This is a genomic window from Pseudomonas sp. LAP_36, assembly GCF_019456785.1.
GTDB classification, from domain to species: Bacteria; Pseudomonadota; Gammaproteobacteria; order Pseudomonadales; family Pseudomonadaceae; genus Aquipseudomonas; species Aquipseudomonas tritici.
This window is the reverse complement of the sequence record NZ_JAHZMS010000010.1, coordinates 1-57,671: the sequence shown is the minus strand read 5'-3', so window position 1 is coordinate 57,671 and position 57,671 is coordinate 1. Positions and strand designations below refer to the sequence as shown.

Genomic DNA, 57,671 nt, shown 5'->3' with positions numbered 1-57,671 from the left:
AGCACTAGACCTTGATCGCGCCGGGCCGCGTCGATTGCCAGCTCAGACTGGTCGAATTTGAGGCTGCTGGAGAAGCTATCGGGAGACATCCCGACCGATGATAGCCATTGAGACCAGTGGGCATGAGACGTCGTATAGAGCAAGGTTGCCCCCAGCAAACAATCAAGGCTATGCAACTGGAGCCGTTCGCGGTAAGCCGGGCTGCAATAAACCCTTACCTCGTCCGGCAACAGCAGTTCTGCGTTCACGTCACTGCCATATCCATCGAAATGCCGCACTGCCAGGTCGCAAGTAGCGTCATTGAAATCCACAGCATCGGTAGATGCGCTCAAGTGCAGTTGCACCTCTGGATGACGTTCCGTGAACAAAGGCATGCGCTTTGCGAACCAGGAGTTGGCGAACGCCGGCGGCAGGCTTAAACGTACCTGCTTGTCCCTACTCCCTCGGACGGCGAGATTGGCGGTCTCTAGCTGGCGAAGCGCCGGCTTGACTTGCTCCCAATAGCTCAGCGCTTCAGCCGTTGGTCGTAGCCTGCGAACGTTACGCACAAACAGCGGCGTTCCTAGCCAACCTTCCAGCTTGCGAATTTGTTGCCCTACTGCTCCCGGCGTCACAAACAACTGGCGTGCCGCAAGACTGACGCTTCCCGTTCGCATGACCGCGTCGAAACAAGCTATGGCCCGAAGGGGCGTATCAGCTCTCATAACGTAGTTTTTCTCTTCTATAGGCTGAAAACACGTGATTTGTAGCGGCTTGCTTACTTTCGCACAATCCACGTTCGCCGTAGGGCAACAACAGATCCTAACTTCCAAGGAAAGGCCAATGTCGATTGTTCGAGCAACCTGGTTTGACGATAAATCACCCGAGGTGAACAGCAGGTCGTCGCAGGCAAATAAAGGGTTGCCCCAATCAAAAGGTATCGATGAATGAGGAAGTCAGTAGACGGAGCCGCCACGGCGGTGATGGTTCTGCTATGCCTCATATGGGGTGCCCAGCAAGTGGCGATCAAAGCTGTTGCGGGCGACATAGCTCCTATCATGCAGGTCGCCGTTCGCTCCGGAGTCGCTGCACTCCTGGTCTGGCTAATAGGAAAATGGATCATGCGGGAGGTATGGTTACCAAACGTTTGGTGCCGCTCCGGGTTAGTCGTGGGCGTTTTATTTGCCGCTGAGTTTCTGCTTGTTGCGCAAGGACTACGCTGGACAAGTGCTTCGCATATGGCGGTTTTTCTTTATACAGCGCCGTTATTCGCCGCCATCGGCCTGCACCTGCGCCTGCCGGAGGAGCGTCTTGGTGCAATGCAATGGCTTGGCATGTCTTTAGCATTCGCCGGTATTGCCATCACCTTTCTCATGCCGCGTGATGGGGGCGCGACTCAGCCAGCCATCACGGACAGTCTGCTGGGCGATCTGCTGGGTTTAGGCGCAGGTGCTGCATGGGGGTTCACGACCGTAGCGGTGCGTACCAGTCGCCTCAGTGAGGCACCAGCAACCCAGACTCTGTTCTACCAACTCGCGGGCGCGTTTCTCCTCTTGTTGCCCTTAAGCCTGCTGCTAGGCCAGAACGCAGTGACCTTTTCAACCCAAGCTCTGGCCAGCTTGATTTTTCAAACAGTGATTGTGTCAGTAGCAAGTTACTTAATCTGGTTCTGGATGCTTCGTCGCTACCTCGCAGCTCGCCTTGGTGTGCTGGCTTTCATGAGTCCGCTCTTTGGCGTACTCATGGGGTACCTATGGCTTGGAGAACAGACAAGTTACGGATTTCTGCTGGGTGCAAGCCTCACTATTGTTGGCCTGCTGGTAGTGAATCTCAGCAAGTCGGGCGGACAGACTCAGGAGGAAAGCAGTTATCTGAGACCCAAAAATCGCAAGGAGAAAGTACCGTTATAAACCCGTGGCTGCTCTGGAGCGCCTTAGATATTTGTAGACGGTAGCCCGTGATAGAGATAACAGCTCGCAGATGTAGTTGGTTGCATTGCGCAACGCGAAGACTCCGCCTTTATCCATTTCACCAATCAGTGCCACCATTTCTTCTGAAGTAAGCGACGCCAATGTCACCCTGCGAGCCCTCAAAAATTCATCCATGATCGCGTGCGCTGACTCTTGGAAATCGGTGGCAAACAATGCCGGAGGCTTCTCAACTGTATTTTCAAAACCTAAAAATGATGCAGCGATTTCTGCCATCCCGCTCATGACAGTGATGTCAAAATTTACGCATAAGAGCCCGATCTGGATCCCTTCAGGATCTCGGAGCACCGCTGTAACCGACCTTAGCTGTCGGCGATCAAAATTCACCTTTCTATAAGGGCCCGCAACATCTCCCTCGAATGATGCCCCATCGTTGATATCCGTCAATGAACTGTCGCCGACCCGCCGCTGAGAGAACACATTGAAGATATGTGCAATCTTTCCGGAGGCCAGGTCATGAATAATGACCTCGGCGTGCGGATCCAGGAGCTTCGCAATCGCCTGGGCGCTGCTGATGTAATTATCCAGATGTTTATTCACGGTAAAAATATGCCTCGAAAAAATACAAAACGTCTTCAGGATACTAATTGTATTTTTGTGCTATGGTTATGCCCGCCTTTACTGAAGCGCCCGATTGTAGCGCCATATCCCGTCTAACGGCGGCGAGTAACCGCCAGTCAGCCGGGTAAGCACAACGCCCGTCTTTCAATAGCCGATGGAGCAATCGATGAATATCTACACCCAAGCGCAAATCATGAGTGCCTTGTGCCCGAGGGACGCTGCTGCGCTGATTGCAGAAGGATTCATTGCCCATGCTAACGGACGGGTGCAGCTACCTCAGGTTCAAAGCTTTCAGTTCCCGGCCAGCAACGGTGACTGCTGCGTGAAGTCGGCTTGGATGCTAGGAGACGAGGTGTTTTCAGTCAGGGTCTCGGCAGGTTTCTACGACAATCCTGCGAAGGGTTTTTCCAGTAACGGTGGGTTGACGCTGATTTTCTCGGCCTTGACGGGGCAACCCGTCGCTTTGCTTCGGGATGGCGGCTGGCTGACCTCAATGCGTACAGCGCTGGCGGGGCAAATCGTGGCGAGGGCCATGGCGCCCTCACAGGTGAGAGGCATCGGTGTGGTGGGTACCGGCGACCAGGCACGCATGCAACTGGAACACCTGATGCCCGTCACGGCATGTCGACGCTTGACGGTTTACGGGCGTAACCGGCAAGGCTTGGAACAATACTGTGAATTTGCCGACGCTTTAGGCTTTGATGTCGTTGCTACCCAAGATGCAAAGGACGTTGCGACCAACTCCAACCTGATCATCACGGCTACACCCTCTCGCGAAGCCATCATCGCGAATGAATGGGTCAACCCTGGGACACACATCACTGCTATTGGCGCAGACAGTTTTGGCAAGCAAGAGCTGGATGTGCGCCTGGTTGCACGTGCCGATGTGATTGTCGTGGACTCAATCGAGCAATGCTGCCAATTCGGTGAGATTTCAGGAGCCTTCAAATCCGGCCTGATCGACAAAGGCAGCCTTGTAGCACTCGGCAGCGTATTGAGCGGTCACGCCATCGGACGACAGGACGACACGCAGATTACCATTGCAGACCTTACAGGCTTAGGCGTGCAGGATGCTCAGATTGCGAAATGCGCCGTGGCATCATTAGCGCACTAATGGATAGCGACGCGATTAGACGGGGTTTAAATGATGAAGCTTGACCCATCAGGAGTCAGCAAGCCCCCGGTGATTCAATGGGAGGCCCATGCGTGCTTGCCATTGATTCCCGGACAGGATATGTCCCGCCTGAACAGGTATCGAGCAGCCGGCTTCCATCATGTGTCGATCAACGTTGGCATGGACATGACCCCGTTTGAAACGGTGATCCGAACAATTGCGGGGTTTAGAAGCTGGCTGGCTGATCACCCGGAAGACTTTGTCCTGGTGGCCACCGCCGACGATATCTACCAGGCGCACAAGTATAGAAAGCTCGCGGTCTCCTTTGACCTCGAAGGTTCAAACATGCTGCTACAGGATCCTGCGATGGTGGCACTGTTCGCAAGCTTAGGGGTTCGCCAAATGTTGCTTGCCTACAACCGCGACAACAGTTGCGCTGGCGGCTGCCATGGAGCAAGTACCGGATTGACCCCCCTGGGACGCAAGATCGTACAGGGTATTAATACAGCAGGAATTATCATTGACTGTTCGCACGCCAGCAAAAGCGCCAGTCTTGAAATTATGGAAATTTCACAGCTCCCTGCGATTTTTTCTCACACCAACGTTAAAGCGGTTTTTGATCACCCGCGAACAATCGACGACGAACAAATATTCGCGTGTGCGGCTCAAGGTGGGGTGATCGGACTTACAGGTTTAGGCATATTCTTGGGCGACCCATCCGCCTCTGTAGACGCTTACATTCGACAAATCGACTATCTGGCAGAGCGCATCGGGACACGCCATATTGGGATAGGCTTGGATACCGAGTTGTACCCTGAGCATAAAGATTTGCCGGAAGGTGAAAAAGAGGAAGACTGGTGGCCGATTGAGCACTATGGCCAGATGAACGGACATGTTCAATTGCAGCCAGAGACACTGGGTGAGGTTGCACAACAATTAACGCGCTTGGGTTACTCAGATGCGGATATCCAGGCGATCTACGGCAATAATTTCATGCGTATTGCACAGGCAACCTGGCCAAGACCGAAACCTGGGACTTGAATCGCACCCCGTTAATTGAACACGCGTCTGATCAATTGGATGAGCAATCAACGCGCTACAGAAGCGTGCAGCCGTTCCAGGCTGTCAATCGAGTGCTGGCGCAGGCGCACAGTAATCACTGCGGATTGACCGGCGTGTCAATTAGCGTGATGACACACCTTACTTCCTGAGAGCCTCGACGACTACGTCAGCGGTACCAATCCGGTGCGCGTAGTCGACGTCTTTGTCGACGAACTCGACTTGGTCAACTTGGGGTTTGATAACGCTATTCCTGCTGATACAGGCCGACCTGGTTATCACCCTGCGATCCTGCTGAAGATCTATATCTACGGCTATCTCACCGAATTCAGTCGAGCCGGCGCCTGGAGCAAGAAGCCTAGTGTAACGTCGAATTGATGTGGCTGACTGGGCGTTTGATGCCGGACTTCAAGACTATCGCCGACTTCCGAAAAGACGCCAGCAAGGCCATCCGAAGCGTCTGTCGCCAGTTCGTTGTGCTGTGTCAGCAGTTGGGATTGTTTGGAGAGAATCGGGTCGCCATCGATGGCAGTCAATTTATGATCACCTGGGAAATCCAAGGCAAAAAAAAGCCTGCATCTCTGCAGGCTTTCTCTATCTGGCTCCACGACCTGGACTCGAACCAGGGACTCAACGATTAACAGTGATCTGCTAGCTGTTAGGCACACTGGGGCCACGAAAACGTGGTGAAGCGATGCGATTGCTGCATAGCGTGAGTGCATGAATGCGACACGCCACGAAAAGATCCAGCTAAAACGGCTCTCTTTAGCTAATGGGTACCCTCGCCCGGCTCAACTCTGCCCCTCATTAGTTATCATAGGGATAGTTATATTTTTTTGGAAAACTGTAATCGTCAGAAATTTTCGGCCAGCTACCTGTTAGAAGGGTCTTTTCAGCATCCTCCACAATAGCATCGAAAAAGCTAGACAAACCCATCGCTCGGGACCTAATAAAAATTAACGCCGCCTGAATGGCCAATTCATCATCGGATTCATACGCTTGGGAAAGCAAGTTTTCGTCGCTCTCAAGCAACTAAATTCTTCTCGACAAGTCCATTTCCAGTATCCCTTTTTAATCTATGCACAAATCATCCGGATCGATGGGTAGGTTCAGTTTCTTGCCCAAAATCTCAAGAAAATTCTGCTTCATGTGATCAAGAAGTGTATAGCTTTTCATTTTGGCAAACTTCGGCCTTCACTAAGCGCCACTCTAGACTTTTCATTATTATACGACCCATCAAGATTCAAGACACTCTTAACTCCTCCCTCGCTATCAAAAACCTCAAGATGTTTTTTATGCAGCCCATCTAAATAATACTTATCACCTTTCGCAATATTATCTCAAAATCATCGGGATTCAGTATTATTTTCCACAATTTCATTTTAATCTTGCATGGGCAGCGTACGGGTCCTGCGCGACCGTACCAATTATATAATTAGAAAAACGCTCAATCATTTTATTCAATTCAACATCAAACTTTAATGGTAGCAAATCCAAGATATCGTCCAATTCACAACAGTCCATAATAATTCCACACAGCTCTGAAGAAATGCCTTTTTCACCCAGCACCCTTACAGTTCTAGGCGAAAACAATAAACGTTCAGCTTCGGCAAGTGTCATGACTTTATCACTAATCGACTTCAACAACCCGATAGATGTGGCAGCTAAAAATCGTGCAGCCTCCTCTGGCTCATATAGCTCTACGACTAAAACTGGATTTTCCATCAATAATTACTCCAATCTGGCTTAGTTTTCACATTAAAAACTTTCCCACTTTCACTTTGAAAGTAATGAATCGACACTTTATTTCCGACCGCATCATAACCGTCCTTGTAAATCTTAGTCCATTTTCCTGCTTCTACTTGCCTAAGATCGCTTAGCAGTTCGCTATTGTTTACCACATTTTTGGTTGTTGATCCCGCCCGCTCCCTAAACCCTGCGGGAAACTCAGGTGCTTTACGAATGGAATCGTATACGTTCTGAATACCTCGATTCTTCCCGACATCACCAATGATGCCCGTTTTGATCCCAGCTCCAGCAGCTCCAGTTTTACCCGCTGTTGAGGAAAAAAGATCCATCCCCGGGTTTAAAGCGTCCATAACAGAAGCAGCGGCATTTCCAGCAATATCACCACTCTTAGCCCGGATGCTTTCGGCAATATTTATATTGATAGCTTCCTGATTCCTGTCCATCGCTGTCAGGAGTGCTATGGCGCGCCCAGATACATTGTCTACACCAGACTTTCTCAGCTCCTCCACTAAAGCCCAGTTTGAGGGAGTTTCATTTTTAAGCCGCTCATAAACTTGCTCGCACATCGTCGGATTATCACGACATAAACTTGGAAAGCCTTTATTCCTAGTTGCATCCAAGTCGTTGTAATAATCGCGAACTTTTTGACAGGCATCTTCAGTCGCGCACGTATTAAGCTTCCGTTCTTTCTCAACAAGTTCCTCATGAAAAAGATAATTAAATGTAGTGGCCTTTTGAGCGATCACTGAGCCAGTGTTGAGGTCTCCCCCGACAGCAGCAGCTCCCACCAGACCAGTGAGCTGGGAAAAAACCAACTGCAGCTGTTCATTTTTACCAGCCGCACCGGCCATGACGTTAATCAAAGCCTCGTTCAATCCCGCAGCAGCTGCACCAGTTTTGAAGTCACTCCCCGTCAGCTCTGCCAATAGGCCACCCATGATGGCGTGGGCAGCAATTTTCTGGACACTTCCGTTTGGAAAGGTGATTTGGTCCCCAACCCAATTGAAGCCGGTGGCCATGGCCATGTTGCCGGCCTCGCCCAGCAGCGCTGCGTTGAAATTGCTACTGAAACTGCCACCACCAATCGCAGTGGATACACCACTGCTGATAAATGCTCGCGTTACTGTACGAGTCGCCGCATCAGTCGCATTGCTCCAACGGAAGATATCTTTGGAAGGGTTAGCTGCGCTTACAGCAGCACCATCTGTGGGTTGAATACCCTGTGTGGCGGACCCAGTACCATCGGCTGCCGTAAACCATTTATCGTCGGCGTAATCAAGAAACCCAGCAGTAAACCCTGCAATCGCAGCGTTCTTCAAACTACCCGCGCTGAACGTATCTTTGATCGCCAGACCAAGATTGCCCTTGTTATCAATGGTGCTGGTGACTGCAGTAGTGCTCAAGCTGGCCGCGACGGCCAAGTTAGTTCCACTCAACCCAAGACCCGCAGGGCCAAGTATGAAAGACATCAGAATTGCGATGGCAATCTTGGCGCCGGCTCCCAGCCCGGACGATTCATACTTGAAGCTGTCGTGAATTTCTTTTACTTGGCGCCAATCGATATCGCCCCGAGCTTCCGCCTGCTTCATCCAAGCAAGGTTCGGATCAGCTTGAACCATCGCGTCGATGGTTTGGCTAACGCTCTGTTGATCGACCTGTTTGATGTCAATACGAATGCCTTCGGCCGCTTTAATGACAAGCTTGCCTTGAGCGATCAGAGCGCTTTGCCGAAGGGTCTCATCCGTTTTCCCTTCGCCTTTCATCTTGTACCAAGCCAAGTCCCCCTTGCTCTTGGTATGGCTCTCATCGTGGAAGTCCTTCACGCCCTCAAACACGATGCGGCCGCCGCTATCGAGTGTCAGGTCCTTTCCGCTGTCCAGGGTTGCCACTTGATAGCGCTGATCGCCGCCACTCTTGAGCGTGAGATCGCCGCCCGTCTTGATTTCACTCCCGACGTTCGTGTGCTGTGTTACCTCATCCCGTTTAGCAGCGTTACTCCCCCAACTGCCTTTCTTGGTCATGTCATAAAGGGAGTAGTCGCGATTGAGCTCAGCCAGTAAATTCATCTGGTTACCGGCAACAAGATACGCTTCATTACCGGCGTTGATTTTGCTGGCGACCATCGTCACGTCGTTCAGCGCAGCGACGTTTACATCTCCACCGGCATCAATCGTCGTACCCTGCTGCCGAATATGGTCTTCCTCCTGATTGACCTTCTTGCCGCTGCGTTTATAGCGATACTCACTTGATTCTTCGTTGGCAGCCGCCAGGAGGTTCACATCCTTGCCAGACAGGTTGACGTCGCTCCCCGCCTTGACATGGCTGGCGACCATCGTCAGCTCATTCGTCGCCACAACATCGAGATCCCCACCGACCTTTATCTCACTGGCATGCTGCACCGTCTGACTTTGTTCCCAGAAATGCCGTTTGTCCTGACGCATCGACCCGGTTTCTTCGCGAGCTGCCGCAATCACCACATCATTACCCGCGCTTAACTCCGCGTCCTTGCCTGCCGTAATGGCCCCGCCCACATTCAGCAGATCCCGCGCGGCATGCATCGTCAGGTTGTTTCCGGCTTCAATGCTCGCAGCGCTATCCACAACAGCAGTCTTGGAGCTGAACCCTTTTCCACTGTTTTCAATCGTGGTGATAGTCCGGTCATTGCGGATATCGCCGGTCAACGTGCTCAGGTCAACATCCTTGCCTTTGAGGATGCCGCCTTGCATGTTCACCAAGTCCTTGCCCGCGACCAGCTTGAGCTTTTCACCAGCCTCGGCTAGCCGCGTGTTCACCAGATTGTTGCCTGCTGCTGCCGACAGGTTTTCACTGGCACGCAAGGTCCCGGCGTTCTTCAAGTCCGCCCCGGCAATCAGCGTCACATCCTTGCCTTGAATCAGCGCGCCATCCGCCGTCAGGCGGTTGTTCGCCTGGGCCATGTACAGCACGGGCACCAACACGTGCTCGCCGTTTATCACCTGGTCTTCCATCCAGACGATGTCATGGGTCAACGCTGCGACTTGTTGCGAAGTCAGGGTCACACCGACGGCGAGATTGAGTTGGTCCTTACTGGCGATGGCGTTGTTCATCAGGTACTTGAACATGCCTTCATCGCTGGTCTGGCCGTCGATGTAGCGCTGGCCCGTGCGCGCAGTGACCGCCTGCTGGATCAGGCGTTGTTCATAGAGGCCGTCGCCCAGACGCTTCCACGCGGTCTGCGGGTCGTAGCCGAGTTTGTCCAGCATGTAATCCGAACTCATGAATTGCTTGAGGTCGGTAAGCGCCGGATCGGTGACTACCAAATACTTGGGAGTGGTGATCGTGCGGCTGGCGTTGGAGCCCTGGATGTTCGCCTTGCTCAGGTCCTGGCTGCTTTGTGCAACGGCTGCGCTGTCGACCAAGTGAAACAAGCCGCTTTGGCCGGTTGGCAAAGTGAAGCCAGGCATCGTGGTTGGGTTGACTTGTTGTTGCGCCAGGTCCGGTGGCAATTGTGGGTTCAGCACGACGACGGCAGGCTGGGTCACGGTGGTGGCACCGCCTTTGTCCGCGACGGGCGTAGGCGGTGTGAACTGTACGATGCTGCTGTTTTCCAGCTGCTGGGTAGCCTGGATGTTGACACTGCCTGCCGCTTGAATCACGGCGGCAACCGGGGCGCCCGGTGTCACGGTGGTGGTATCACCCACCAGGTTGAAAGAGTTGAGCGCGCCGACGGGTAAGACCTTCGGGTTAGGCTGCGCGTTATAGGGGGCTATCCAGTTGCCACGGAAGCGCTCATCCGTACCATCACTGACGCGACCGGTGTTCCAGGTGCGTGTGCGGGTACTGGTACCGGTAGTGGCGCCGATGTTGGCAACGTTATCGGCAGTGATTAGCAAGTCTGCGCCAGAGGCCATGGTGCTGTATTTGTTGAGCACGCTGGAACCATCGATGGTCAGCTTGGAACCGCTCTGAATCGAGGCGCTGGCCGAATCCGTCGCCACCACGCTTTTGGAGACTTCGTTGGCAATGTAGTCGACGTTGTGGTGGTCACCGCTACAGTCGTAGCACTTCACACTGAGGCTACCGGACACCACTTGGTCGACAGTGCTGAATACATCCTTACGGTTGATAACGGTGTCGCTGCGCATCAACAGTTCATTCGCCGCTTCGATATGACTGGAGATGTTTTCCACGGATGCGCTACGGGCCACACCATCGCGGGCCATCATGCTCAGTCCGCCAAGGCTGTAGATGTCGGCATAGTAGTTGGTCAGGTTCTTGAAGCGCAGCGCCATGTCGGTGCCGCTGAAAATCAGACCATGATCGTTACGCACGGCATCAGCGTTCAGCTCAACTTTTCCTGCGCCACCGAGGGTGCCAGTGTTGGTGACGCTGGCGGCGGTCAGCGAGAAGGTCCCACCACTGGTGATGCGGCCAGCGTTGGTCCAACTGTCGCCCTTGCCGGTGAAGCTCTGGCTGGCGGCGAGCTTGCCGGTGGCGGCCTGGTTGAATTGGCCAACGGTCACATCCAGCACTGCGGCCTGGATGTCAGTGTTGTTGTCCCACTTGGACGCGTCGACGGTCAGGGTGCCGGCGGTGGCGATGCTTCCGCCGATATTGCTGAACTTCGCCAGATCGACCCCAAAAGTGCCGGTGCCGACATGGAGGATATTACCGTCGGTGTTCTTGAAACTGGACATGCGCAGGGACACGTCATGGTTGGCGGCTTCGATCATGCCGCTCTGGTTATCGAGCAACTGCGCGCTGGCCACGCTGGCGGTACCTTGCTGGCCAAGAGAACGCAGCTTGCCGTTCTGGTTGTTGATGGACGCGGCGTCGATCAGCAAACCGCTGCTGCCTTCGACCAGGCCAGATTGGTTGTTCAGCTCGCCGGTGAGGCCGAAATCGATGGCGTCGGCGGCCGCTCGGCCTTGGATGTTGTTGAGGTCGTGAGCACGAACCGTCAGCTTTTGCTTGGCCAGCAGGGCGCCGTCTTGGTTGTCGAGGGTGGCAGTGGTGATCAGTGCATCGCCACTCAAGGCGGACACTTGGCCGCCGTTATTGAGTACTGATTGTTGCGCACCCAAGTCGAGCGAGTCGGCCTGGATCAGCCCCGCGTCGCCCACGACAGTCAGCGACTTGCCGTTATCCAGCACCGTTGCCAGGGTGGTTTTAAGCTTGCCTGCAACGCTGGCTAAAACGCCGCCACGGTTATCGACACTCTTGGCATCGATATCGAGTTCGCCGGTCTGGGTGATGACACTGCCATCTTGGTTGTTCAGTCCCTCACTCAGAGTCGCGGTGATTCCGCTCTGACTGAGCAGGATGCCGGTGGCGTTCTCCACCGCACCGCCGTTGAGGGTCAGGCCCTGCTGGGTGCTGATGATGCCTTTGCCGGAGTTGATCAGTTGCTGGTGGGCCGTGAGGCCCATTGCATGGGCGGACGCGATGTAGCCGTCGAGGCTGTTGTCGATGATGTCGGCGGTCAGAGTGAGCTGGCCTTGGCTGATCAGTTTGCCGCCTTGCTGATTGAAGATTTTGGCGGTGGCGAGAATGTCGCCCTGGCTGGTGATCTGACCCTTAACGTTTTCGACGGTGGTGCCGTCCAGGGTCAGCGCACCTTTGGCGGTGATTTTGCCGCTGCTATTGTCGAGGCTGGCCACGTCCAGGCCCAGAGTGTCCTGGCTGCTGATGATGCCGCTGGTGTTCTTCACCGCTGTCGCTTTCAGCGTTTGCTCACCACCGCTGGCCAGGGTGCCGTTGTCGCGGTTATCGAGCGTACCTCCAAGGGTAGTTTTGGCCGTCCCCTGGCTGGTCAGGGTCCCGCCGCGATTGTCGATGTCCTTAGCATTGAGCGTCAGACCTGTGTTGGCCGAGAGTGTGCCGGCACGGTTATCGAGGGTTTCAGTGGCAGTGACCTTGAGGTCGCGGCTGGCGATGACGCTCTGGCCACGGTTGTCGATGTTCTTGGCGGTGAGGCTCACATCACCGGTCTGATTGCGGGTGTTCTCCGGGGTGACACCGGCCTCGACCATGCCGAGGTTGTCGAGCTGACCGTCGCTGGTCAGCTTGACGCTGTCCTGAGCAGCGATGGAACGGCGGTTGGTCAGTGTGCCTTGGGTGATTGCTTCGACTCGAGTACCGCCATAGATCGCACCTCGGGCATCGAGGCTCTGGGCGTTCATGACAACCGCTTCAGCCGCCGTGGCTTGCGCCAGGCTCAGGTGACCATTGGCATCCAGCTGCATATCGCCGCCACTGGCGAGCATCTTGCCGTCGAGTTTTACCCCGACACCGGCTTCGCTACTCACCAGCCTGATCGCTCCTGCATACATGCCACCCAGCGTCGAGGAGTCGATGGCCAGTTGAGGGGCGGTGGCTGGATCAGCGACACGCGCAGTGGTTTTTAGGGTCTTGGCATCAACGTCATTGGCACCGGCGATGATCGTCAGCTTCTTGGCCTGGATCTCGGCATTGATCTTGGCTGAGCGGGCGATGATTTCGAAGCTGTCGATGTTGTTGGCATTCAGGCCGGCGCCTTCGATGGACACGCTGCCTTGGTCGACTTGGTAGCGGCTGACCTGGCCGTTTTCGATCACTGCTTTACCCGTGGTCAACGTGGCTTGCGGAGTATTGATAAAACCGCAGCCGTTGCAGGTGATGCCATAGGGGTTGGCAACGATCACATGCGCCGACTGCCCCGCCACTTCGGTAAACCCGCGTAACTGGCTCGGACTACCACCGTTCACCTCGTTGAGGATCACATTTGCGGCATTGCCCTTGAGGTTGGAGTTGCCGAGGATGATCCCACCCAACTGCGTGGACTGGGTCCGGCTGGTGGCGTTGTTGAGGATCACGCCCTGCTGGCCGACGTTGTAATCCTTGAACTGGTTATGCGACAGCCCACTGCCATTGGGCGCAGCAATATTGACGATCGGCACGCCATTCGCCGCCTGCCCCAGGCTGGTTCCAGGTGCGCTGACTACAATTCCGTCCGCCTGGGCCAGCAACGGCTGCCAGAACATCGCGTTGGCCAACACCAACGCTAATCCACGTTTGGGCAACCCCAAGAAGTTGGAACGGCTTTTCAGGGCTGCAGAAGGTTGGCGCGCGAGGAAGGCGAACTGGCGAACGTCCATGTCATGTCTCAATGCCCGAGGGCGGTAAAAATTTAAAGGAAGAAATCCAGGCGGAAATAGATCGGCGCTTCACGTTCAGTGATCGGCCCCGGTCGTTCCAAAGAGTGTGCGAAGGTCACCGTGGCGGCGACGTTCTCGCCGCGTGCGAACAGCTCCACGGCGTTGCTGGTCATGCGTCCGTGTTGTTCGGCGTTGTAGCGGCCGTGGCTGATCACGCCTTGGTCGTAACCGAGGCTGGTGCCGTATTCGCTGAACACTGGCTGCATCCAGGCCCAGGTCACTGGGCGGCTCCAGCGCAGGTCGTTGCGCCAATAGCCGCCGCTGTCGCCGCTAAGGCTCTGGTCCTTGTAGCCGCGAATCGAAGACTGCCCGCCGAGGCTCATGCGCTGCGGGCTGAACAGCACGTCTTCACTGCGCTGGCCGGTCATCAGGCTGCTGAAACTGAACGACTCGCCCCACAGCTTGAACGGGTACAGGTAGCTCAGCGTGGCGGTGTATTTGCGGTAGCGCGCATCGGCCTGGCCGGGGCGTGGGTTGTGATTGGCCTGGGCGTCGAACGCACCGATACCGTCCTGCATGCCCAGGTCGATGTTGAGGAACGAACCGCCAATACGTCGGCCATGGTTGATGCCGAATTGCGCTTCGCTGAGGCGGTTGCTGCTCAGGGCGAGCTTGCTGTCTTCGACGAAGTTATTGGTGCGCAAGTACGCCACGCCGGTGCTGAGGGAGGTTTTGCTCAAGGCGTCGCGGTGGATCACCCGCTCCAGGCGCAACTGGTGGTTTTGGCTGTCGCCGGACTGTTTGAAGTTGAAGTCATTGGCCTGGGCCAGCGCGCGGTATTCGGTTTCGCTGTAACTGTAATTGAGGTTCCACCAGCCGAAGGGCAGGTTGTAATTGAGCATCGAGTTGCGGGAGGTTTTCTGGTGGTCACTGATCGCATCGTGGCCACCACGCAAGGAGAGTTGGTCGGCCAGGCCCAGCGGATTGTCCCAGTCCAGGCTGACGCCCCACTGCTGTTCACCGGTGCTGCGTTGGCCGCCGTTATGGCGTGAAAGGCCAACGCGCCACGGCTTTTGCGGGGTGTTTTTCACCAGCACATCACTGCCGCCGACAGCCTTGCCCGGCGCCAATTCCATCTGCGCCTGGTTCGATGGCAGGCGGTTCAACTGGTCGACCATCTGCTCGATTTCGCGCAGGTTGAGCAAGTCGCCGGTTTTGCCAGGGAAGCTCATGGCTAGTTGACGGTCGGTGATGCCGCTGCCCTCTTCACCCTTTAAACCTTCCAGGCGACCTTCGATCACTTGGACTTTCAGGTTGCCCCTGGAGAGATCCTGTTGCGGCAAGTAGGCGCGGCTGGTGACCAAACCTTTGGCGAGGTAATGATCGGTGATGACCTTGAGCAACTCATTGAGCTGCGGCACGCCGAGGCATTGGCCGATGTAGGGTTTGAGCAGACTGGCGCGCTCACCTTCGGACAGCGCGTCGGCACCGGTGAGCTCGATGGTTTTGATGGGAAAGCAGCGCGTGTCGGCGGGTGCTGCCGGCTTGGCAGGCGCTGCGGATTTGCCGGGCAAGTCCTTGAGTTCTTCAAGGCGACGCTGTTGCTCTTCGAGCAGGCGATCCTGGCGATCGCGGATCAGGTCGGTGACGCCGGGTGCATTTTGCAGGGGTGCGGCTTGCGCCACTCCGGCGATGCTCAGGCAAAAAAAAGCGGACAGCAGGCTGAGCCTGGTCCGATCTATCAGACGCCACATTTCTAGATCCCTCTACATGGCCTAGTGCCACTACTTGGCGGCGATATTAGGCTGGCAGATTGATGGCGTCAATTAAATGTACGTATTTGTTTAAATGCCGATGCTGGCCTCAGCAGGCAGACTCTACGGGGGCTGCAAAGCTCGAAATATAAGAACACTCCTAAAAAAAACAGAAATTTCCCACATCATTGCGCTGCTTGTGGGGGATAGCTGCTTCATGAAATCAGTGGTCCAGCACTCTCAGCTCGCCCTTCATCGAATTGTCAGGCCGCCGGTAAAGAAACGGAGAACCTCAAATCCAAGGCAAAAAAAAGCCTGCATCTCTGCAGGCTTTCTCTATCTGGCTCCACGACCTGGACTCGAACCAGGGACCCAATGATTAACAGTCATTTGCTCTACCAACTGAGCTATCGCGGAATGCGCCGTATGTTACTGATTGAAAAGGAGAAGTCAAGCTTTCTATGGCACTCGCTGCGATTAAACCGGATGGCCGGTTGAATCCGCGTGCTCGCTGGCCAACTCCAGCCAGGCCAGGGCGGCGGGTGGTAAGTGGGCGCTGGCGCGCCAGGCCAGGGCGATGTGCCAGTCGGTGTGAGGTTCGTCCAAGGGGATCAGGGCGATGCCGGCGTGTTGATGTTTGTGCGCCAGCATGCGCGGTAGGAAGGCCACGCCCAAACCGGCGGCGACAAGGTCGACGATGAAGTCGATCTGGCCGCTGCGTGCCGTCACCTTGGGGGTGACGCCTTTGCGTTCGCACGCAGTGAGAATCTTGGCGTTCAGGGCGAAGCCGGCTTCAAACAGGATGAAAGGTGAGTCCGCCAAGTCGGTGAAGTCGATGCGTTTGCGCCGAGCCAATGGGTGGCTGATGGGCAACACGGCGATCAGTGGTTCATTGCGTACGGGTTGGTAGTCGAAGCCTTCGTCCACCGGCAGCAGCAGCGCCGCCAAGTCGACCTCCCCCGCTTCCAGGCACTCGCGCAGTTTTTTGCTGCCGTACTCGGTGAGTTCGATGTCGATGTCCGGATAGCGACTGCGGTAGGTGGCAAACATCGTCGCGAACAGCACGCCGCAGCCCACAGGCGGCAAGCCGATTCGCAGCACGCCGCGCTTGAGGCCGCGCAGGTCGTTGATCTCGGCCACCAGGTCGTTGTGTTCGGCGAGCAGCACCAAGGCGCGGCGGTAGGCAATTTCGCCGGCGGCGGTGAGTTCGTTGCGGTGGCCGAGACGGTTGAGCAACGGCGTGCCCAGTTCGTCTTCGAGGGTCTTGACCGCCTTGCTCACGGTGGATTGGGTCAGGGACACCACCTCGGCAGCCTGGGAGAAGCCACCTTGGCGCACCACTTCGACAAAGGCACGCAGTGTTCTCAGGTTCATCGGTATTCCTTTGGCGACTGGCTACCAGTGATAAAAGTTGTTTTTATCATGCCAGATATTTGCCTATCCTGATCCGCCCTGGCTTGTGGAGACACCGTTCATGATCATCTCGTCCGCCTCCGACTACCGCGCCGCCGCCAAGCGCAAGCTGCCGCGCTTCCTGTTCGACTACATCGACGGCGGCGCCTACGCCGAACACACGATGCGCGCGAACAGTTCGGACCTGGCCGAGATCAGCCTGCGCCAGCGCGTCCTGCGCAACGTGGATAACCTGAGCCTGAAGACCACGGTGTTCGGCCAGACACTGGACATGCCGGTGATCCTCAGCCCGGTGGGCCTGACCGGCATGTACGCGCGACGCGGCGAAGTGCAGGCGGCCAAGGCAGCGGGGAACAAAGGCATCCCGTTCTGCCTGTCGACGGTATCGGTGTGCCCAATTGAAGAGGTGGCGTCGCAAAGCGCGCAGGCGATCTGGTTCCAACTGTACGTGCTCAAGGACCGTGGCTTCATGCGCAACGCACTGGAACGAGCGCAGGCGGCCGGCGTCACGACGCTGGTATTCACCGTGGATATGCCCACGCCCGGCGCGCGCTACCGCGATGCCCACTCGGGCATGTCCGGGCCATTCGCAGCACAGCGACGCATGTTGCAAGCTGTCACCAAGCCGCAATGGGCCTTTGATGTGGGGTTGATGGGCCGCCCGCACGACCTGGGTAATATCTCCAAGTACCTGGGCAAACCCACCCACTTGGAAGACTACATCGGCTGGCTGGCCAACAACTTCGACCCGTCGATCAGTTGGAAAGACTTGGAGTGGATCCGCGAATTCTGGAAGGGCCCGATGATCATCAAGGGCATCCTCGACCCACAGGATGCCAAGGACGCGGTGAGTTTCGGCGCCGATGGCATCGTGGTTTCCAACCATGGTGGTCGTCAGTTGGATGGCGTGCTGTCCACCGCTAAGGCCTTGCCACCGATTGCCGATGCGGTAGGCGACGACCTTACGGTGCTGGTCGACTCCGGCATCCGTTCCGGGCTGGACGTGGTGCGCATGCTCGCCCTGGGTGCCAAAGCCTGCCTGCTGGGTCGCGCCAGTGCCTACGCGCTGGCCGCCAATGGCCAGCATGGCGTGGAAAACCTGCTGGACATCTTCGCCAAGGAAATGCGCGTGGCCATGACCCTCACGGGCGTGACGTCGATTGACCAGATTGACCAAACTACCTTGGTTGGCCAACACCTTCAAAACGGGTAACCATCGGCCAAATAACCGGCGCCATTATTCAACGACTGTTTCTACATATAAGAATGGTCGTTGTTTTATAAGAACATTTAATAATGTTAAACCATTTGGCATGAATATCGCTCTAACCTCTCCAAGCAGGTTAAGCGATGACAAGACGTGCGGCGGTTCCCAGGGGTTATAACCCAGTGAAAAGCGGTCTAAACTGTAACCAATGTTTTACGGAACTGAAGGAACAGTTAGACGCTTGGCACTCGCCACTCTCATCGAGCCTGTAAGACAGCTAAGAGCTTAGAGGCCGATCGCTTATGAAAACACCTACCCAGACCAACGCAATTGACTTCGACAGTGCCAAATTGCAGCGCCTGGGGTTTGGTCAGCCATCCCTCGTCCCACGCCGCCCCACCACCATCACTCAACTTCGCCAGCAACTGGGCCTGCAACTGCAAACCAGCCTGGAACCGGAGCGCATCCTCGGTGTTTTCTTCCGAGAGATCCAACGCCTGGTGCCTCTGGACGCACTGCAATACCGCCATCAAGCCAGCGACCTGCGCCTGGAGTTCGGCCATCGCGGCCACCATACGGCGAGCTACAGCCTGAGCCATGAAGGCGAGCACCTCGGTGAATTAATCTTTCGCCGCAACCAGCGCCTGGTGGAAGAAGAACTGGGCCAGCTCGAATCCCTGCTGGCCACCCTGCTCTACCCGATGCGCAACGCTCTGCTTTACCGTGCCGCCACCCGCAGCGCCCTGCGCGACCCGTTGACTGAGACCGGCAACCGCATTGCCATGGACCAGACCTTGCAACGGGAAATCGACATGGCGCGCCGGCACTTGAACCCGTTGTCCTTGCTGATGCTCGACATCGACCACTTCAAGGTCATCAACGATACCCACGGCCACACCGCCGGCGATACCGTGTTGCGCGCCGTCGCCGCAGCTATAAAGAGTCAATTGCGCAACGTGGACATGGTGTTTCGATTTGGCGGGGAAGAGTTTCTAATCCTGCTGTCCAACACCGGCCGAGACGCGGCGGCAATGGTCGGCGAACGCCTGCGCCAAGCGGCACAGACCCAGGATTACCGGGCGGATGGAGAACGGATCGAATTGACGGTGAGCCTCGGTTGTTCGACCTTGCTGGCTGCAGAATCTGCCGAAAGCCTACTGCGCCGAGCTGACAGCGCGTTGTACGTGGCCAAGCGCGAAGGCCGCAACCGCTTGGCGATGGCGGGGTAAGCCCTAACCGTTAAAGGCGAATGAAATAACTGTGGCGAGGGAGCTTGCTCCCTCGCCACATTACCTACTGCATCAGGCTTCGCTGGCGACCCGCGCCTGGCGGTCACGCACCAACGTTGGCGCCTTCTCTTTCTCCAGGCGCATGCAACTTTCAAGGAACAGATACATGTAGTCGTAGCTCTTGCACACGGCTTGGCGCAGCTCTACCTGCAATTCCTGGGACGGGTTCATGCCGGCCAGGGTGCAGATGATTTCCAGCGCTTCCCACGGGTGGGCGTCATCGTACTGGGCGTGCATCTTCAGCCACTTCATTGCACGCTTGCGCTCTTCCTCTGGGAAGGCCGCCGCGTAGACACCGGTAGAACAGACCACCGCAGACCATTCCCCCGTTGCCCCCTCGATTGCGTAGTTGGTCGCGGCAATCGCCACGATCAGCGAATCGGCAGAGCTGGTGTGCCAGCACCAATGGCTCAGTGCGTGCAACTCCGGCGGTACGTTCTGGGCCTGCAACTCTTCTAGGCTCACGCCGTGAGCACGGGCCCAATGCACCCAATAGTCGGCATGGTTGAGTTCCACGCGAATATTGCGCATCAGCCAGCGGCGCGCCATGTCCTCCCCGGGATGGCGGGCAAATTTGGTCTTGGTGAGGTTCTGTGCCATGTACAAGGCAAACTGTTCCACCACAGGCCAGCCACCGATCAGGTAGTGGCGCATGGTCTTGGCGCTGAGCGTGTTATCGCGCATGCGCTGGTACAGTTCGTGTTCGACAACGCGACGCTTGCTCTCGCTACAGTCCTGGATCAGTTTCTGTGCCCAGGCGGGGTAACTCGAGGCTTCCATAAGCGGGCCGGTTCTGTTGAATGTGTCGATCACTGTTTAAGGCTCCTTTTTAAGTGTGATTGTACAGACCAGCGAATGTTTCAGCGGAATGTGCCAGGCGCCTTGAATAACAGGGGCTGCGGCCGCACAGGTCGACACTGCAAGCTATCAAAGGTAAACAATTGCGGTCGTTCAATCAGGTAGCCCTGAGCGTAATCCACACCAATTTCGAGTAGTGCCTGTTCGATTTGCGGTGTCTCGACAAATTCTGCAATTGTGCGCTTACCCATGACATGGCCGATGTGATTGATCACTTCGACCATCGCGCGGTTAATCGGGTCGTCCAGCATATCCTTTACGAAACTTCCATCGATCTTCAGGAAGTCTACAGGTAAATGTTTGAGATAAGCGAATGAGGACATTCCGGCACAAAAGTCATCCAGCGAGAACTGACAACCTAAGGCTTTGAGTTCATTAATAAAGCGGATTGCACTGCCCAGATTGGCAATCGCACTGGTTTCAGTAATTTCAAAACAGATCATGCCGGGCGGAATATTGTAAGTATGAAATTTCTCACGTAAAAACCCGAGGAACTCATCATCACCAATAGTTATGCCTGACAGATTGATCGCACACATGGCCATCGGGCGGTTCGGACGCTCCTGCAGGCAACGGGCGATGATCTTGAACACATTCTCCACCACCCAACGGTCCAGGGACGTCATCAGACCGTAACGCTCGGCCGCCGGGATAAAGCTGTCGGGCAAGATAATGCGGCCGGCCTCATCATGCAGGCGCAGCAGGATTTCGATATGCCCATTGCCCGCATCGGTCTGTCCCAGGGGCGAGATTTCCTGGGCATAGAGGCAAAACCGGTTCTCTTCCAAGGCCATGTGCAGGCGCTGCACCCAGGCCATCTCGCCAAAGCGCAGGGACAATTCCGAATCATCGGCGTGGTACACCTGCACACGGTTGCGACCTTTCTCCTTGGCCATGTAGCACGCCATGTCGGCGGCGCGCAGCGAGGTTTCCAGGGTGGTCGGGGTTTGCCCAAGGTGCACCAGGCCGATGCTGACAGTGGTCATGAACGGCCGGCCCTTCCACACAAAATGCAGGCTCTGCACCGTATGGCGCAGGCTCTCGGCGATTTTTTCCGCCACGACCGCCGGACAGTTTTCCAGCAAAATGCCGAACTCATCCCCCCCCAGGCGCGCCAGGGTGTCGCCCTCGCGCAGGTCCGACTGCAGCAACGCGCAAATATGTCGCAACAGTTCGTCACCGGCCGCATGACCACAGGTGTCGTTGACCAGCTTGAACTGGTCCAGGTCAAGAAACATCAATGCATGCCGTCCGCCGTGCTGCTGCCCTGCCGGGTGCAGCACCTGTTCCAGGCGGAATTCGAATTCGCGGCGGTTGGCCAGGCCAGTCAGGGCGTCATGGGTTGCCTGCCAGGACAGGTTGGCGATGTATTGGCGCTCTTGGGTCATGTCATGCAACACCAGCACCGCCCCCGTGACCTTGCCGTCGCTGCGGATCGGCGCACCCACCAGGGTCACCGAGACCGTGCTGCCATCCAGCCGCTGGATGGTCTTTGAATGCTCGCTGCCGCCGCTGAGCTGGCCCTTGACGATATGTTCGATCAGGGTAAACCCGTCGGGCTCGGCATCGTCATCCAATAAGTTGAACAACGCTGCCAGCGGCAGGCCCTGAGCCTGGGCCGAATGCCAGTGAGTCAGCGCCTCGGCTGCCGGGTTCATATAGGTAATGGCGCCGTCGACGTCGGTGGTGATCACGCCATCGCCAATCGACTCCAACGTGATCTGCGCTCGCTCCTTCTCTTGTTGCAGGGCATTGGCGAAAGCGTGGCGCTGGGCCAGCAACTTATGCGTGCGCAACAGCGCCAGCACAATCAGGCCAAGGGCCGTGGCCAGGTTGGTAATCAGCAGCAGCCGCAGGATCATCCGCGAGCCTTCGCCCAAGGCATCGCTGAAGGCCTTGGCAGCTGGCGTTACGCCTTCATTGATCGCGATGATATGCGCCTTCCATTGCCGCACATCGTTGGCGCTGACGTGGTCGCGGAGGATTGCGCCGTGCATCTCCTGGGCCAGGCCATCGAGTTGCACCAGATAGCTATCGCCCACGGTCCACAACTCGATGGCTTTTTCCAGGTAGCTGAAGTGACGAAAATTGAGGTACAGCCAGATCAGGCTCGAGACGTCATCCGGGTGGTTGCCCCCCTTGAGAATGCCCAGCCGCGCAGCCGTAAGATCAGGCGTAGGACGATCGAGGGCGATGCGCAGCTCATGCCCGCCCTGGGGCACGGCTATGGCCTGCTGGTATCTGAGGTACGTGGCTTCGTCACGGTTGTCAGCGTAGAGCGTGAGGTAGTAGATGGCGTCTTTCTGGCCCTTCGACCACAGGCTCTCGCCGGCCACATAGCCGCGCACAGCTGAAAGCATGAAAAGACTGACACAGCCCAACAATGCCTGAAACAGCACCACGGCGATGAAAGGCCACACAATGCCCAATAGCCTTGGCGTTCCGAGAGTACGCTTTTGCTTCATGAAGTCCCTTGCACATGCACTGCTGGATACGCACGCGAAAAACCGCTTCCGATAGCTCAGCTTAGGCTGAATCAACGTACTTGCTGTAAGTGCCCGTAGAGTTTGGCGTACAAGCCGCCATCGGCAATCAATTGCTGATGATCACCGTCCTCAGCAATGTGACCGCCGTCGAACACTAATACTCGGTCGGCTTGCTTAACCGCCGACAGGCGGTGGGCGATGATCAGTGTAGTACGCCCACTGAGAAACCGCGCCAGCGCCTGATGCAGGTTGTACTCGGTAGCGGCGTCCAGGGCGGAAGTTGCTTCGTCGAGGATCACCACTTTCGGCTCGGCCAACACCATGCGCGCAATCGCCAGGCGTTGACGCTGCCCGCCGGAAAACCTCACCCCGGAGCGCCCTACCACACTGTCCAAGCCCATCGGCAATGCCTTGACGGTAGCATCCAACTGGGCGATTTCCAGTGCCTGCCAGCAGGCCTGGTCGCTGCGCTCGCGACCCATGGTCAGGTTGGCGCGCACAGTATCATTGAACAACGCGGGATGTTGCAGCACCACGGCGACGTTTTCGCGGAGGGTCTCCAGCCCGATTTCCTGCTGAGTGGCACCACCAAAGCGAATAGTTCCAGCTTGTGGCGTATACAGCCCGAGCAGCAGTTGCACCAAGGTACTTTTTCCGCCGCCGCTGGCGCCGACGATTGCCACTTTCTCGCCCGGCGCAATGACCAGGTTCAACTGGTCGAGCACCAGGTCTTCGCCGTAGCCGAAGTTCAGGCCGCGCACTTCGATGCCGACGGTCTCACGCCCGGTAAACGGGTCTTCCCCCCCGGCATACTGCGGTTCGTCGGCACGCGCCAGCAGTTCGTTGATCCGCGTCAGGGCCCCGCCCGCCGCGTAATAGGCATATTGCAAGTTCAACAGCTGCTCCACCGGCCCGATCATGAACCACAAGTAACTGAACACCGCGAGCATCTGGCCAATGGACAGGTCGGAAAACAGCACGGTGAGCATGGCGGCCGCACGGAAAATATCGATACCAAACTGGAACAGCAAACCACTGGCGCGGCTGGAGGCGTCGGTTTTCCACTGTGAATGAATGGCAAAGTCACGCACCTCCCGGGCACGCTGGCCCAGGCGCCCGAGGAAAAAGCCCTGGCGGTTGCCGGCGCGCACTTCCTGGATAGCGTCGAGGGTCTCGGTCAAGGCCTGGGTGAAGCGCGAAGTACTGTCGTTTTCCAGCTTCTTCAAGTGTTTGACGCGTTTGCCCAACTGCACCGTGGCGTAGATCACCAGCGGGTTAAACAGCAGGATCAGCAGCGCCAATTGCCAATGCATCCACACCAGGATCGCCGAAGTGCCCACCAGCGTGAGCATGGCCACCAAAAAGCGGCTGAGGGTTTCGCCGACGAATTTATCCAGGGTATCCAGGTCGGTGACCAAGTGCGTGGTGACCGTGCCACTGCCCAGGCTTTCGTACTCGCCCAGAGAAATACGCTTGAGCCGCTCGATCAGGCGCACGCGGATGCGGTACACAATGTCCTTGGCCAGCCGCGCAAACAGCCGCGCCTGCACCACGTTGAACACCAGGGCGCCGCAGCGCAGACACAGGGTCACCAGCAGCATGAGGCCGATATACCCGGCCGCTTTCTGCCAACCCAGCGGGAGGGCGTGGTTCATCACGTTGAGGGCGGCATCGCCATGGCCCAGCAGCACTTCGTCCACCAGCAACGGCAGTAGCAAGGGGATGGGTACACTGCACAGGGTTGCCAGTACGGCAACGCCATTGGCGATCCACAGGGATTTCTTGTGACGCAGGGCCAGGCGGCGAATTTCCGCCCAGGTCAGTCGGTCCACACGTTTGCCGGCATTTTTGTCTGGCTGATCATGCACAGGTCGCTCGCTCCAGCCACCGGGCCAACAACGGCGACAGCTCGGACAACGGCTGGTAACCGTTGGTCAGCAGGGCCAACTGGCCATTACGCTCGGCCAACAGCGTCGGGAAGCCGGCGATGCCCAAGTCCTGTACCCAAGTGAAGTCGGCAGCCGTGGCAGCATGCTGCTCCGCACGGTCGAAGGCACCGGCGAACTCGATACGTGGAATGCCCGCTTGTTCGGCCAGCTCCACCAGGACGCTGGCAAGGGTCACATCGCGGCCCTCGACATAAAACGCATGCTGGATCAGCCCCAGCAGTTTCCACGCGCAATCCGGCGCCAAGCTGCGGGCGGTAACGATGGCGCGGCACGCGGGCTCCGTGTCGTACACAAAACCGTCAGGCAATGCGCCTTCGCGCTTGAACGGCTGGCCAGTGGCGTCGGTGACGGCCTGCCAGTGCTCCAGGATGTAGCGGCGGGTCGTCGGCTCCAACGCCGCGCCACTGCCGGTGCGCAGGCCGCCCACCACCAGGTGCAGTTCCACACCGGCCGACTGGGCCTGCTTCACCAACGCCTTGGCCACCGGGGCAAAGCCCCAGCACCAGGAACACATCGGGTCCATTACATAGAGCAGGCGCGCGGACATGGCTCAAGCCTCGGAAGGTGATTGCTTATAGTTGAAGCCAATCGGGTGCGGCATGTTGCGGGCCTTGGCCAGCTCGATCTGCTTTTGCCGATCAATCGCGCTGCGACGGGTCTTCTCGGGCAGCTTATCCCAGCAATGCGGGCAACTGATGCCAGCCACGTAGTGCTCGGATGCACGGTCTTCCACACTCACGGGTGTGCGGCAGGCATGACATTGATCGTAGTCGCCTTCGCTCAAGTCGTGGCGCACGGTCACGCGATTGTCGAACACAAAGCAGTCGCCCTGCCATTTGGTTTCTGCCTGCGGCACCTCTTCAAGGTACTTCAGAATGCCGCCCTTGAGGTGGTAGACCTCGTCGAAGCCTTCGCTGAGCATATAGCTGGAGGCTTTCTCGCAACGAATGCCGCCGGTGCAGAACATGGCGACTTTCTTGTGCTTGGCGGGGTCGAAGTTGGCTTTGATGTAGTCGGGAAATTCACGAAAACTGGTGGTTTTCGGGTCAATCGCGCCTTCAAAGGTGCCAATGGACACTTCGTAGTCGTTACGGGTATCGATCAGCAGCACTTCCGGGTCGCTGATCAGCGCGTTCCAGTCCTGCGGTTCGACGTAAGTACCGACCTTTTTGTTCGGGTCGACGCCTTCGACGCCCAGGGTCACGATCTCTTTCTTGAGCTTGACCTTGGTGCGGTAGAACGGCTGGTCGTCGCAGTAGGATTCTTTGTGGTCGATGTCGACCATGCGCGGGTCTTTTTTCAGCCAGGCCATCAGGCCATCAATGCCTTCGCGGCTTCCGGAAACGGTGCCGTTGATGCCTTCTTCGGCGATCAGCAAGGTGCCTTTGATGCCGTTGTCGACCATCGCCTGCAGCAATGGCTCGCGCAGGGCGACGTAATCTTCGAGGGTGACGAACTTATACAGTGCCGCCACGACAATCGGTTGAGTCACGGGTGTTCTCTCCAGGTGGCTACCCTCGTAAAGGGTGAACCGGATGCAAAAAAAACGCGCCGTCTGAGCGGCGCGTTGCGGATTCTAACAAATGCTCGGTGTCAGAGACACCCGATCATCAGTCATGCCCGCCGGCGCAGGTCGGCGAGGCCGGGGCTGCGTCGATTTTCGCCCATTCTTCAGGCGTGTAGGTATGCAACGCGAGCGCATGAAACTCGCCCATCAGGTCACCCAAGGTGGCGTAGACCTTCTGGTGGCGCTTGACGCGGTTAAGGCCTTCGAACTGCGGGCTGACCAGCACGGCCTTGAAGTGGGTCTGCAACCCACGGCTGTGCATATGGCTTTCATCCTGCACGCTCAAATAGTCCTGGCCCAGCTCGGCGAGCGCCACTTCGATACGCTGTTGCATGGTCATTGCCGGCTCCACTTACTTCTTGGCAGGGGCGGCAGGTTTCTTCGCCGGTGCCAGTTCGTTGGTCATGTCTTCCAACAGCTTGTTCACCACCGGCACGGCGCTTTCCAGCTTGGCCTGGGTCATCTGGGCCGATTGCTGGGTCAGTTGCGGCATTTTTTCCAGGACTTTCTTACCCAGTGGCGACTGGTAGAAGGCAACCAGGTCCTTGAGTTCGGATTCGCTGAAGTTGGTGGTGTAGAGCTTGACCATGTCCGGTTTCAGCTTTGGCCAGCCGATAGCCTGGTCCAGGGCAGCGTTGGCCTTGGCCTGGTAGCTGTCCAGTACGGACTGCTTGGCGGCAGGCGCCTTGGTTTGTTCGAAACGCTGGGCGAACATTTGCTGCACTTGCATGTACACCGGGGTACCCAGCTTGTCAGCGTGGGCCAGGGTAAGGAAGGCTTCGGCACTGGCGTTGTGGCTGGCGGTATCGGCAAAAACCTGGCCGCTGGCGCAAACCAGAGCAACCGCGGTACAGATGGCACGAAGACGAGTCATCGAGTTTCCTTTTCTAGCAGGCGAGGTAAGACCCCAAGGGCGCCCATTCTGCGCCTAAAAAACGCCAAGGCTCAACCCCACCCCTTGTCGGGCCTGGATTTGCGGGCAATGAATCCGATGAAAAGCCTTTTATGGAACCCGCTGGGTCGATCAGGGCCTAAACTGCGCAAACGAACCCGAAGGAGTGTGCCCGATGAGCCGTATCGAAACCGACAGCCTGGGAGAAGTCCAAGTCCCGGATGACGCTTACTGGGGCGCTCAGACCCAACGTTCGCTGGTGAATTTTGCCATTGGCGAGCAACGCATGCCCCTGGCGGTACTGCACGCCCTGGCCCTGATCAAAAAGGCCGCGGCACGGGTCAACGATCGAAATGGCGACCTGCCTGCCGACATCGCCCGCCTGATCGAACAGGCCGCCGACGAAGTGCTGGCTGGCCAGCATGACGACCAGTTCCCGCTGGTGGTCTGGCAAACCGGCAGCGGCACCCAAAGCAACATGAACGCCAACGAAGTGATCGCCGGCCGCGCCAATGAGCTGGCTGGCAACAAGCGCGGCGGCAAGAGCCCGGTGCACCCCAACGATCACGTCAACCGTTCCCAGAGTTCCAATGACTGCTTCCCCACCGCCATGAGCATCGCAGCGGTACAAGCGATACATGAGCGATTGTTGCCGTCGATCGCCACGCTTTCCGGTGGCTTGGCCGAACTGGCCGCCCGGCATATGAACCTGGTGAAGACCGGGCGCACCCATATGATGGACGCCACGCCGATCACCTTTGGCCAGGAACTCTCGGCATTTATCGCCCAGCTCGACTACGCCGAACGCGCTGTGCGCAGCGCCCTGCCCGCCGTGTGCGAGCTGGCACAGGGCGGCACGGCCGTGGGCACCGGGCTGAATGCGCCGCAGGGTTTTGGCGAAGCGATTGCCGCCGAACTGGCGGCGCTGTCCGGCTTGCCGTTTGTGACCGCGCCAAACAAATTCGCCGCCCTCTCCGGCCATGAGCCGTTGGTGACCCTGCACGGCGCCCTGAAAACCCTGGCCGTGGCCTTGATGAAAATCGCCAACGACCTGCGCCTGCTGGGCTCCGGCCCGCGCGCCGGGTTGGCCGAGGTGAAGTTGCCGGCCAACGAGCCGGGCAGTTCGATCATGCCGGGCAAGGTCAACCCGACCCAATGCGAAGCGCTGTCGATGCTGGCCTGCCAGGTCTTGGGCAATGACGTAACCATCGGCATGGCCGCGAGCCAAGGGCACTTGCAGTTAAACGTGTACAAGCCGGTGATCATCCACAACCTGCTGGAGTCGATCCGCCTGCTGGCCGACGGCTGCAACAACTTCCAGGAACATTGCATTGCCGGTCTCGAGCCCGACGCCGAGCAGATGGGCGCGCACTTGGAGCGTGGGCTGATGCTGGTGACTGCGCTTAATCCGCATATCGGCTACGACAAGTCGGCAGAAATCGCCAAGAAGGCCTACACCGAAGGCCTCACCCTACGGGAGGCTGCACTGGCGCTGGGCTATCTGACGGATGCCGAATTTGATCAGTGGGTTCGCCCCCAGGACATGCTAGGCGCCTAGGAAGCCATGCGCACCCGCCGGGCCTTGAGCCCGGCGAGCAACGACGGCGCCAGCGCCACGGTCGCCGAGCCCAACACCACCACCAACGCCCCGGCATACCCCAGGGCGTTGATTTCTTCGGCCTGCACATACTCAGGCCACAGCCACGCCGCCAGGGCGACGGCTACAAAGGTCACCAACGGTGTGAGCGCAAGGGTCGCACTGACCCGCGAGGCTTCCCAATGCGCGAGCGCTTCAGCAAAGGCGCCGTAGGCCACCAGGGTGTTCATGCAGCACGCCAGTAGCAACCAGCCTTGCAGCGGGCTCAGGTCCAACGCCTCCAGCGGGTGCGCCCAAGGCGTGAGTAGCACGGCGCAGGACAGGTAGATCACCATCATCACCTGCAGCGAATTCCACACCGTGAGCAATTGCTTCTGACCCAGGGCGTAGAACACCCAGATCGACGTCGCGAGCAGAACGGTCAGCACCCCGGCGGTGTAGGTGCCAAGTGACGTCAACAACTCCAACAGACGTTGGTTGAAGAACAGGCCAAAACCGACCATCAGCACCAACAACCCCAGTACTTGCCCGCGACTGAAACGCTCCTTGAACACAAACACGCTGGCGACCATCAAGAAGATCGGCCCCATCTGCACCACTAACTGCGCAGTGCCGGGGCTGAGCATTTTCAAGCCCACCAAGTACAGCACGTAATTGCCCACCAGGCCGCACACGGCCATCCCCACCAGCCAGCCACCCTTGGGGCCCAGCACCTTGCGGCTGGGCAAGCGCCGGGTGAGCGCCAGGTAGAAGAACAGGCAACCGCCGGCCACCGTCAGGCGAAACCAGGTGACCGTGATGGGGTCCATCACCTGCAACACCTGCTTGAGTTTGATCGGCAGAATGCCCCAGAGCAGCGCGGTCAGCAGGGTCAGGAAAAAACCATAGACCCAGCGGCCGGAAGAGATGTGCATGAATGCCCCAGGAGCCAGAGGAAGTGGTGCAGCATTCTAGGGGTAAGTGAAAGGGTTGGGCTATGACGCCGTTCAAATGTGGGATCCGGCTTGCCTGCGATGGCGGTGTGTCAGGCAGAAAATCGACTGATCGACCGCTATCGCAGGCAAGCCAGCCCTCACATTCGAGCCGGTTTCTTCGGGGTTTAGCGGACGGCTTCGAACAGGCCGGTGGCGCCCATGCCGCCGCCGACGCACATGGTGACGATGCCATAGCGCACATTGCGCCGCTGCAGCTCACGCACCAAATGCCCTACCTGCCGCGATCCGGTCATGCCGAACGGGTGCCCGATGGAAATCGAACCACCGTTGACGTTGTACTTCGCGTTATCAATGCCTAGGCGATTACGCGCATACAGGCACTGCGACGCAAACGCTTCGTTCAGCTCCCACAGGTCGATATCCGCCACTTGCAAGCCCCTGGCCTTGAGCAGCTTGGGCACCGAGAACACCGGGCCGATGCCCATCTCGTCCGGCTCGCAGCCAGCCACGGTAAACCCACGGAAAAAAGCCTTGGGCTTGAGGCCCAACGCCAAGGCTTTTTCCAGGCTCATCACCAGGGTCATCGAAGCCCCGTCGGACAGTTGCGACGAGTTACCCGCCGTCACCGAACCGTCCTCAGCAAATACCGGCTTCAACCCTTGCAGGCTGGCCAACGTGGTGTCCGGACGGTTGCAATCATCACGATCAACCACGCCATCGAGCACCTGCACTTCACCGGTGTTCTTGTCTTCGACCTTGTACTTGACGGCCATGGGCACGATTTCATCGTTGAACAAACCATCAGCCTGAGCCTGGGCGGTACGCTGCTGGCTTTGCAGGGCGTACAGGTCCTGCTCTTCGCGGCTGACGTTGTAGCGACGGGCGACGATTTCCGCGGTCTGGCCCATGGGGAAGTAAATACCCGGCACCTGCTCTTTGAGCAGTGGGTTGATCAGGTTGTCGGTGTTGACGCTTTTCATGGTCAGGCTGATGGACTCGACACCACCGGCGACGATGATGTCGCTGCAACCCGAGGCAATCTGGTTCGCCGCAATCGCAATGGCCTGCAAGCCCGACGAGCAGAAGCGATTGAGGGTCATCCCCGCCGTGCCGGTGCCCAATTGTGACAGCACCGCCACATTGCGCCCGATGTTGTAGCCCTGCGCACCTTCGTTGGAGCCGGCGCCGACGATGCAATCTTCCACCGTCGCCGGGTCGATGCCGTTGCGGCTCAGCAGCGCGTTGACGCAATGGGCCGCCATGTCATCCGGGCGAGTCTGGTTGAACTTGCCGCGAAAGGATTTGGCCAGGCCGGTTCGCACGCTGTCGACGATCACTACTTCACGCATGGGCTACCTCGATCTTGTCGTTGTTGGGAGTTGGATCGAGGATAGATCCAGGCCCTCCCAATCGCGACGATCATTCACCCCGCCTATACAAAAGCATGGCAGGTAAACAACTTGTAGTGAGCGGGCTTGCCCCGCGCTTGGCTGCGAAGCAGCCCTAATCCAGGCACCGCATTTATCCAGTTAAATCTCGTTGGCAGGTTTTGGGGCTGCTTTGCAGCCCAGCGCGGGGCAAGCCCGCTCACTACAGAAATTCCAGTCACCATAAAAGGGGTTATTTCTTTTTCTTTTTATCGTGCTTGTCGGACTTGGCAAATGCCTCTTCCAAGGCCACGTTGATCGTGCGCAAAACCTTGACCCGGGCCCAGCGCTTGTCATTGGCTTCCACCAATGTCCAGGGCGAGACTTCAGTGCTGGTGCGGTCGACCATATCGCCGACGGCGGCGCGGTAGTCGTCCCATTTGTCGCGGTTACGCCAGTCGTCCTCGGTGATCTTGAAGCGCTTGAAGGGGATTTCCTCGCGGGCCTGGAAACGCTCCAACTGGGTCTGCTTGTCGATGGCCAGCCAAAACTTGACCACGATCACGCCGGCATTGCGCAGTTGCTCTTCGAAGTCATTGATCTCGCCATAGGCGCGCATCCAGTCCGCCGTGGTGCAAAAGCCCTCGATGCGCTCCACGAGCACGCGGCCGTACCACGAACGATCGAACACGGTGAACTTGCCCCGCGCCGGGATTTTCTGCCAGAACCGCCACAAGTAAGGCTGGGCGCGTTCGTCTTCGGTGGGCGCGGCAATCGGCACGATATGGTACTGGCGCGGATCCAGTGCGGCGGCGACACGACGGATCGCCCCGCCCTTGCCCGCCGCATCGTTGCCTTCAAACACCGTGACCAGGGCGTGCTTGCGCATGCGCTTGTCGCGCATCAGGCCGGAGAAACGCGCCTGCTCCGTAATCAGTTGCTCTTCGTAATCGTCCTTGTCCAGCCGCAACGTCATGTCGAGGCTGTTAAGCAAGCTCATCTGGTCCACCGCCGAGGGTAATGGCGCCGGGTTCATGCCACTGGCCTTGCCCTTGGGCAGCTTCAGGGCGTTTTGCAGGCCTTCGAGCAGGATCTTGCCCACGGTCAGCCCACGGTAATGCGCGTCAACGCCTTCGATGACATGCCACGGCGCATAGTCGCGGCTGGTGCGGCGCAGCACACGTTCGCCGAAATGCACGAATTTGTCGTACGTCTCGGACTGCTGCCAATCCAGCGGGCTGATGCGCCAGCTGTGCAGCGGGTCATCGGCCAGGGCCTTGAGCCGCGCCTTCATTTGCTTCTTGGACAGGTGGAACCAGAACTTGAAGATCAGCGCGCCTTCATCGCAGAGCATCTTCTCCAGGCGCTCGGCACCGGCGATGGCCTGGTCCAGGCGTGCATCCTTGATCTGCCCATGTACCCGGCCCTGCAACATCTGGCTGTACCAGTTGCCGAAAAAAATCCCCATGCGGCCCTTGGCCGGCAGTTGGCGCCAGTAGCGCCACGCGGGCGGTCGCGCCAGTTCTTCGTCGGTCTGCTGGTCGAAGGTGCGCACTTCGATCAAGCGCGGGTCCATCCATTCATTGAGCAGTTTGACGGTCTCGCCTTTACCGGCGCCTTCGATGCCATTGATCAGGATGATGACCGGAAAGCGCTTCTGCTGTTGCAGCTCGTACTGCGCTTCCAGCAGGGCTTCACGCAGTGCCGGCACTTCGGCGTCGTAAGTGTCTTTGTCGATGGCGTGGCCGATTTCAGCGGATTCGAACATGGGCAGCTCCGTTTCAAGTTGGACCAAGACTAGCGGATTGGGCAGCAGCGCGCGGGAGGAAATTCCATACGCGCTTGCCGTAGGTCAATTCATCACGGGTTGATCGGCTAGAATGGCCACCTGGAATTTACCGAGCCGCCCATGAACCCCATCACCCACGCCCAGCTCGACTGGGATGACCAAGGCCGCCCGCACTCGCGGGTGTTCGACGATGTGTACTTTTCCGACCAGTCGGGCCTTGAAGAAACCCGCTACGTGTTCCTCGAACAGAACCGTTTGCAGCAACGCTTCGCGGCGCTCCCGGCGGATGGGCGACTGGTGATTGGTGAAACCGGCTTCGGCACCGGGTTGAATTTCCTGTGTGCCTGGCAACTGTTCGAACAGCACGCGGTTGCCGGTGCGCACCTGCATTTTGTCAGCGTGGAAAAGTACCCGCTGAGCCACGCCGACCTGCAACGCGCCCTCGCCCTCTGGCCTGAGCTGCAGCCCCTCGCCGAGCAACTGCTGGCGCAGTACATAGCCGTCCATCAAGGCTTCCAGCGGCTGGTGTTGGATAACGGCCGCGTGACCCTGACCCTGTTGATCGGCGATGCCCTGGAACAATTACCACAACTGGATGCGCAGATCGACGCGTGGTTTCTCGACGGCTTCGCCCCGGCGAAAAACCCCGACATGTGGACCGCCGAGCTGTTTGCCGAACTGGCGCGCCTGGCGGCACCCGGCTCAACCATCAGTACCTTTACCAGCACCGGCTGGGTACGACGGTTGATCAACGCGGCCGGGTTCAAGATGAAGCGCACACCCGGCATCGGCCACAAGTGGGAGATCCTGCGCGGCGAGTTTCTTGGCTGGCCCGTAGATACCCCGTGTCCCACACCAGCCAAACCCTGGTTCGCCCGCCCCCCTGTCATCACAGGCCAGCGCCATGCCATGGTCATCGGCGGCGGCCTGGCCGGTTGCGCCACCGCCGCCAGCCTTGCGGCACGGGGCTGGCGCGTCAGCCTGCTGGAACGCCATACGGCGTTGGCGCAGGAAGCGTCGGGCAACCCCCAAGGCGTGCTGTACCTCAAGCTTTCCGCACACGGCACGGCCTTGTCGCAACTGATTCTCAGCGGTTTCGGCCACACCCGACGGCTGTTGGAGCACTTACATCGAGGCGTCGACTGGGACGGCTGCGGCGTGCTGCAACTGGCGTTTGATGCCAAGGAAGGCCAGCGCCAGGCGCAACTCGCCGATGCGTTCGCCCCGGATCTGCTGCACCTGCTGGACCGCGATCAAGCCCAACAACGCGCCGGAATCAGCCTGGCCCAGGGCGGCCTGTTTTTCCCCGAAAGCGGTTGGGTGCACCCGCCGGCGCTTTGCCAGTGGCAGGCGGCACATCCGTTGATTGAGGTACTCACACATAACGAGGCCGTTGAGCTGCACCGGGTCGATGACCAGTGGCAAGCCCGCAACGGCGATTGCGTGCTGGCGAGCGCCTCAGTGGTGGTGCTGGCGGGAGCGGCTGACATCAAGCGGTTTGCGTTCAGCGCCGACCTGCCGCTCAAGCGGATTCGTGGGCAGATCAGCCGACTGCCGCAAACCGCAGACAGCCAGGCGCTGGGCACGGTGGTGTGCGCCGAAGGCTATGTCGCGCCCGCCCGGCTGGGTGAACACACGCTTGGCGCCAGCTTCGACTTCACCAACGACGACCTCACGCCCACCGCTGCCGAACATGCTGGCAACCTGGAAATGCTGCGCGAGATTTCCACAGACCTGCTGCAGCGCCTGGGCGGAGCACAACTGGCCCCGGAACAGCTTGAGGGGCGTGCCGCATTCCGCTGTACCAGCCCTGATTACCTGCCGATTGTCGGACCGCTGGCGGATCGTACAGCGTTTCAAAGCGTGTATGCCGTGCTCGGCAAAGACGCCCGGCAAGTCCCGGATACGCCGTGCCCGTGGCTTCCGGGCGTGTACATTAATAGCGGCCACGGATCACGCGGACTGATCACGGCGCCACTGTGCGGCGAACTAATCGCCGCCTGGCTGAGCGACGAACCGCTGCCGGTACCGGCCAGTGTGGCCGAAGCTTGCCACCCCAACCGGTTTCCCTTACGGGCATTGATTCGCGGCAAAACAACGACGCCGTAATCAGCGCAAACGAAGGCATTAAAGCCATCGCGGCTATTTGCCTTATAACTTATCGGTCTAAAACTCCACGGATAGCACTGGGTCAGTTTCTGGGTACGCGCCCTCAGCGGCGTATTGAGTATTGACCCCTCCCCAACGGAAAAACCGGTAAGGAATTTATGTGCGGATTAGCTGGAGAATTACGTTTCGATGCCCAACCTGCCGACTTGGCGGCCATTGAGCGCATCACTCATCACTTGGCCCCACGTGGCCCGGATGCCTGGGGCTTCCATGCCCAAGGGCCGATTGCCCTGGGCCACAGACGCCTGAAGATCATGGACCTGTCGGACGGCTCGGCCCAACCGATGGTCGATTCACACCTCGGCCTGAGCCTGGCCTTCAACGGCGCGATCTATAACTTCCCGGAATTGCGCCAAGAGCTGGAAGCCCTGGGCTACGCCTTCTATTCCGGTGGCGACACCGAAGTGCTGCTCAAGGGCTATCACGCCTGGGGCGAAGCGCTGCTGCCCAAGCTCAACGGCATGTTTGCCTTCGCCATCTGGGAGCGCGATGCCCAGCGTCTGTTTATCGCGCGTGACCGTCTCGGCGTAAAACCGCTGTACCTGTCGCGCACCGGCCAGCGCTTGCGCTTTGCCTCGGCATTGCCGGCGCTGCTCAAGGGCGGCGATATCAACCCGGTCCTTGATCCGGTGGCGCTCAACCACTACTTGAACTTCCACGCCGTGGTGCCTGCACCGCGTACCCTGCTGGCAGGCATTGAAAAACTGCCGCCGGCGAGCTGGATGCGTGTCGAAGCCAACGGCAAGACCGAGCAGAAAACCTGGTGGACCCTGCCCTACGGTCCCCATGAGGACGAGAAAAACCTGAGCCTGGAAGATTGGACCGATCGCGTGCTCGACAGCACCCGCGAAGCCGTGGCCATCCGCCAACGTGCCGCCGTGGATGTCGGCGTGCTGCTGTCCGGCGGTGTCGATTCGAGCATGCTCGTCGGCCTGCTGCGAGAAGTCGGCGTGCAAGACCTGTCGACCTTCTCCATCGGTTTTGAAGACGCGGGCGGCGAAGCTGGCAACGAGTTCCAGTACTCCGACCTGATCGCCAAGCACTACGGCACGCGTCACCACCAATTGCGCATCGCTGAAAGCGAGATCATCGAGCAACTGCCGGCGGCGTTCCGCGCCATGAGCGAGCCGATGGTCAGTCATGACTGCATCGCCTTCTACCTGCTGTCGCGGGAAGTGGCCAAGCATTGCAAGGTGGTGCAGAGCGGCCAGGGCGCCGACGAGTTGTTCGCCGGTTACCACTGGTACCCACAGGTGGACGGCGCCAGCGATCCTTATGCGGCGTATCGCGATGCGTTTTTTGACCGCAGCTACGAGGATTACGCCGCCACCGTCGCGCCGAAATGGCTGACGGCCAACGACGCTGCCGGTGACTTTGTACGCGAGCATTTCGCCATGCCAGGCGCCGATGCCGCCGTGGACAAGGCGCTACGCCTGGACAGCACGGTGATGCTGGTGGACGACCCGGTCAAACGCGTCGACAACATGACCATGGCCTGGGGCCTGGAAGCGCGTACGCCATTCCTGGACTACCGCCTGGTGGAACTGTCGGCCCGTGTACCTGGCAAGTTCAAGTTGCCTGATGGCGGCAAGCAGGTCCTCAAAGAAGCCGCGCGCCGTGTCATCCCAAGCGAAGTCATCGACCGTAAGAAAGGCTATTTCCCAGTGCCGGGCCTCAAGCATTTGCAGGGCGATACCCTGAACTGGGTCCGTGAACTGTTGCTGGACCCCAGCCAGGATCGCGGCCTGTTCAACCCGGCCATGCTCGACCGCCTGCTCACCGACCCGCAGGGCCAACTGACGCCGTTGCGCGGCTCCAAGCTGTGGCAACTGGCGGCGCTGAACCTGTGGCTCAGCGAACAAGGAATCTGATTGATGAAACCTCTTGCAGCGGCTTACAGCCAACGCTTGCTGAAGGGCCAGGCGCCAACCTACGAGCGCCTGCAAGCCCGCCTGGCTGAAGACGGCAGCCCCTTGGCCGCCGAACCGATTGCCGTGCATTGCGGTTGGGGTCGGCTGTTGATCGGCCATACCTTTCCGGACCCTGCCAGCCTCGCCCAGGAGTTGCTCAATGAGCAGGCTGGCGAGCGAGACATCGCCCTGTATGTGGCGGCCCCCCAGCAAATTCTGGGGATCGATCCCCAACAGTTGTTTCTTGATCCGTCCGACACGTTGCGCCTTTGGTTCAGCGACTATCGCCCAGCGACTCGAGTGTTTCGTGGCTTCCGTATTCGCCGCGTGCAGAGCGAGGCCGATTGGCTGGCGGTGAACCGGCTCTATCAAGGGCGTGGCATGTTGCCTGTCGACGCCGAACGCCTCACGCCGCGCCATCAAGGTGGCCCGGTGTATTGGCTGGCGGAGGATGAAGACAGCGGCGCGGTGATCGGCAGCGTGATGGGCCTCAATCACCAAAAAGCGTTTCACGACCCGGAAAACGGTTGCAGCCTGTGGTGCCTCGCGGTTGACCCGCAATGCACGCGCCCCGGTGTAGGCGAGGTGCTGGTGCGCCATCTGGTGGAACACTTCATGAGCCGTGGCTTGAGCTATTTGGATTTGTCGGTGCTGCACGATAACCGCCAAGCCAAGAACCTTTACGCCAAGCTCGGTTTTCGCGCGCTGACCACCTTTGCGATCAAGCGCAAGAATGGCATTAACCAGCCGTTGTTCCTCGGCCCCGGCCCGCAGGCGGGGTTTAACCCCTATGCACGAATCATCGTTGAGGAGGCCCACCGACGTGGTATCGATGTGCAGGTGGATGACGCTGATGCGGGCATGTTCACCCTGAGTCATGGCGGCCGCCGTGTGCGCTGCCGTGAATCCCTGAGCGACCTGACCACCGCCGTCAGCATGACGCTGTGCCAGGATAAAAGCCTGACGCATAAAACGCTGAAAGCCGCAGGGCTGAACGTGCCGTCGCAACAACTTGCGGGCAGCGCCGATGACAACCTGGAGTTCCTCGACGAGCACCAGCGCGTCGTCGTCAAGCCGCTGGATGGCGAGCAAGGCCATGGTGTAGCGGTGGATTTGCAAAGCATCGAAGATGTGCAGCAAGCGATTGAAGCAGCGCGGCAGTTTGACAGTCGGGTGTTGCTGGAGAGCTTCCACGGAGGCCTGGACCTGCGCATCCTAGTGATTGGTTTCGACGTTGTCGCCGCTGCAATCCGACGCCCAGCCGAAGTGACCGGCGACGGTCAGCATTCCATCGGCGCCTTGATCGAAGCCCAGAGCCGCCGCCGCCAGGCCGCCACTGACGGTGAAAGCAAAATCCCGGTCGACGCCGAAACCGAGCGCACCCTGCGCGCCGCCGGCTACGACTACAGCAGCATTCTGCCTCGCGGCCAGACCCTGGCCGTGCGCCGCACCGCCAACCTGCACACGGGGGGTTGCCTGGAAGACGTCACCGCCATCCTGCACCCCACGCTGGTGGACGCCGCCGTGCGCGCTGCGCGTGCCCTGGATATTCCCATGGTGGGCCTGGACCTGATGGTGCCTGCCGCCGATCAACCCGAGTACGTGTTTATCGAAGCCAACGAACGCGCCGGCCTGGCCAATCATGAACCGCAACCCACGGCGGAGAAGTTCGTGGATTTGTTGTTCCCCCACAGCCAGCCGTCTGCTTGAAAGATGTGTTGCCTGTACTGGCGTCTTCGCGAGCAAGCCCGCTCCCACATTCAGACCGCATTCCAATGTGGGAGCGGGCTTGCTCGCGAAGGCGTCGTAACAGACGCCATACACCTTTAAGCCTGCCACTTCATCAGGAGTCTCTATGACCCGAACCATCCCCGAACCGGACCTTGCTTACCTGCAAAAAGTGCTGCTGGAAATGCTCGCGATCCCCAGCCCCACCGGGTTCACCGACACCATCGTGCGCTACGTCGCCGAGCGCCTGGAAGAACTGGGCATTCCGTTTGAAATGACGCGGCGCGGCACCATTCGCGCCACCCTCAAGGGCCAGAAGAACAGCCCAGACCGTGCGGTGTCCGCGCATTTGGACACCATCGGCGCCGCCGTACGCGCGATCAAGGACAACGGCCGCCTGAGCCTGGCGCCGGTAGGCTGCTGGTCGAGCCGATTTGCCGAAGGCAGCCGCGTCAGCCTGTTTACCGATAACGGTGTGATCCGTGGCAGCGTGTTGCCGTTGATGGCCTCCGGGCACGCCTTCAACACCGCCGTGGACGAAATGCCGGTGAGCTGGGACCACGTGGAGCTGCGCCTGGACGCCTACTGCGCGACCCGCGCCGATTGCGATTCCCTGGGGATCGGCATCGGTGACTACGTGGCCTTCGACCCACTGCCCGAATTTACCGAAAGTGGGCACATCAGCGCCCGACACCTTGACGACAAGGCGGGCGTCGCTGCCCTGCTCGCCGCGCTCAAGGCTATTATCGACAGCGGCGAACCGCTGCTGATCGACTGCCACCCACTCTTCACGATTACCGAGGAGACCGGCAGCGGCGCAGCGGCCGCCCTGCCTTGGGATGTCAGTGAGTTCGTCGGCATCGATATCGCCCCCGTCGCCCCCGGCCAGCATTCCAGTGAACATGCGGTGAGCGTGGCGATGCAGGATTCGGGGGGGCCGTATGACTATCACCTGTCGCGGCATTTGCTGCGCCTGGCGTCTGATAACGAGTTGCCGGTGCGCCGCGACCTGTTCCGCTACTACTTCAGCGATGCACACTCGGCCGTGACCGCCGGCCATGATATCCGCACCGCGTTGCTGGCGTTTGGCTGCGACGCGACTCACGGCTACGAACGCACCCATATCGATAGCCTCGCGGCGCTGAGCCGCCTGCTGGGCGCGTATATTCTCAGCCCGCCGGTGTTCGCCAGCGACGCACAACCGGCCCAGGGTTCATTGGATCGGTTCAGTCATCAGATTGAACACGATGCACAAATGGAGAGCGACACGCGGGTGCCATCGGTGGACAGCCTGGTGGGCAACAAGTCCTGAGACTGGCAACTGCGGTCCCGGCGCAGTAGCATCGCCGGGACCCATCACCCGAGGCTTGTATGCTGATTCCCTACGACGCGCTTGAAGTCGACACCCTGACCCGCCTCATCGAAGACTTCGTCACCCGTGACGGCACCGACAATGGCGACGACACGCCCTTGGAGACCCGCGTATTGCGCGTGCGCCAGGCGCTGACCAAGGGGCAGGCGCTGATCGTGTTCGACCCCGAGAGCGAGCAATGCCAGTTAATGCTCAAGCACGACGTGCCCAAGCATCTGTTCGACTGAAAATGCGCTAAGGGTTGGGGGCCGCGTGCAGCTCGGCGGCTTGGCGTTCGAGGATTTTCTGGTAGACCTCGGCGCGATGAACATGCACCCCGGCCGGCGCTGCAACACCGAACTTCACTTGGTTACCGTTCAACTCGAGGATGTGCACGGCGATGTCATCGCCAATGGAGATGACTTCGCCTACAGCGCGGCTTAAGACCAGCATGGCGGTTGTCCTTTTAGAATGACAGGACCTCGACCATGCGCGCTGGCTGTGGGTGCATCAATGCCTTGCGGTGAAATCAGGCACTCCCTACATACGCAGGTAACTTGCCTGACAGACTGCCACCTGATCAGCCTTTAACCGCCTGCGCCTTAGCACGCATCTTGTCGGCCATGGTGGTCATCTCGTCATAGAGCAACTGCGGGTTCTTCTGCTTTAACGCCCACGCCATCCGCCCTTGCTCATGGGGCAGGATCATGAATTCGCCTGCTGCGACGCGCTGATAAATGTAATCGGCAATGTCCGCCGCCGAAATCGGCGAGCTCTCAAGCAGTTTGCCCACTTGCGCCTTCATCGCCGGGGTCGGCCCGCGGAACGAGTCGAGCAGGTTGGTCTGGAAGAACGACGGGCAGACCACGTGCACGCCGACTTCCTGCTGCTTTAGCTCCACCAGCAGACTTTCCGACAGCGCCACCACGCCGGCCTTGGCCACGTTGTAGTTACTCATGGCCGGGCCCTGCATCAATGCCGCCATAGACGCGATGTTGATGATGCGGCCCTTGCTCTTTTCCAGCAGGGGCAGGAACGCCTTGCAGCCCTTGACCACGCCCATCAGGTTGATTGCGATCTGCCAGTCCCAGTCTTCCAGGGACAGTTCGGCGAAGAACCCACCCGACGCCACGCCTGCATTGTTGACGATCACATCGATGCCACCCAGTTTCACCTCGCAAGCCTGGGCAAAAGCGGTGAGCTGGCTGTAATCGCGCACGTCACAGCGTTGCACAAAACCGTCGCCGCCCGCCTCGCGCACGCGCTTGAGGGTGTCCTGCAAGCCCGGCTCGCTGACGTCAGACAAGGCCAATTGCCAACCTTCGCGGGCCCAGCGCAGAGCGATTTCGCGACCCAGGCCGGACCCGGCACCAGTGATCATCATGCGATTTTGCATAGGAGGTAGCCTTGTGGTTCACGGAAGAAGTGACCGGCAGTGTAGCGAAGGTTTTTCCTACACCCACCCACCATCAGAGTGATGAATGCCCCTGGCAAACCGGCAGCTGGGTCGAATATTTGCCTATAGCCTAAGTTCAATATTTTTCAACTAGCAAAGCCAATTTGCGAACGCATTAAAAGAAATAAGCACGTGCGCGAAATGCTTTAAAAAAATACTGAATTTTTCGCAAGGGGCAATAGTCGGAGTTGTTAAGGCGTCCGTAAGTTAGCTGTCGGGCCTACCGTTAAATAACCGGTCTTTGCAGAAAGCCAATAAGGAAAAAACCATGAGCCTCATTCTGATCATTATCCTGATCCTCCTGCTGGTCGGTGGTCTGCCAGTGTTCCCTCACTCACGTAACTGGGGTTACGGCCCGTCGGGTATCCTCGGGGTGGTATTGGTAGTGCTGCTGGTGTTGATGTTGCTCGGCCGGATATAAAGCCCTGGTAGCAAAAAAACAGCAAAAAAAGAGGCCTTGAAAAAGGCCTCTTTTTTATTGCCGGTTAATTAGTCCGGCTTGCCGTCAACCACACCGGCAGTGTTATCCAACAGGCTCTTGGTCGCCGTCTGTAGGAACGACTCAAGTTTCTGCCTCAATGCCCCCTCGTCCGGCGATTCAGGAATCACCTTACCGGTCGGATTGGCGCCCAGCTCATATTCCCAGAGCTTGGGTGGCATTTCCTTCGGCAGCACCAGAATGCGATCGCCGGTAACCAGCGCCACTGTCTGGTCGCTGCCCGACGGTTTGATCACGCCGAAGCCTTTATCGCCTTCCGGCAGGTTCAGCAGGTCGCGCCCCCAACACTGGTGCAGGGTTTCGCCACCCAGGCGGCCCATGATGGTCGGCACGATGTCGATCTGGGTGCCCACGGTGTGGTCACGCTCGCCGAACTTCTCCTGCATGCCCGGTGCGATCATCAGCATTGGCACGTTGAAGCGACCCAGGTCCATTTCGGTGATCTGCTGTTCGTTGCCAAAGCCGTGGTCGCCGACAATCACGAACAAGGTTTCCTTGAAATACGGCTCCTTGCGGGCTTTTTCAAAGAACTGGCCCAAGGCCCAGTCGGAGTAGCGCATCGCCGTCAAATGCTCGTCGAGGCTGCCACGCCCCGTGACCTTCTCGACCGGCAATGGCGTCGGCAAGGCATACGGCGTGTGGTTGGACAAGGTTTGCAGCAAGGCATAGAACGGCTTGCCACCTTCGCGGGCTTTCAGCTCTTCCAGGCCACGGTTGAACATGTCCTGATCGGACACGCCCCACGTTGGGTCGGAGAACACCGGGTCGACGAAGTCGTTGCGACCAATGAAGTTGGTCATGCCCTGGTTGCTGAAGAAGCCCGATTGGTTATCCCAGGCGAAGTCACCGTTGTAGACATACACGTCGTCAAACTTGCGCGCGCTGAGCAACTGCGGCAGGCCTGACAGCTTGTGGCTGCCTTCCGGGGTCTGCATCAGGTACTCGAACGCCGGCAGGTTGGGGAAACACGCCATGGTGGCGAACATTCCCTGGTGAGTGTGCGTGCCGTTGGAGAAGAAGCGGTCGAACAACAGGCCTTCCTTGGACAGTTTGTCGAAGTACGGCGTGATGTTACCCGGACGACCCAGGGCGCCCACCGAGTGACCGGCGAAGCTTTCCATCAGGATCACCACGACGTTCTTGATCGGCAGGGTTTTCTCTGCCGGTGGGGTGAACTCACGGCGCACGGCGGCGGTGTCGGTATCCACCAGTTTTTCCATCGGCAGCACCAGCATGTCGCGCACAGTCTGGGTCGCCAACGGCTGTTCCAGCGTCGCCTTCCAAGTGTTATCACGATGCTCGGAGAACCGTGCCTTGGCCGCGCCGACCAGTGACAACGTGCCATTCAGGCCCAGTTGGTTGGCGAAGTTCGAGTCGGTGGTGTAGACGTCACCCCAACGCAGCGGCGGGCCTTGGCGCAGGGTGCCACGCGCGGCGATTACAGCGACCAACAGGCAGACCACGAACACCGCAATACGCGTGTACCACGGCGCTACTTGGCGGGTGCCGATGCTGCCACCGCTGAACGGCCCGCGTGGGCGCGTTGCACGGTCTGCACCTTTAAAGGCGATGCTCAGGATCAGCGTGCCCACGGCCCAGGCCAGCAGGTAGCGCACCACCGGAAAACCGTACCAGAGCATGCTCATCACGGTTTTCGGGTCTTCTTTCACGTACTGGAACACCAGGCCGTTGAGGCGCTGGTGGAACTCGCGATAGAAGTCCATTTCCATCAGGCCCAGGAACAGCGCGATGCTGGACGCCACAGTCAGCCAGAAACGGAAGAACCCGCGAGCAGCCATCGCCCGTACGCTGAACAGTGCCAACAGCAATGGGATGATCAGGTACACCACCAGGCGCAGGTCCAGGCGCAGGCCGTTGGCGAACGCTTCAAGGAAGGTCGAGGCCGGCGTGTCGAGGATCATCTCGCGGTTGTACACCAGCAGCGCCAGGCGCAGCAGGGAGAACATCACCATCATGACCAGTGCGCAGAGCAGCGTGTATGCCAGATGGGATTTGACGGTCGGTTGCAGCAGGCGATTTGAAGCTCGCTGCTGATTCAGGGCGTCCGGGTTTGCCATGTCGTTTTAGGACCCATTGGAAGTTTAAGTTGCGAAATATTGCTGCGGCATCCTGCCCACGCCCAAGCGTGTAGGAACGGGGGGGTAAGCGCGTTGGCGCAAATGGTGCCCGATGAATGCCATCAACGCTATTGATTACTGAGGAAAAACACTTCTTTGTAGTGCTTTCGCCGGCCGGCGACAGAGCCGTCCTACAAGGAAACAAAGCGAAGGGAATTGTCCGGAAGGCTGTGTGAAAATTCTGTACAGCGAATATTTCGACACAAAAAAATGTGGGAGGGGGCTTGCCCCCCTCCCACATTGACTACGGCCACTCTATGTTGAGTGGGCAGTTTTACCGTCAGATCCGCACGTTGCCACGCGGCCCGGCGATTGCCCAAATGATCAAGCCCAGCACCGGCAACAACAGGATCAGCAAAATCCACAGCACCTTGGCGCCCGTGCTGGCACCGCTTTTGAATACATTGATGATCGCCCAGATATCCAGCGCCAGGATGATCAGCCCGATCAGGCCATTAAAAGTCGAACCCATGGTGTTGCTCCTAAGTGAGGGCATGCCCTTGTAGGATAGTCAGCCCTGGCCGGGGTTCCGTTTTATTTCAGACGTGCACGGCGATCTTCAGCGCTTCCAGGGACGGCTCGCCCTTGATGCCGACTTCGGCGCACAACGCCAGCACACGCGGCAGGTCGTTGCCGTAGACGAGCACGGCCTGGATCTCGTCGTCCAACAGTTGGCTGAAGTTGAGCAACACGTAGCCGCCATCTTCCGGGCTGAGGGCACTCATCTGGATCTGGATGCGGTTCAGTGCAGTCAGGTCTTCGGTCTTGGCCAGTTGCTTGGGCTTGAGGTTGAACGCCACGCCTGGGCCGAACGAAGCGACGATCTGCGCGAACAGGTCGCCGTAGGTGTCGGCCTGGAACAACACGGTGTCCGGCAGGCTGCCGACCACGATCCATTCACCCAAAGGAATCGGGAAGGTATCGTCGTAGTTGATGTCCGGGTTGACCGCCAGAAACGCCGCCGGGTCCGCGTAGGCCTGGGCCGCTTCATCGGCGATACGCGCCACTTCGTCCTCGCCCATGACGCCGGCGCTGATTTTGCTGATGAGTTCGACGAGGGCGGTTTTCATGGGCATGGTCCTGTAGCGGGCTGGTTTTTCAGGGCGCGTAGCCTACACCAGTTTCTGCAACTGCGCCGCCGTATCCACTGCGCCCATGGTCTGCGCCGCCGCCAACGCCGTCGCGCCCTGGGCATCCGTCGCCTTGGGGTTGGCGCCCTGGCCGAGCAGGTAGTCGACCATCTCCACGCGGTTGAACATTGCCGCCATCATCAAGGCGGTACGGCCGTCCGAGGAGGAGGCGTCCACTGGCGCGCCACCTTCGATCAGCGCCTGAACCACCGGCAAGTTGCCCTTGAACGCAGCTCCGGCGATCGGCAACTGGTTCTTGTCATTGGCGATCAGCGGGTCAGCCTTGAACTCCAGCAGGACTTTTACCGCTTCGGCATGGCCGTGGTAGGCCGCGAGCATCAACAGGGTGTCGCCGTTATGGTTACGAAAATTGGCTGGCAAGCCTTTGGCCAGCAGCGCGGCGAGCATGGCGGCGTCGCCTTTGCGGGCGACGTCAAAGACCTGCTCGGCAAATTCGGCGGCTTCATCATCGGTCATTTGTTTGGGTTGATCTGACATGTGGGGCTCCTTGTCCTGATACTGAATAGGCGCCAGTGTCGCGAGGGAGTTCCCACCTGTCATGGCTTTTTTGTCAAAAGGCGCCATAGGCAGAATCAATAACGCTACAGTTAATAACGGAAATGGCCGGCCTGGATCTGCGCCAACAATGGCCCCGTCACCGGGACATAGCAGTCCGAACCCGGCAGCCAGGCGTACACCGGATCATTGCCTGCCTTGTCCGGGTCGAACGCCTCCTCCTTGAGCCGCACCTTCTGGTATTTGAAGGTGCCGGTGGTTTCCATCTTCACCTTGATCCGCAGGAACAACGGCACCGCATAGTGCGGCAACTGGCCGTGGGCGAACTGCAGCAACTCGCGCATATCGAGGGCGGCCAGGGACTCGCTCGGGGTAATGGCGACCATGCCGGCACGGCCGTTGGTGTTTTCGATTTCCACACCATAAGCCACGACCTCGGCGATCTGCGGATGTTGCAGCAGGACATTCTCAACTTCAGTGGTGGAGACGTTTTCGCCCTTCCAGCGATAGGTATCCCCTAGACGGTCGACGAATTGCGCATGGCCAAAGCCAATGCTGCGCACCAGATCGCCGGTGTTGAAGTAGCGGTCGCCCTTCTCGAACACATCGGTGAGGATCACTTTGCGGTTCTTTTCCGGGTCGGTGTAGCCATCATAAGGCGACTTTTCATCGATCCTGGCCAGCAACAATCCCTGTCCGCCTGTCTTCACTTTGTGCAGGAAACCATCGCTGCCGCGTAGCGGCTCACCCGTATCGTGGGTGCAGTCCACCAGCGCCCAGTGCTGCAGGCAAAAGCCGACGGTATTGTCGAAGTTCAAGACGTTGGTGAAGCCGATATTGCCGTCGCTGGCGGCATACAACTCGCACACATGATCGACGCCGTAACGCGCCTTGAAAGGCGCCCACACGCCAGGACGCAGGCCATTGCCGACCATCTTGGTCACGCGGTGATCACGATCGTTTTCGCTGGCTGGCTGGTCGAGCAGGTAACGGCACAACTCACCGACATAACCGAGGGTGGTCGCCTTGAATCTACGCACGTCGTCCCAGAACTGGCTGGCACTGAACTTACGCCGGATGGCAAACCCCGACGCTCCGACAATCGCCGAGCCCCAGCACACGCACAGGCCGGTGGCGTGATAGAGCGGCAGCGTGCAATAGAGGACGTCGTCCGGGCCCATGTCCAAGGCAATGCTGCCGAAGCTGACGGCGGTCTTGGTCCAGCGGCCGTGCTTCATGATGCCGGCCTTGGGCAGGCCCGTGGTGCCGGAGGTGTAGATATAAAAGCAGGGGTCGTTGAAGAAAATCTGCGCGGTGCTCGCCGGGTTAGTCGCCGGGCTCTCGGCGCTGGCAGCGATCAGGTCGATGTAACCGTGCGGCACTGTACTGCCGTGTTGCTCGGCGACATACCAAGTGCGTGTTGCCTCGATCGCCACCTCATTACGCACGACTTCATAGGCGGCCACCAATTCCGCCCCCACCACAATCGCCACGGGGTTCACCAGGTTAAGGCTGTGCACCAGCGCCGCTTGGGTTTGCGCCGTATTGAGCATGGCGCAGATGCCGCCCAGCTTGGCCACCGCCAACACGTTAAGCAGCAGTTCGGGACGGTTTTCGATAAACATCGCGACTACATCACCCTTGCCGATGCCCTGGCCTTGCAGGTGATGGGCAATGCGGTTGGCGCGTTGGTTGGCTTCGGTGTAGCTGAGGACGCGGTCGGCGTACAACAAGGCGGCGCCATCCGGGTTACGCAAGGTGGCTTGTTCAAAGTGCCAGCCCAGGCCGCAGGGTTGCTGCGGGTCTGTGACATTGGCGGCACGCATGCCGCGTACCACGCGTGGTAGCGCACGAACAATGGCAGGCACCTTACGCAACATCATGCCCCAAGTGATCATGTCGTTTCGCGGATGGCTCATGGGAACGTCCTTTTTCTTATTCTTCGTAAACCTTGCAGGAAAGTACGTCAGCGCCTCTTCGGCTGTACACGCAGGATTTGAAAAGTTTTGTATCCCGATGAGCGACCGCGGAAAAATGGAATTTAGCGACGCGCAGGCAGTCTTTAAAACTGATGGGGCCCCTGTTCAGGCCTGATGAACAACGCAAAATGCAGGATGCATGATGGCCATTCATGCAAATTGCACGAAACTGAAATTTCTGAATTTTTACAACTAACTGATTTATAAGGATATTTTTATAAACTAGTAGCTGGCACAATCACTGCACCTATCACTCCATGCTTGCCAACTTGAGCCAACGGAGCTGATAGACATGAGCCTGATCCAAGATAAATTCGCTTCAGTATTCTCCAACTACGACGTCACCACTCAGCCACGTCCTGACGGCGGCATCCTGTTGACCCTGCGCAACAGCGAAGGCAAACAGGTGAAACGCTCGATCTCCTACCAGCAGTTGCACACTGCCGACCAATTGACCTGGGTGATCAGCGCCATTCGCCGCGACCTCGCCGAACAAGCCAGCGACCTGCCGCAGATTTCGATGTTGCAGAGCCAAAACCGCTTTGCCCTGCCGACGTACCATTCGGCTTAAGCCTCAGACAAAGTAAAGGGCCGCGACACTGTTGAGTGTCACGGCCCTTTTTTATGCCTTCAGCAAAGCCCCTGACGGGCGGCTTCATTCATTGCCTGCACGCGGTTGGTCACTTCCAACTTGCCGTAGATATTGCGCAAGTGGAATTTTACCGTGGCTTCTGACGTGGCGCGTATCTTACTGATCTCCCACACAGTCTTGCCTTCCGAGGCCCAGCGCAATATTTCCAATTCTGTCGGGGTCAGCGACTTGCCCGCCAGGTTAATGCGTCGCCTGACAGCATTGGGTACCGAATACGGCGGTAGAAACGATTCCCTCGGGCCTCTCATTGCATTCTCTCCATGTTATTGGTCGACGTCTTATCACCCTTCGGATTCCTCCTATTGACAGGTGACATAAACGCTAATGCCGGAGAGAGTTACATAAGGAATGGTATTAAGGCGCAGGCCCGGAAATAAACAGCAATCCCCTACAGAAGTTTAAGTTTCTTCCCACAGGAACTTCCAACGTACGGGGGTTGAAGTTTCTGATGGGCCGCAATTAATCGTCCAAACCGGGAAAACGCCGGGCAATACCATCACCTGTGAATTCAGGTACCCACCCTTTCTCCGTATTGAACAACCGCAACGCTACGACGTGCGGGTTCTCACCCATGTCAAACCAGTGCGCAATACCGGCGGGAATCACCAGCAGGTCGTTTTTCTCGCAACGCACGGCGTACACGTAGTCGCCAATGTGCAGGGCGAACAGGCCCTGGCCAGCAATGAAAAAACGCCCATCGTCTTCACTGTAGCGGCGCTCGTCCAAAAACTGTGCACGCTGTTCAGACTTTTGCGCGTGATCGCCGGTAACGCGCAGCACCTCTACAGAGCCGTAGCCGAGAGCATCGATCTGCGTCTGATACGCCGCGATCAGTTCAGCATCGCTGGCACCCTGCTCAATCGGGCTCGGCTGCCAGCGCTCAAAGCGCACGCCATGCTCGGCCAGGGTCGCGGCGATGTCATCGAAATGGGTCAAGACCTTGTTCGGAGTGTCCGGTGTAGCGACGGAGTAGACAGCGACGTAGCTCATTGGAGGGTTCCTTGGTTCTGCTCTTGCAATCGAAGACCGATGATAACGGCGGCGGCCAGGGCGGCCACGCTGGCGATGCTGAAGGTCAGGGTCGGCCCCAACAGGTTCCAACTGTAGCCCGAATACAGCGCGCCCAGCGCACCGCCGGTACCGGCGAGGGCGGCATACAGTGCCTGGCCCTGGCCTTGTTGTTTGTCGCCAAAACTGCGCTGCACAAAGGCAATCGCTGCCGCGTGAAAGCTGCCGAAGGTGGCGGCGTGCATCACCTGCGCCAGCAACAGCACCCAGAAAAATTCGGCAAACGAACCCAACAACAACCAGCGCAGCGCCGCCAGCAGGAAACTGGCGAGCAACACCCGGCGTACCGAAAAGCGCGAGAGGATACGGCTCATGGCGAGGAACATCAGCACTTCCGCCACAACACCCAACGCCCACAACAGGCCGATCACACCACGGCTGTAACCCAGGTGTTCGAGGTGCAGGGTGAGAAAGGTGTAGTACGGGCCGTGGCTCATTTGCATCAACGCCACACAGGCGTAAAACGCCAAGACGCCCGGGCTGCGCAATTGTTTCAGGAACCCCTCGCCTGCCAGGCGATTACCCTGGGTCGCGGGCTGCGCGTTCGGCACCCACAGGCTGGCGCCGATGATGCCGGCCATGATCACCACAACCACCACCGGGTAGATGTCCAGGCTCAGCCAGTCGAACAGGCGGCCCATGATGACCACGGTGAGGATAAAACCAATAGAGCCCCAGAGGCGGATCTGGCTGTAGCGCGAGGTTTGTTTGTGCAGGTGTGCGAGGGTGATCACTTCAAACTGCGGCAGCACTGCGTGCCAGAAGAACGCATGCAGCGCCATCACCAGCGCCAGCCAGGCGTAGGTATGACTGACGAAGATCAGCGAAAAACTCGCCAGGGTGCACACCGCGCCAACGCGCACGATGGCCAGGCGCTGGCCGGTATAGTCACCCAGCCAGCCCCACAGGTTGGGCGCCACGCAGCGCATCAGCATGGGGATGGCCACCAGCTCGCCGATGCGCGCGCTGGAGAAGCCAAGGTGATCGAAGTACAACGCGAGGAACGGCGCTGTCGCCCCAAGCAGGGCGAAGTAGAACAGGTAGAAGCTGGAGAGGCGCCAGTATGGGAGAGGGGATGTCATGCAGGGGGCCGCTTCGCGGCCCAGCGCGAGCAAGCTCGCTCACTACAACAAGCTGTCACAGCTGGCCCAGCACCGGGGTGGTTACGTGGACGTCGGCATTTTGACCACGGTTGCGCAGCAGGTGGTCCATCAACACGATGGCCATCATCGCTTCGGCAATCGGCGTGGCGCGGATGCCGACGCAGGGGTCGTGGCGGCCCTTGGTGATCACGTCCACCGGGTTGCCGTGCACATCAATCGAACGGCCCGGTGTGGTGATGCTTGAGGTCGCCTTGAGCGCCAGGTGCGCAACGATCGGCTGGCCGGAGGATATACCGCCGAGGATGCCGCCCGCGTTGTTGCTGAGAAAACCTTGCGGAGTCAGCTCGTCGCGATGCTCGGTGCCGCGCTGGGACACGCACGCGAAGCCGGCGCCGATTTCCACGCCTTTGACGGCGTTGATGCTCATCAGCGCGTGGGCCAGTTCGGCGTCGAGGCGGTCGAAGATCGGTTCGCCCAGGCCCGGTTTAACGCCTTCGGCAACTACGGTGATCTTGGCGCCGACCGAATCCTGGTCGCGGCGCAACTGGTCCATGTAGGCTTCCAGTTCCGGCACCTTGTCCGGGTCGGGGCTGAAGAAAGCGTTGTCTTCCACGCTGTCCCAGGTCTTGAACGGGATTTCAATCGGGCCCAGCTGGCTCATGTAGCCGCGGATCACGATGCCCTGGGTCGCCAGGTATTTCTTGGCAATGGCGCCGGCAGCCACACGCATGGCGGTTTCGCGGGCCGAGCTGCGGCCACCGCCACGGTAGTCGCGTTCGCCGTATTTGTGGTGGTAGGTGTAATCGGCGTGGGCCGGGCGGAACAGGTCCTTGATCGCCGAGTAGTCCTTGGACTTCTGGTCGGTGTTGCGGATCAGCAAGCCGATGGAGCAGCCGGTGGTACGCCCTTCGAACACGCCGGAAAGAATCTCGACTTCGTCGGGCTCCTGGCGCTGGGTGGTGTGGCGGCTGGTGCCGGGTTTGCGACGATCGAGGTCACGCTGCAAGTCTGCCACGGACAGCTCGAGGCCAGGCGGGCAGCCGTCGACAATGGCGACCAACGCCGGGCCATGGCTTTCGCCCGCGGTGGTGACAGTGAACAGCTTGCCGAAGGTATTGCCGGACATGCAGGGCGCTCCGTGAAATCAGTTGAATCAAGTCAACTGTAATAACTTAAGGCCGCCAGTATACGCAGGCCAACCGACTAGTTCATCCTCGAAACCTTACCGGTAGACCTTGGTCCAACCGGCACCTCTCTGATGATGGCGCGATGATGCTGCGAGTTCTACTGTTGACCCTTACCCTGTTTTCCAGTCTTGGCTTTGCCGCCTCCCCCGTTGTGTTGCAACGCCCCATAAGCCTGGACACCGGTAGCGGCGAGCTGTTTGGTTCACTCCTACTGCCCAAATCCGACAAGCCAGTACCCGTGGTGCTGATCATTGCCGGCTCCGGCCCCACCGACCGCAACGGCAACAGTGCCGACGGCGCGCGCAACGACAGCCTCAAGCGCCTGGCCTGGGTGCTGGCGCGGCATAACATCGCCAGCGTGCGCTACGACAAGCGTGGCGTGGCTGCCAGCCTGGCCGCCACGCCGGATGAGCGCAACCTGACCCTGGACGCTTATGTCGCGGACGCCGTGGCCTGGGGCAAACGGCTCAAAGCCGACAAACGCATGGGCCCCCTGATTGTGCTCGGTCACAGTGAAGGCGCCCTGGTAGCAGCCCTCGCCGCGCCGCAACTGGACCCCGCCAGCGTGATCTCCCTGTCCGGCAGCGCACGCCCGGTTGACCAGGTGATCCGCCAACAGTTGGCCGATCACCTGCCGCCTGCCCTGCTGCTGCGCAGCAATCAGATCCTCGATCACCTCAAGGCAGGCCAAATGGATATGGATGTGCCTGGCCCACTGGAAGGCATTTTCCGACCCAGTGTGCAGCCGTATCTGATCAGTCTGTTTCGCGCCGATCCGTCGGCCGCCTTCGCCAAGCTGGGCATGCCAGCGCTGATCATCCAGGGCACCAACGACATCCAAGTCGGTGTGGGCGATGCCCAGCAACTGAAAAAGGCCAAGCCCGACGCCCAGCTTGCGGTGATCGAGGGCATGAACCACGTGATGCGCATCGTGCCCAACGACGTGAAACAGCAATTGGCCTCCTACAACGACCCGCAATTGCCACTTGCCGCTGAGCTGGGCAGTCGCCTGGTGCGTTTTATCGACGGACTTCAACCCCATTAAGCGGCAATTTGCCTCCAGTCTTGGAAAAAACGGCCGATAAGCCCAGGGTCGACAGTAAAAAGACTGTCGGTTTGCTGGGCTTGGACAGGATCGCGCCGCATGACAACCACTGAAGCAACACCGGAACCTACTGCCGAAACCTCGGCTGAAAAAACCGAGGCCGTCGACGCGGCGCCCCTGCCATGGGCGGATGTTCAGGCCGAGCATTTCAAGATGCTGCGCCTGGCCCCCTTGGCCACCGACCGGGCCACGGGCGTGCGACCGTTGCGGTTCGTGCAATTCGGTTACGCCGAGCGCAATGACAAGCACCATAGCCTGCTGCGCATGGTCATCCAACTGCCGGGCCAGCGCGTGCGCCGTGAGCAGAATCACCTGGATATCTGGGTCGACCACGACAAGCACCGCGTGCACTTCGGCCCGGGCAACAGCCTGGAAATCGAACCGGCGAACCGCGGTATCGGCCGCTTCCTGGTCGCCCAAGCCGCCGCGTGGGCGAAGAAGAAGTGGTCGCACTATCGCGTCGACGGCGTGGACCTGTCCAACAAGGACGCATTGAACGAAGCGACACGCCTGCGCCGCGATCACTTCTTGCGCATCCAGGGTTTTGATGTGGCCTACGCCGACGTGCAGCACCTCAAGGGCAATGTGCAGCCGGGCAAGGTCAGCGACGTGCTGGACAGCTGGAACACCGAGAAGGTGCAGTTCGTGGAGATTCTTGAAGCAGCGCAGATGCTGCAACAGGCCGAACAGAACCTGATGGAACAGGAAGTGAAGCTGCGCAAGGAAGAGGAAAAAGTCACCAAGTTCAAGCGTGAGGACAGCGGGTTACGTTTTACCATCACGTGCCTAGTGGCGTTTACGGTGTTTCAGGCGGGGTTGTTGATCTGGATTGCGACGCACCGCTGACAGCCGCTGAAATGCGGTCAAAAATGTGGGAGCTGGCTCCCACATTGACCGCGTTTCTATCTTGCGATTAGGTTAAACGCGGGCGGCAAACACCGCCTGATGTTGGCGGCATTGCTCCGCCGTCAACATAAACACCCCATGCCCACCGCGCTGGAAATCCAGCCAGGCAAAATCCACTTCCGGGTACAACGCTTCGACGTGGACCTGGCTGTTGCCCACTTCAACCATCAGCAACCCCTTCTCGGTCAAGTGGTCCGCCGCCTCGGCCAGCATGCGCCGCACGAGGTTCAAGCCATCATCGCCGCAAGCCAGGCCCAGCTCCGGCTCGTGCTGGTATTCGTCAGGCATGTCGGCAAAGTCTTCGGCATCCACATACGGCGGGTTGGACACGATCAGGTCAAAGCGCTGGCCCGGCAGGCCGTCGAAGCCGTCGCCCTGTACGGTATACACGCGCTCATCGACGCCATGACGCTCGATGTTCTGGTTAGCCACTTCCAGGGCTTCGAAGGACAAGTCCCCCAGCACCACCTCGGCGTCCTGGAACTCGTAGGCACAGGCGATGCCGATGCAGCCGGAGCCGGTGCACAGGTCTAGGATGCGTGCCGGTGGCTGGGCCAGCCAAGGCGCGAAGCGGTTTTCGATCAGCTCGCCGATCGGCGAACGCGGGATCAGCACGCGCTCATCGACGATAAACGACATGCCACAGAACCAAGCCTCGCCAATCAGATAAGGCGTCGGCACGCGTTCGTGGATCCGGCGGTGCAGCAACCGTTGCAGGTGCGCGACTTCCTCTTCTTCCAGGTTGCAATCCAGGTAACTGTCGGCAATTTCCCATGGCAGGTGCAAGGCACCGAGCACCAATTGCCGGGCATCGTCCCAGGCATTGTCGGTGCCATGGCCAAAAAACAGGTCTTCCCCATGAAAACGGCTGACAGCCCAACGGATATGGTCGCGCAAGGTGCGCAGGCGGGAAGTGGTCACGGGGGCAAGCTCCTGGAAAAAACGACTGGCGATTCTAACAGCCTTAGCCCGTACCGACGATGTACGAAAACCTGTCGCCACCCGTCGGAATTCATGCAAATTGCCATCATTGTGTTAAACAAGCCCACCTATTGACATGGCTGCACGTCAACAACGGCGTACCTTACGATCGTAGCGATTCACAGAACCGCTCAGCCAGTGGACAATGTCGCAAAAGCCCCCCTCACAGGAGCCCCAGAATGTCCGTTCCAAAGACGATGTTTCAACTCAGCGGTCGCGGTTACGCCGCAGCGAACCTTGCCCATGCGACTCTCGTGATCATCGACGCCCAGAAGGAATACCTCAGCGGTCCACTCGCCCTCTCGGGCATGGACGCGGCTGTCGAAAACATCAAGCAACTCGTTGCAGCGGCACGCAATGCCGGGCGACCGATCGTGCATGTACGCCATCTGGGCACCGTGGGTGGCCTGTTTGACCCCCAGGGCGAGCGCGGTGAGTTCATTCCCGGCCTCGAGCCTCTTGGCGACGAAACCATCATCGGCAAGCTGCTGCCCAGCGCCTTTCACGGCACGGGCCTGGAAAAACACCTGCAAGACCTCGGCCCCCTGGACTTGATCGTCTGCGGCTTCATGAGCCATTCCAGCGTCAGCACCACCGTGCGTGCCGCCAAGAACCTGGGCTTTCGCTGCACCCTGGTGGAAGACGCCTGCGCCACCCGTGACCTGCCTTACAAAGGCGGCATCCTGAGCGCCGAGCATGTGCAGCAAACTGAAATGGCGATCATGGCCGACAACTTTGCCACTCTCGCGCAGACCAAAGATCTGATCTGATCGACCTTTTGATGAGCGGCGCGACAGTGTTTATTGCCCCGCTCATCCGCAAAGCCTTTTCATTTGGCGCATTTACCCCTCCCCCCGGAACAACCTGTGTATTGTCCGGTCGAAGGGCCGATACCCTGGAGGAAAGGTCGGAATGAAGATATCCGATGGTTTTGATGCTCGTCGCTTGCGCCCCAAGGGCCCGAGCAACTGGCGTCTGCGCCTGGTGGCCGGCATTGCCGCGCTGCTGGCGATTATTGGTGTGCTGTTGGCTGGTGCTGGTGGCGCCGGTCTGTTTGGTCACTCGCCGGCCCTTGGCGAGCTGAATGCCAGCCCTGGCGGTTCGGCGATTCTGTTGGTGATCGGGTTGTTGGTGTTGTGGCTGGGCGTATGGTTATGGCGGCGCAGCCGTCGGAAAATGCGCCAGCCGTTGTCGCTGAACATCGCTTCGCATCTGATGAAAAAGCACGACTGATGGCGCTTGGATAGCGTTTCCTGCGCCCTGGCCGCCGCGATTTAGGTAAACTGCCCGCCCTTCGCGGAGGCCAACATGCACGACGACGACTTTTCCCTGTTCAAAAACGAGCTGCGCGGCGTCAAGCCGATCAAGCACGATCGCGCCGACACCGGCAAACCCAAGGCCGACCGGGCGCAGCTCGCCAAGCTGCGCCAGGCCGCGACCGTGCGCACCGACGCCACCACCGTGGATGGCCTGTCGGACCAGTTCGTGATCGATGTCGGCCCCGAAGACGAGCTGATGTGGGCTCGCGATGGCGTGCAGGAAAGCCAGATGCGCAAGCTCAAGGCCGGCCAGATCCCCTTCGAAGGCAGCCTCGACCAGCACGGCATGACCGTGGAAAAAGCCCGCGAAACCCTCTGGGCCTTCCTGGCCGAAGCGACCAAATTCGAAATCCGCTGCGTGCGCGTTACCCACGGCAAAGCCGTGCGCCTGGACGGCAAGCGGCCAATGATCAAGAGCCACGTCAACACCTGGCTGCGCCAGCACGCCCAGGTGCTCGGCTTTACCTCGTGCCAGGCCCGCCACGGCGGCGCGGGGGCAGTGTATGTGATGCTCAAGCGCACCATGATGGAAGGGCGTGACGAGTAACAAGTGCCCTCGTCAGGCTTGCAGCGATGTGTCCGCCACCGTAACCTTGCGCTTTGCGAAAACCCCACAGGTAGTTTCATGTCCCTGGAACAAAATTACACCGCGATCCTCGGCCAACTCGGCGAGGACATTTCCCGCGAGGGCCTGCTCGACACGCCAAAACGTGCCGCCAAGGCGATGCAGTACCTTTGCCGCGGCTATGAACAGACGCTCGAAGAAGTCACCAATGGTGCCTTGTTCAGCTCCGACAACAGCGAAATGGTGCTGGTCAAGGACATCGAGTTGTACTCGCTGTGCGAACACCACCTGCTGCCGTTTATCGGCAAGGCCCACGTGGCGTATATCCCGAGCGGCAAGGTGCTGGGCCTGTCAAAGGTTGCGCGGATCGTCGACATGTACGCCCGTCGCCTGCAAATCCAGGAGAACCTCAGCCGCCAGATCGCCGATGCCGTGATGCAAGTGACCGGCGCCCTGGGTGTGGCCGTGGTGATTGAAGCCAAGCACATGTGCATGATGATGCGCGGTGTCGAGAAACAGAATTCGTCGATGATCACCTCGGTGATGCTGGGTGAGTTCCGCGAAAACGCGGCCACCCGCAGCGAATTCCTCAGCCTGATCAAGTAACAGGCTGCATACGAAAAAGCCGGCGTTCATCGCCGGTTTTTTTTCGCCTGCCAAATTGAGGTAAGCTGCGGCCCCTTCTGTATCGGGCAAGAGGTTTCAGCCATGTTCGTCAAAGCACTTCGAGTGGGCCTCGGCCACGTCATCATCGCGGGCGACTTTCTTACCCGTCCGCGCAAAAAGCAGCGCCCTGCCGAGCAGCAGGCGTTGGTGAATGCGGCAGCCAAGGAGCTGACGCTCTATCAATTCCATGCCTGCCCGTTCTGCGTGAAGACCCGCCGCACCCTGCACCGCCTGAATGTGCCGGTGGCATTGAAGGATGCGAAGAACAACGAGCAGGACCGCCAGACCCTGCTGGAGCAAGGCGGCAAGATCAAAGTGCCGTGCCTGCGTATCGAAGAAAATGGCCAGACCACCTGGATGTATGACTCCAAGGTGATCATTGATTACCTGGACAAGCGGTTTGCTGCGGTCTGAGAGGGTTACGCCGATCCAAATGTGGGAGCGGGCTTGCTCGCGGATGCGGTGTATCAGTTGCAGATTTGCTGGCTGACACTCCGCATTCGCGAGTAAGCCCGCTTGTGTCTTGAACCAGGCTTAAACTGAAGGTGAGAGCGGTGAGTGACAAGCTGAATGCC

Annotated in this window: 49 protein-coding genes, 1 tRNA gene and 1 pseudogene (1 of these 51 running past the window's edge); 21 read left to right on the top strand and 30 right to left on the bottom strand. The window is 58.9% G+C overall.

Annotation, left to right across the window (positions count from 1 at the left end; translation table 11 throughout):
• Positions 1-704: the 5' portion of a LysR substrate-binding domain-containing protein gene (locus JBO08_RS24730; RefSeq protein ID WP_065945322.1), read on the bottom strand. It extends 184 nt beyond the left edge of the window; the window shows 704 of its 888 coding nt (coding positions 1-704); it begins with the start codon at positions 702-704; the stop codon falls past the left edge of the window.
• A 222-nt stretch (positions 705-926) separates the two neighbouring features.
• Here JBO08_RS24730 and JBO08_RS24725 point away from each other — a divergent pair, with 222 nt between their 5' ends.
• The gene (locus JBO08_RS24725) at positions 927-1,889 is read left to right on the top strand and encodes a DMT family transporter (protein WP_065873301.1); all 963 of its coding nucleotides are present in this window, start codon (positions 927-929) and stop codon (positions 1,887-1,889) included.
• Here the strand turns inward: JBO08_RS24725 and JBO08_RS24720 are convergent.
• On the bottom strand, positions 1,884-2,507 hold the full coding sequence (locus JBO08_RS24720; RefSeq protein WP_065873302.1) for a transcriptional regulator: 624 nt from the start codon (positions 2,505-2,507) through the stop codon (positions 1,884-1,886). The two genes, JBO08_RS24725 and JBO08_RS24720, sit on opposite strands and share 6 nt — an antisense overlap.
• A gap of 187 nt (positions 2,508-2,694) precedes the next feature.
• Here JBO08_RS24720 and JBO08_RS24715 point away from each other — a divergent pair, with 187 nt between their 5' ends.
• From JBO08_RS24715 to JBO08_RS24705, 3 genes and pseudogenes are all read left to right on the top strand, one after another.
• Positions 2,695-3,642 (top strand): ornithine cyclodeaminase family protein, encoded by a 948-nt coding sequence (locus JBO08_RS24715; RefSeq protein WP_065873303.1) that lies wholly within the window; start codon positions 2,695-2,697, stop codon positions 3,640-3,642.
• Between the two features lie 30 nt (positions 3,643-3,672).
• Positions 3,673-4,683, top strand: a complete 1,011-nt coding sequence (locus JBO08_RS24710; RefSeq protein ID WP_225930644.1) for a membrane dipeptidase — start codon at positions 3,673-3,675, stop codon at positions 4,681-4,683.
• A gap of 156 nt (positions 4,684-4,839) precedes the next feature.
• A pseudogene (locus JBO08_RS24705) lies at positions 4,840-5,240 on the top strand (transposase); the annotation flags it as partial.
• Positions 5,241-5,508: 268 nt separating this feature from the next.
• Here the strand turns inward: JBO08_RS24705 and JBO08_RS24700 are convergent.
• From JBO08_RS24700 to JBO08_RS24675, 6 genes are all read right to left on the bottom strand, one after another.
• A complete protein-coding gene (locus tag JBO08_RS24700) occupies positions 5,509-5,733 on the bottom strand; it encodes a hypothetical protein (protein ID WP_220075127.1) in 225 nt (74 codons plus the stop codon).
• A gap of 345 nt (positions 5,734-6,078) precedes the next feature.
• Positions 6,079-6,426: a DUF3969 family protein gene (locus tag JBO08_RS24695; protein WP_220075126.1), complete on the bottom strand. Its 348-nt coding sequence runs from the start codon at positions 6,424-6,426 to the stop codon at positions 6,079-6,081.
• Positions 6,426-13,565, bottom strand: coding sequence for a DUF637 domain-containing protein (locus JBO08_RS24690; RefSeq protein WP_220075125.1), 7,140 nt, complete (start codon positions 13,563-13,565; stop codon positions 6,426-6,428). Before JBO08_RS24690 ends, JBO08_RS24695 begins: the two co-directional genes overlap by 1 nt.
• Positions 13,566-13,597: 32 nt before the next feature.
• Positions 13,598-15,319, bottom strand: coding sequence for a ShlB/FhaC/HecB family hemolysin secretion/activation protein (locus tag JBO08_RS24685; protein ID WP_258407175.1), 1,722 nt, complete (start codon positions 15,317-15,319; stop codon positions 13,598-13,600).
• Positions 15,320-15,660: 341 nt separating this feature from the next.
• Positions 15,661-15,736 (bottom strand) — tRNA-Asn (locus JBO08_RS24680).
• 60 nt (positions 15,737-15,796) lie between these two features.
• Positions 15,797-16,693 carry a LysR family transcriptional regulator gene (locus JBO08_RS24675; protein WP_065873304.1) on the bottom strand — a complete coding sequence of 299 codons (897 nt, stop codon included), beginning with the start codon at positions 16,691-16,693 and terminating at the stop codon, positions 15,797-15,799.
• Positions 16,694-16,793: 100 nt separating this feature from the next.
• Here JBO08_RS24675 and lldD point away from each other — a divergent pair, with 100 nt between their 5' ends.
• On the top strand, positions 16,794-17,945 hold the full coding sequence (gene lldD, locus JBO08_RS24670) for an FMN-dependent L-lactate dehydrogenase LldD (protein ID WP_220075124.1): 1,152 nt from the start codon (positions 16,794-16,796) through the stop codon (positions 17,943-17,945).
• A 296-nt stretch (positions 17,946-18,241) separates the two neighbouring features.
• Positions 18,242-19,168, top strand: a complete 927-nt coding sequence (locus JBO08_RS24665; protein WP_065873306.1) for a GGDEF domain-containing protein — start codon at positions 18,242-18,244, stop codon at positions 19,166-19,168.
• Between the two features lie 72 nt (positions 19,169-19,240).
• Here JBO08_RS24665 and JBO08_RS24660 read toward each other — a convergent pair whose 3' ends face one another.
• From JBO08_RS24660 to JBO08_RS24630, 7 genes are all read right to left on the bottom strand, one after another.
• The gene (locus tag JBO08_RS24660; protein WP_258407178.1) at positions 19,241-20,008 is read right to left on the bottom strand and encodes an iron-containing redox enzyme family protein; all 768 of its coding nucleotides are present in this window, start codon (positions 20,006-20,008) and stop codon (positions 19,241-19,243) included.
• Between the two features lie 80 nt (positions 20,009-20,088).
• Entirely contained in the window at positions 20,089-22,551 is a 2,463-nt protein-coding gene (locus JBO08_RS24655) for an EAL domain-containing protein (protein ID WP_065873308.1), read from the bottom strand.
• A gap of 71 nt (positions 22,552-22,622) precedes the next feature.
• The gene (locus JBO08_RS24650; protein WP_065891055.1) at positions 22,623-24,440 is read right to left on the bottom strand and encodes an ABC transporter ATP-binding protein; all 1,818 of its coding nucleotides are present in this window, start codon (positions 24,438-24,440) and stop codon (positions 22,623-22,625) included.
• A complete protein-coding gene (locus tag JBO08_RS24645; protein WP_065880824.1) occupies positions 24,433-25,068 on the bottom strand; it encodes a DsbA family protein in 636 nt (211 codons plus the stop codon). Before JBO08_RS24645 ends, JBO08_RS24650 begins: the two co-directional genes overlap by 8 nt.
• A 3-nt stretch (positions 25,069-25,071) precedes the next feature.
• Positions 25,072-26,013 (bottom strand): rhodanese-related sulfurtransferase, encoded by a 942-nt coding sequence (locus JBO08_RS24640; RefSeq protein ID WP_065873311.1) that lies wholly within the window; start codon positions 26,011-26,013, stop codon positions 25,072-25,074.
• A 118-nt stretch (positions 26,014-26,131) separates the two neighbouring features.
• The gene (locus JBO08_RS24635) at positions 26,132-26,428 is read right to left on the bottom strand and encodes a BolA family transcriptional regulator (RefSeq protein WP_065873312.1); all 297 of its coding nucleotides are present in this window, start codon (positions 26,426-26,428) and stop codon (positions 26,132-26,134) included.
• 12 nt (positions 26,429-26,440) lie between these two features.
• On the bottom strand, positions 26,441-26,962 hold the full coding sequence (locus JBO08_RS24630) for a DUF2059 domain-containing protein (RefSeq protein WP_010208895.1): 522 nt from the start codon (positions 26,960-26,962) through the stop codon (positions 26,441-26,443).
• Positions 26,963-27,155: 193 nt separating this feature from the next.
• Here JBO08_RS24630 and JBO08_RS24625 point away from each other — a divergent pair, with 193 nt between their 5' ends.
• Positions 27,156-28,538 (top strand): class II fumarate hydratase, encoded by a 1,383-nt coding sequence (locus JBO08_RS24625; RefSeq protein WP_065873313.1) that lies wholly within the window; start codon positions 27,156-27,158, stop codon positions 28,536-28,538.
• Here the strand turns inward: JBO08_RS24625 and JBO08_RS24620 are convergent.
• The 3 genes from JBO08_RS24620 to pap all read right to left on the bottom strand — a co-directional run bounded on the left by JBO08_RS24620 (position 28,535) and on the right by pap (position 32,647).
• Complete coding sequence (locus JBO08_RS24620; protein ID WP_065873314.1) at positions 28,535-29,491, bottom strand: DMT family transporter; 957 nt, start codon at positions 29,489-29,491, stop codon at positions 28,535-28,537. The two genes, JBO08_RS24625 and JBO08_RS24620, sit on opposite strands and share 4 nt — an antisense overlap.
• Positions 29,492-29,676: 185 nt before the next feature.
• Positions 29,677-30,861 (bottom strand): thiolase family protein, encoded by a 1,185-nt coding sequence (locus JBO08_RS24615; RefSeq protein ID WP_065873315.1) that lies wholly within the window; start codon positions 30,859-30,861, stop codon positions 29,677-29,679.
• 271 nt (positions 30,862-31,132) lie between these two features.
• A complete protein-coding gene (gene pap, locus JBO08_RS24610; protein WP_065873316.1) occupies positions 31,133-32,647 on the bottom strand; it encodes a polyphosphate:AMP phosphotransferase in 1,515 nt (504 codons plus the stop codon).
• Between the two features lie 141 nt (positions 32,648-32,788).
• Between pap and mnmC the strand changes: the two genes are divergently transcribed.
• The 5 genes from mnmC to JBO08_RS24585 all read left to right on the top strand — a co-directional run bounded on the left by mnmC (position 32,789) and on the right by JBO08_RS24585 (position 40,074).
• Positions 32,789-34,777 (top strand): bifunctional tRNA (5-methylaminomethyl-2-thiouridine)(34)-methyltransferase MnmD/FAD-dependent 5-carboxymethylaminomethyl-2-thiouridine(34) oxidoreductase MnmC, encoded by a 1,989-nt coding sequence (gene mnmC / locus JBO08_RS24605; protein ID WP_220075123.1) that lies wholly within the window; start codon positions 32,789-32,791, stop codon positions 34,775-34,777.
• Between the two features lie 158 nt (positions 34,778-34,935).
• A complete protein-coding gene (locus JBO08_RS24600) occupies positions 34,936-36,708 on the top strand; it encodes an N-acetylglutaminylglutamine amidotransferase (protein WP_065880821.1) in 1,773 nt (590 codons plus the stop codon).
• Between the two features lie 3 nt (positions 36,709-36,711).
• The gene (gene ngg / locus JBO08_RS24595; RefSeq protein ID WP_220075122.1) at positions 36,712-38,457 is read left to right on the top strand and encodes an N-acetylglutaminylglutamine synthetase; all 1,746 of its coding nucleotides are present in this window, start codon (positions 36,712-36,714) and stop codon (positions 38,455-38,457) included.
• 145 nt (positions 38,458-38,602) lie between these two features.
• The gene (locus JBO08_RS24590; RefSeq protein ID WP_065873320.1) at positions 38,603-39,787 is read left to right on the top strand and encodes an osmoprotectant NAGGN system M42 family peptidase; all 1,185 of its coding nucleotides are present in this window, start codon (positions 38,603-38,605) and stop codon (positions 39,785-39,787) included.
• Positions 39,788-39,846: 59 nt separating this feature from the next.
• Positions 39,847-40,074: a YheU family protein gene (locus JBO08_RS24585; RefSeq protein ID WP_003192759.1), complete on the top strand. Its 228-nt coding sequence runs from the start codon at positions 39,847-39,849 to the stop codon at positions 40,072-40,074.
• Positions 40,075-40,081: 7 nt separating this feature from the next.
• Here the strand turns inward: JBO08_RS24585 and csrA are convergent, their stop codons facing one another.
• Together csrA and JBO08_RS24575 are read right to left on the bottom strand one after the other, a co-directional pair.
• Complete coding sequence (csrA, locus tag JBO08_RS24580; RefSeq protein ID WP_049712242.1) at positions 40,082-40,279, bottom strand: carbon storage regulator CsrA; 198 nt, start codon at positions 40,277-40,279, stop codon at positions 40,082-40,084.
• Between the two features lie 127 nt (positions 40,280-40,406).
• A complete protein-coding gene (locus JBO08_RS24575) occupies positions 40,407-41,222 on the bottom strand; it encodes an SDR family oxidoreductase (protein WP_065873321.1) in 816 nt (271 codons plus the stop codon).
• Between the two features lie 328 nt (positions 41,223-41,550).
• On the opposite strand from JBO08_RS24575, the gene JBO08_RS24570 reads away from it, so the two are divergent.
• Positions 41,551-41,703, top strand: a complete 153-nt coding sequence (locus tag JBO08_RS24570; protein ID WP_065873322.1) for a DUF3309 family protein — start codon at positions 41,551-41,553, stop codon at positions 41,701-41,703.
• 68 nt (positions 41,704-41,771) lie between these two features.
• Here JBO08_RS24570 and JBO08_RS24565 read toward each other — a convergent pair whose 3' ends face one another.
• The 5 genes from JBO08_RS24565 to JBO08_RS24545 form a co-directional block, all read right to left on the bottom strand.
• Positions 41,772-43,859: an LTA synthase family protein gene (locus tag JBO08_RS24565; protein WP_065873323.1), complete on the bottom strand. Its 2,088-nt coding sequence runs from the start codon at positions 43,857-43,859 to the stop codon at positions 41,772-41,774.
• Positions 43,860-44,199: 340 nt separating this feature from the next.
• Positions 44,200-44,391, bottom strand: a complete 192-nt coding sequence (locus tag JBO08_RS24560; protein ID WP_003172956.1) for a PLDc N-terminal domain-containing protein — start codon at positions 44,389-44,391, stop codon at positions 44,200-44,202.
• A 67-nt stretch (positions 44,392-44,458) separates the two neighbouring features.
• Entirely contained in the window at positions 44,459-44,989 is a 531-nt protein-coding gene (locus tag JBO08_RS24555) for a hypothetical protein (protein ID WP_065873324.1), read from the bottom strand.
• Positions 44,990-45,031: 42 nt separating this feature from the next.
• A complete protein-coding gene (locus JBO08_RS24550; RefSeq protein ID WP_065873325.1) occupies positions 45,032-45,547 on the bottom strand; it encodes an ankyrin repeat domain-containing protein in 516 nt (171 codons plus the stop codon).
• Between the two features lie 110 nt (positions 45,548-45,657).
• Positions 45,658-47,484 carry a long-chain-acyl-CoA synthetase gene (locus JBO08_RS24545; protein WP_065891060.1) on the bottom strand — a complete coding sequence of 609 codons (1,827 nt, stop codon included), beginning with the start codon at positions 47,482-47,484 and terminating at the stop codon, positions 45,658-45,660.
• Between the two features lie 352 nt (positions 47,485-47,836).
• Between JBO08_RS24545 and JBO08_RS24540 the strand changes: the two genes are divergently transcribed.
• Positions 47,837-48,115 (top strand): DUF3509 domain-containing protein, encoded by a 279-nt coding sequence (locus tag JBO08_RS24540; protein WP_010208870.1) that lies wholly within the window; start codon positions 47,837-47,839, stop codon positions 48,113-48,115.
• A 59-nt stretch (positions 48,116-48,174) separates the two neighbouring features.
• On the opposite strand, the gene JBO08_RS24535 is transcribed toward JBO08_RS24540, so the two are convergent.
• From JBO08_RS24535 to aroC, 4 genes are all read right to left on the bottom strand, one after another.
• Entirely contained in the window at positions 48,175-48,444 is a 270-nt protein-coding gene (locus JBO08_RS24535; protein ID WP_049712233.1) for a response regulator transcription factor, read from the bottom strand.
• Between the two features lie 211 nt (positions 48,445-48,655).
• Positions 48,656-49,186: an acireductone dioxygenase gene (locus JBO08_RS24530; protein ID WP_065873327.1), complete on the bottom strand. Its 531-nt coding sequence runs from the start codon at positions 49,184-49,186 to the stop codon at positions 48,656-48,658.
• Positions 49,183-50,346: an MFS transporter gene (locus JBO08_RS24525; protein WP_065873419.1), complete on the bottom strand. Its 1,164-nt coding sequence runs from the start codon at positions 50,344-50,346 to the stop codon at positions 49,183-49,185. The genes JBO08_RS24530 and JBO08_RS24525 overlap by 4 nt, the downstream gene beginning before the upstream one ends.
• Positions 50,347-50,401: 55 nt before the next feature.
• Positions 50,402-51,493: a chorismate synthase gene (gene aroC, locus JBO08_RS24520; protein ID WP_049712231.1), complete on the bottom strand. Its 1,092-nt coding sequence runs from the start codon at positions 51,491-51,493 to the stop codon at positions 50,402-50,404.
• Between the two features lie 143 nt (positions 51,494-51,636).
• On the opposite strand from aroC, the gene JBO08_RS24515 reads away from it, so the two are divergent.
• Entirely contained in the window at positions 51,637-52,599 is a 963-nt protein-coding gene (locus JBO08_RS24515; protein ID WP_065910856.1) for an alpha/beta hydrolase, read from the top strand.
• Positions 52,600-52,698: 99 nt separating this feature from the next.
• Positions 52,699-53,505: a hypothetical protein gene (locus JBO08_RS24510; protein WP_065880818.1), complete on the top strand. Its 807-nt coding sequence runs from the start codon at positions 52,699-52,701 to the stop codon at positions 53,503-53,505.
• A gap of 72 nt (positions 53,506-53,577) precedes the next feature.
• Here the strand turns inward: JBO08_RS24510 and prmB are convergent, their stop codons facing one another.
• Positions 53,578-54,486 (bottom strand): 50S ribosomal protein L3 N(5)-glutamine methyltransferase, encoded by a 909-nt coding sequence (gene prmB, locus JBO08_RS24505; protein ID WP_049712228.1) that lies wholly within the window; start codon positions 54,484-54,486, stop codon positions 53,578-53,580.
• Positions 54,487-54,725: 239 nt separating this feature from the next.
• Here prmB and JBO08_RS24500 point away from each other — a divergent pair, with 239 nt between their 5' ends.
• The 5 genes from JBO08_RS24500 to JBO08_RS24480 all read left to right on the top strand — a co-directional run bounded on the left by JBO08_RS24500 (position 54,726) and on the right by JBO08_RS24480 (position 57,510).
• Positions 54,726-55,316, top strand: coding sequence for a cysteine hydrolase family protein (locus JBO08_RS24500; RefSeq protein WP_065880816.1), 591 nt, complete (start codon positions 54,726-54,728; stop codon positions 55,314-55,316).
• A gap of 142 nt (positions 55,317-55,458) precedes the next feature.
• A complete protein-coding gene (locus JBO08_RS24495) occupies positions 55,459-55,779 on the top strand; it encodes a hypothetical protein (RefSeq protein WP_065873331.1) in 321 nt (106 codons plus the stop codon).
• 75 nt (positions 55,780-55,854) lie between these two features.
• A complete protein-coding gene (locus tag JBO08_RS24490; protein ID WP_220075121.1) occupies positions 55,855-56,412 on the top strand; it encodes a Smr/MutS family protein in 558 nt (185 codons plus the stop codon).
• 78 nt (positions 56,413-56,490) lie between these two features.
• Positions 56,491-57,036 (top strand): GTP cyclohydrolase I FolE, encoded by a 546-nt coding sequence (folE, locus tag JBO08_RS24485; RefSeq protein ID WP_220075120.1) that lies wholly within the window; start codon positions 56,491-56,493, stop codon positions 57,034-57,036.
• Between the two features lie 102 nt (positions 57,037-57,138).
• Positions 57,139-57,510 carry a glutathione S-transferase N-terminal domain-containing protein gene (locus JBO08_RS24480; protein ID WP_065873333.1) on the top strand — a complete coding sequence of 124 codons (372 nt, stop codon included), beginning with the start codon at positions 57,139-57,141 and terminating at the stop codon, positions 57,508-57,510.
• Positions 57,511-57,671: the final 161 nt, after the last annotated feature.

Bases quoted from the DNA above. Each gene is read 5' to 3' on its own strand.
- JBO08_RS24725 (WP_065873301.1), top strand. From the start codon at position 927: ATGAGGAAGTCAGTAGACGGAGCCGCCACGGCGGTGATGGTTCTGCTA.
- JBO08_RS24715 (WP_065873303.1), top strand. From the start codon at position 2,695: ATGAATATCTACACCCAAGCGCAAATCATGAGTGCCTTGTGCCCGAGG.
- JBO08_RS24710 (WP_225930644.1), top strand. From the start codon at position 3,673: ATGATGAAGCTTGACCCATCAGGAGTCAGCAAGCCCCCGGTGATTCAA.
- JBO08_RS24695 (WP_220075126.1), bottom strand. From the start codon at position 6,426: ATGGAAAATCCAGTTTTAGTCGTAGAGCTATATGAGCCAGAGGAGGCT.
- JBO08_RS24690 (WP_220075125.1), bottom strand. From the start codon at position 13,565: ATGGACGTTCGCCAGTTCGCCTTCCTCGCGCGCCAACCTTCTGCAGCC.
- JBO08_RS24685 (WP_258407175.1), bottom strand. From the start codon at position 15,319: ATGTGGCGTCTGATAGATCGGACCAGGCTCAGCCTGCTGTCCGCTTTT.
- JBO08_RS24675 (WP_065873304.1), bottom strand. From the start codon at position 16,693: ATGAACCTGAGAACACTGCGTGCCTTTGTCGAAGTGGTGCGCCAAGGT.
- lldD (WP_220075124.1), top strand. From the start codon at position 16,794: ATGATCATCTCGTCCGCCTCCGACTACCGCGCCGCCGCCAAGCGCAAG.
- JBO08_RS24665 (WP_065873306.1), top strand. From the start codon at position 18,242: ATGAAAACACCTACCCAGACCAACGCAATTGACTTCGACAGTGCCAAA.
- JBO08_RS24660 (WP_258407178.1), bottom strand. From the start codon at position 20,008: ATGGAAGCCTCGAGTTACCCCGCCTGGGCACAGAAACTGATCCAGGAC.
- JBO08_RS24655 (WP_065873308.1), bottom strand. From the start codon at position 22,551: ATGAAGCAAAAGCGTACTCTCGGAACGCCAAGGCTATTGGGCATTGTG.
- JBO08_RS24645 (WP_065880824.1), bottom strand. From the start codon at position 25,068: ATGTCCGCGCGCCTGCTCTATGTAATGGACCCGATGTGTTCCTGGTGC.
- JBO08_RS24635 (WP_065873312.1), bottom strand. From the start codon at position 26,428: ATGACCATGCAACAGCGTATCGAAGTGGCGCTCGCCGAGCTGGGCCAG.
- JBO08_RS24630 (WP_010208895.1), bottom strand. From the start codon at position 26,962: ATGACTCGTCTTCGTGCCATCTGTACCGCGGTTGCTCTGGTTTGCGCC.
- JBO08_RS24625 (WP_065873313.1), top strand. From the start codon at position 27,156: ATGAGCCGTATCGAAACCGACAGCCTGGGAGAAGTCCAAGTCCCGGAT.
- JBO08_RS24620 (WP_065873314.1), bottom strand. From the start codon at position 29,491: ATGCACATCTCTTCCGGCCGCTGGGTCTATGGTTTTTTCCTGACCCTG.
- JBO08_RS24615 (WP_065873315.1), bottom strand. From the start codon at position 30,861: ATGCGTGAAGTAGTGATCGTCGACAGCGTGCGAACCGGCCTGGCCAAA.
- pap (WP_065873316.1), bottom strand. From the start codon at position 32,647: ATGTTCGAATCCGCTGAAATCGGCCACGCCATCGACAAAGACACTTAC.
- mnmC (WP_220075123.1), top strand. From the start codon at position 32,789: ATGAACCCCATCACCCACGCCCAGCTCGACTGGGATGACCAAGGCCGC.
- JBO08_RS24600 (WP_065880821.1), top strand. From the start codon at position 34,936: ATGTGCGGATTAGCTGGAGAATTACGTTTCGATGCCCAACCTGCCGAC.
- ngg (WP_220075122.1), top strand. From the start codon at position 36,712: ATGAAACCTCTTGCAGCGGCTTACAGCCAACGCTTGCTGAAGGGCCAG.
- JBO08_RS24590 (WP_065873320.1), top strand. From the start codon at position 38,603: ATGACCCGAACCATCCCCGAACCGGACCTTGCTTACCTGCAAAAAGTG.
- JBO08_RS24585 (WP_003192759.1), top strand. From the start codon at position 39,847: ATGCTGATTCCCTACGACGCGCTTGAAGTCGACACCCTGACCCGCCTC.
- csrA (WP_049712242.1), bottom strand. From the start codon at position 40,279: ATGCTGGTCTTAAGCCGCGCTGTAGGCGAAGTCATCTCCATTGGCGAT.
- JBO08_RS24575 (WP_065873321.1), bottom strand. From the start codon at position 41,222: ATGCAAAATCGCATGATGATCACTGGTGCCGGGTCCGGCCTGGGTCGC.
- JBO08_RS24570 (WP_065873322.1), top strand. From the start codon at position 41,551: ATGAGCCTCATTCTGATCATTATCCTGATCCTCCTGCTGGTCGGTGGT.
- JBO08_RS24565 (WP_065873323.1), bottom strand. From the start codon at position 43,859: ATGGCAAACCCGGACGCCCTGAATCAGCAGCGAGCTTCAAATCGCCTG.
- JBO08_RS24560 (WP_003172956.1), bottom strand. From the start codon at position 44,391: ATGGGTTCGACTTTTAATGGCCTGATCGGGCTGATCATCCTGGCGCTG.
- JBO08_RS24555 (WP_065873324.1), bottom strand. From the start codon at position 44,989: ATGAAAACCGCCCTCGTCGAACTCATCAGCAAAATCAGCGCCGGCGTC.
- JBO08_RS24550 (WP_065873325.1), bottom strand. From the start codon at position 45,547: ATGTCAGATCAACCCAAACAAATGACCGATGATGAAGCCGCCGAATTT.
- JBO08_RS24545 (WP_065891060.1), bottom strand. From the start codon at position 47,484: ATGAGCCATCCGCGAAACGACATGATCACTTGGGGCATGATGTTGCGT.
- JBO08_RS24540 (WP_010208870.1), top strand. From the start codon at position 47,837: ATGAGCCTGATCCAAGATAAATTCGCTTCAGTATTCTCCAACTACGAC.
- JBO08_RS24535 (WP_049712233.1), bottom strand. From the start codon at position 48,444: ATGAGAGGCCCGAGGGAATCGTTTCTACCGCCGTATTCGGTACCCAAT.
- JBO08_RS24530 (WP_065873327.1), bottom strand. From the start codon at position 49,186: ATGAGCTACGTCGCTGTCTACTCCGTCGCTACACCGGACACTCCGAAC.
- JBO08_RS24525 (WP_065873419.1), bottom strand. From the start codon at position 50,346: ATGACATCCCCTCTCCCATACTGGCGCCTCTCCAGCTTCTACCTGTTC.
- aroC (WP_049712231.1), bottom strand. From the start codon at position 51,493: ATGTCCGGCAATACCTTCGGCAAGCTGTTCACTGTCACCACCGCGGGC.
- JBO08_RS24515 (WP_065910856.1), top strand. From the start codon at position 51,637: ATGATGCTGCGAGTTCTACTGTTGACCCTTACCCTGTTTTCCAGTCTT.
- JBO08_RS24510 (WP_065880818.1), top strand. From the start codon at position 52,699: ATGACAACCACTGAAGCAACACCGGAACCTACTGCCGAAACCTCGGCT.
- JBO08_RS24500 (WP_065880816.1), top strand. From the start codon at position 54,726: ATGTCCGTTCCAAAGACGATGTTTCAACTCAGCGGTCGCGGTTACGCC.
- JBO08_RS24495 (WP_065873331.1), top strand. From the start codon at position 55,459: ATGAAGATATCCGATGGTTTTGATGCTCGTCGCTTGCGCCCCAAGGGC.
- JBO08_RS24490 (WP_220075121.1), top strand. From the start codon at position 55,855: ATGCACGACGACGACTTTTCCCTGTTCAAAAACGAGCTGCGCGGCGTC.
- folE (WP_220075120.1), top strand. From the start codon at position 56,491: ATGTCCCTGGAACAAAATTACACCGCGATCCTCGGCCAACTCGGCGAG.
- JBO08_RS24480 (WP_065873333.1), top strand. From the start codon at position 57,139: ATGTTCGTCAAAGCACTTCGAGTGGGCCTCGGCCACGTCATCATCGCG.